The 47,623-nt window shown below is 72.0% G+C and carries 47 protein-coding genes; 27 read left to right on the forward strand and 20 right to left on the reverse strand.

Going from position 1 to position 47,623, the window contains the following annotated elements:
- Nucleotides 1–80: 80 nt before the first annotated feature.
- Nucleotides 81–1,325 (forward strand): MDR family MFS transporter, encoded by a 1,245-nt coding sequence (locus G5C51_RS11100; RefSeq protein WP_240929562.1) that lies wholly within the window; start codon nucleotides 81–83, stop codon nucleotides 1,323–1,325.
- Here G5C51_RS11100 and G5C51_RS11105 read toward each other — a convergent pair.
- A complete protein-coding gene (locus G5C51_RS11105) occupies nucleotides 1,294–2,499 on the reverse strand; it encodes a PucR-like N-terminal domain-containing protein (protein ID WP_165235797.1) in 1,206 nt (401 codons plus the stop codon). The two genes, G5C51_RS11100 and G5C51_RS11105, sit on opposite strands and share 32 nt — an antisense overlap.
- Nucleotides 2,500–2,679: 180 nt before the next feature.
- Here G5C51_RS11105 and G5C51_RS11110 point away from each other — a divergent pair, with 180 nt between their 5' ends.
- From G5C51_RS11110 to G5C51_RS11125, 4 genes are all read left to right on the forward strand, one after another.
- Entirely contained in the window at nucleotides 2,680–3,906 is a 1,227-nt protein-coding gene (locus tag G5C51_RS11110; protein ID WP_165235800.1) for a PucR-like N-terminal domain-containing protein, read from the forward strand.
- 118 nt (nucleotides 3,907–4,024) lie between these two features.
- On the forward strand, nucleotides 4,025–4,924 hold the full coding sequence (locus tag G5C51_RS11115) for a poly(ethylene terephthalate) hydrolase family protein (RefSeq protein WP_165235803.1): 900 nt from the start codon (nucleotides 4,025–4,027) through the stop codon (nucleotides 4,922–4,924).
- Nucleotides 4,925–4,941: 17 nt separating this feature from the next.
- Nucleotides 4,942–5,811 (forward strand): NsdA family TPR-like regulatory protein, encoded by an 870-nt coding sequence (locus G5C51_RS11120; protein ID WP_165235806.1) that lies wholly within the window; start codon nucleotides 4,942–4,944, stop codon nucleotides 5,809–5,811.
- A 514-nt stretch (nucleotides 5,812–6,325) separates the two neighbouring features.
- A complete protein-coding gene (locus tag G5C51_RS11125; RefSeq protein WP_165235809.1) occupies nucleotides 6,326–7,234 on the forward strand; it encodes a hypothetical protein in 909 nt (302 codons plus the stop codon).
- 78 nt (nucleotides 7,235–7,312) lie between these two features.
- On the opposite strand, the gene G5C51_RS11130 is transcribed toward G5C51_RS11125, so the two are convergent.
- The gene (locus G5C51_RS11130) at nucleotides 7,313–7,996 is read right to left on the reverse strand and encodes an HAD family hydrolase (protein ID WP_165235812.1); all 684 of its coding nucleotides are present in this window, start codon (nucleotides 7,994–7,996) and stop codon (nucleotides 7,313–7,315) included.
- A 137-nt stretch (nucleotides 7,997–8,133) separates the two neighbouring features.
- Here G5C51_RS11130 and G5C51_RS11135 point away from each other — a divergent pair, with 137 nt between their 5' ends.
- Both G5C51_RS11135 and G5C51_RS11140 read left to right on the forward strand, forming a co-directional pair.
- Nucleotides 8,134–9,504: an FUSC family protein gene (locus tag G5C51_RS11135; RefSeq protein ID WP_165235815.1), complete on the forward strand. Its 1,371-nt coding sequence runs from the start codon at nucleotides 8,134–8,136 to the stop codon at nucleotides 9,502–9,504.
- Between the two features lie 67 nt (nucleotides 9,505–9,571).
- Nucleotides 9,572–10,609, forward strand: coding sequence for a lactonase family protein (locus G5C51_RS11140; RefSeq protein ID WP_165235818.1), 1,038 nt, complete (start codon nucleotides 9,572–9,574; stop codon nucleotides 10,607–10,609).
- Between the two features lie 45 nt (nucleotides 10,610–10,654).
- On the opposite strand, the gene G5C51_RS11145 is transcribed toward G5C51_RS11140, so the two are convergent.
- The 6 genes from G5C51_RS11145 to G5C51_RS11170 all read right to left on the reverse strand — a co-directional run bounded on the left by G5C51_RS11145 (nucleotide 10,655) and on the right by G5C51_RS11170 (nucleotide 16,039).
- On the reverse strand, nucleotides 10,655–11,554 hold the full coding sequence (locus G5C51_RS11145; protein WP_165235821.1) for a sirohydrochlorin chelatase: 900 nt from the start codon (nucleotides 11,552–11,554) through the stop codon (nucleotides 10,655–10,657).
- 110 nt (nucleotides 11,555–11,664) lie between these two features.
- Nucleotides 11,665–12,720 carry an N-acetylglucosamine kinase gene (locus G5C51_RS11150; protein WP_338118097.1) on the reverse strand — a complete coding sequence of 352 codons (1,056 nt, stop codon included), beginning with the start codon at nucleotides 12,718–12,720 and terminating at the stop codon, nucleotides 11,665–11,667.
- Nucleotides 12,707–13,576, reverse strand: a complete 870-nt coding sequence (locus G5C51_RS11155; protein ID WP_165235824.1) for an LURP-one-related family protein — start codon at nucleotides 13,574–13,576, stop codon at nucleotides 12,707–12,709. Before G5C51_RS11155 ends, G5C51_RS11150 begins: the two co-directional genes overlap by 14 nt.
- Nucleotides 13,577–13,586: 10 nt before the next feature.
- Nucleotides 13,587–14,264, reverse strand: a complete 678-nt coding sequence (locus tag G5C51_RS11160; RefSeq protein WP_165235827.1) for a uracil-DNA glycosylase — start codon at nucleotides 14,262–14,264, stop codon at nucleotides 13,587–13,589.
- Between the two features lie 18 nt (nucleotides 14,265–14,282).
- On the reverse strand, nucleotides 14,283–15,374 hold the full coding sequence (locus tag G5C51_RS11165) for a WD40/YVTN/BNR-like repeat-containing protein (protein ID WP_165235830.1): 1,092 nt from the start codon (nucleotides 15,372–15,374) through the stop codon (nucleotides 14,283–14,285).
- 44 nt (nucleotides 15,375–15,418) lie between these two features.
- Nucleotides 15,419–16,039: a TetR/AcrR family transcriptional regulator gene (locus G5C51_RS11170; protein ID WP_165235833.1), complete on the reverse strand. Its 621-nt coding sequence runs from the start codon at nucleotides 16,037–16,039 to the stop codon at nucleotides 15,419–15,421.
- A 314-nt stretch (nucleotides 16,040–16,353) separates the two neighbouring features.
- Here G5C51_RS11170 and G5C51_RS11175 point away from each other — a divergent pair, with 314 nt between their 5' ends.
- A complete protein-coding gene (locus G5C51_RS11175) occupies nucleotides 16,354–16,842 on the forward strand; it encodes a ribonuclease FAU-1 family protein (RefSeq protein WP_165235836.1) in 489 nt (162 codons plus the stop codon).
- Nucleotides 16,843–16,939: 97 nt separating this feature from the next.
- Nucleotides 16,940–17,452 (forward strand): hypothetical protein, encoded by a 513-nt coding sequence (locus G5C51_RS11180; RefSeq protein WP_165235839.1) that lies wholly within the window; start codon nucleotides 16,940–16,942, stop codon nucleotides 17,450–17,452.
- Between the two features lie 25 nt (nucleotides 17,453–17,477).
- Here the strand turns inward: G5C51_RS11180 and G5C51_RS11185 are convergent, their stop codons facing one another.
- The 6 genes from G5C51_RS11185 to G5C51_RS11210 all read right to left on the reverse strand — a co-directional run bounded on the left by G5C51_RS11185 (nucleotide 17,478) and on the right by G5C51_RS11210 (nucleotide 21,628).
- Nucleotides 17,478–18,170 carry an HAD family hydrolase gene (locus tag G5C51_RS11185; protein ID WP_165235842.1) on the reverse strand — a complete coding sequence of 231 codons (693 nt, stop codon included), beginning with the start codon at nucleotides 18,168–18,170 and terminating at the stop codon, nucleotides 17,478–17,480.
- 10 nt (nucleotides 18,171–18,180) lie between these two features.
- Nucleotides 18,181–18,843, reverse strand: coding sequence for a phosphatase PAP2 family protein (locus G5C51_RS11190; RefSeq protein WP_165235844.1), 663 nt, complete (start codon nucleotides 18,841–18,843; stop codon nucleotides 18,181–18,183).
- A 29-nt stretch (nucleotides 18,844–18,872) separates the two neighbouring features.
- Complete coding sequence (locus G5C51_RS11195) at nucleotides 18,873–19,811, reverse strand: M56 family metallopeptidase (RefSeq protein WP_165235847.1); 939 nt, start codon at nucleotides 19,809–19,811, stop codon at nucleotides 18,873–18,875.
- 73 nt (nucleotides 19,812–19,884) lie between these two features.
- Nucleotides 19,885–20,430, reverse strand: coding sequence for a DUF5134 domain-containing protein (locus G5C51_RS11200; RefSeq protein WP_165235850.1), 546 nt, complete (start codon nucleotides 20,428–20,430; stop codon nucleotides 19,885–19,887).
- A gap of 117 nt (nucleotides 20,431–20,547) precedes the next feature.
- The gene (locus tag G5C51_RS11205; protein ID WP_165235853.1) at nucleotides 20,548–20,931 is read right to left on the reverse strand and encodes a VOC family protein; all 384 of its coding nucleotides are present in this window, start codon (nucleotides 20,929–20,931) and stop codon (nucleotides 20,548–20,550) included.
- Nucleotides 20,932–20,944: 13 nt separating this feature from the next.
- The gene (locus tag G5C51_RS11210) at nucleotides 20,945–21,628 is read right to left on the reverse strand and encodes a glycerophosphodiester phosphodiesterase family protein (RefSeq protein WP_165235856.1); all 684 of its coding nucleotides are present in this window, start codon (nucleotides 21,626–21,628) and stop codon (nucleotides 20,945–20,947) included.
- A gap of 266 nt (nucleotides 21,629–21,894) precedes the next feature.
- Here G5C51_RS11210 and G5C51_RS11215 point away from each other — a divergent pair, with 266 nt between their 5' ends.
- From G5C51_RS11215 to G5C51_RS11225, 3 genes are read left to right on the forward strand one after another with little or no spacing between them, the layout of a single operon-like run.
- A complete protein-coding gene (locus tag G5C51_RS11215) occupies nucleotides 21,895–23,307 on the forward strand; it encodes a DUF6421 family protein (protein ID WP_165235859.1) in 1,413 nt (470 codons plus the stop codon).
- Nucleotides 23,308–23,325: 18 nt separating this feature from the next.
- Nucleotides 23,326–24,087, forward strand: a complete 762-nt coding sequence (locus G5C51_RS11220) for an SDR family NAD(P)-dependent oxidoreductase (RefSeq protein WP_165235861.1) — start codon at nucleotides 23,326–23,328, stop codon at nucleotides 24,085–24,087.
- The gene (locus G5C51_RS11225; protein WP_165235864.1) at nucleotides 24,066–25,157 is read left to right on the forward strand and encodes a beta-eliminating lyase-related protein; all 1,092 of its coding nucleotides are present in this window, start codon (nucleotides 24,066–24,068) and stop codon (nucleotides 25,155–25,157) included. Before G5C51_RS11220 ends, G5C51_RS11225 begins: the two co-directional genes overlap by 22 nt.
- Nucleotides 25,158–25,161: 4 nt before the next feature.
- Here the strand turns inward: G5C51_RS11225 and G5C51_RS11230 are convergent, their stop codons facing one another.
- Nucleotides 25,162–25,869, reverse strand: coding sequence for a 1-acyl-sn-glycerol-3-phosphate acyltransferase (locus tag G5C51_RS11230; protein WP_165235867.1), 708 nt, complete (start codon nucleotides 25,867–25,869; stop codon nucleotides 25,162–25,164).
- A 33-nt stretch (nucleotides 25,870–25,902) separates the two neighbouring features.
- On the opposite strand from G5C51_RS11230, the gene G5C51_RS11235 reads away from it, so the two are divergent.
- The 5 genes from G5C51_RS11235 (at nucleotide 25,903) to G5C51_RS11255 (ending at nucleotide 31,051) form a co-directional block, all read left to right on the forward strand.
- Nucleotides 25,903–26,241 (forward strand): thioredoxin family protein, encoded by a 339-nt coding sequence (locus G5C51_RS11235; protein ID WP_165235869.1) that lies wholly within the window; start codon nucleotides 25,903–25,905, stop codon nucleotides 26,239–26,241.
- Nucleotides 26,242–26,340: 99 nt separating this feature from the next.
- Complete coding sequence (locus tag G5C51_RS11240) at nucleotides 26,341–27,129, forward strand: electron transfer flavoprotein subunit beta/FixA family protein (protein WP_165235872.1); 789 nt, start codon at nucleotides 26,341–26,343, stop codon at nucleotides 27,127–27,129.
- A 48-nt stretch (nucleotides 27,130–27,177) separates the two neighbouring features.
- A complete protein-coding gene (locus tag G5C51_RS11245; RefSeq protein ID WP_165235875.1) occupies nucleotides 27,178–28,140 on the forward strand; it encodes an electron transfer flavoprotein subunit alpha/FixB family protein in 963 nt (320 codons plus the stop codon).
- 135 nt (nucleotides 28,141–28,275) lie between these two features.
- The gene (locus G5C51_RS11250; RefSeq protein ID WP_165235878.1) at nucleotides 28,276–29,556 is read left to right on the forward strand and encodes a DUF6986 family protein; all 1,281 of its coding nucleotides are present in this window, start codon (nucleotides 28,276–28,278) and stop codon (nucleotides 29,554–29,556) included.
- 79 nt (nucleotides 29,557–29,635) lie between these two features.
- Complete coding sequence (locus G5C51_RS11255) at nucleotides 29,636–31,051, forward strand: AAA family ATPase (protein ID WP_165235881.1); 1,416 nt, start codon at nucleotides 29,636–29,638, stop codon at nucleotides 31,049–31,051.
- A 2-nt stretch (nucleotides 31,052–31,053) separates the two neighbouring features.
- Here the strand turns inward: G5C51_RS11255 and G5C51_RS11260 are convergent, their stop codons facing one another.
- Nucleotides 31,054–32,043 (reverse strand): LacI family DNA-binding transcriptional regulator, encoded by a 990-nt coding sequence (locus tag G5C51_RS11260; RefSeq protein WP_165235908.1) that lies wholly within the window; start codon nucleotides 32,041–32,043, stop codon nucleotides 31,054–31,056.
- Between the two features lie 174 nt (nucleotides 32,044–32,217).
- Between G5C51_RS11260 and G5C51_RS11265 the strand changes: the two genes are divergently transcribed.
- Entirely contained in the window at nucleotides 32,218–33,177 is a 960-nt protein-coding gene (locus G5C51_RS11265) for an ROK family protein (RefSeq protein ID WP_165235884.1), read from the forward strand.
- Nucleotides 33,178–33,548: 371 nt separating this feature from the next.
- On the opposite strand, the gene G5C51_RS11270 is transcribed toward G5C51_RS11265, so the two are convergent.
- The gene (locus tag G5C51_RS11270) at nucleotides 33,549–35,579 is read right to left on the reverse strand and encodes an NPCBM/NEW2 domain-containing protein (RefSeq protein ID WP_206313703.1); all 2,031 of its coding nucleotides are present in this window, start codon (nucleotides 35,577–35,579) and stop codon (nucleotides 33,549–33,551) included.
- Between the two features lie 240 nt (nucleotides 35,580–35,819).
- Between G5C51_RS11270 and G5C51_RS11275 the strand changes: the two genes are divergently transcribed.
- From G5C51_RS11275 to G5C51_RS11285, 3 genes are read left to right on the forward strand one after another with little or no spacing between them, the layout of a single operon-like run.
- Nucleotides 35,820–37,085, forward strand: coding sequence for an ABC transporter substrate-binding protein (locus tag G5C51_RS11275; protein WP_165235914.1), 1,266 nt, complete (start codon nucleotides 35,820–35,822; stop codon nucleotides 37,083–37,085).
- A 53-nt stretch (nucleotides 37,086–37,138) separates the two neighbouring features.
- Complete coding sequence (locus tag G5C51_RS11280; RefSeq protein WP_165235917.1) at nucleotides 37,139–38,014, forward strand: carbohydrate ABC transporter permease; 876 nt, start codon at nucleotides 37,139–37,141, stop codon at nucleotides 38,012–38,014.
- On the forward strand, nucleotides 38,011–38,886 hold the full coding sequence (locus G5C51_RS11285) for a carbohydrate ABC transporter permease (RefSeq protein WP_165235887.1): 876 nt from the start codon (nucleotides 38,011–38,013) through the stop codon (nucleotides 38,884–38,886). The genes G5C51_RS11280 and G5C51_RS11285 overlap by 4 nt, the downstream gene beginning before the upstream one ends.
- A 7-nt stretch (nucleotides 38,887–38,893) precedes the next feature.
- Here G5C51_RS11285 and G5C51_RS11290 read toward each other — a convergent pair whose 3' ends face one another.
- Nucleotides 38,894–39,175, reverse strand: coding sequence for a hypothetical protein (locus G5C51_RS11290; protein ID WP_206313704.1), 282 nt, complete (start codon nucleotides 39,173–39,175; stop codon nucleotides 38,894–38,896).
- 452 nt (nucleotides 39,176–39,627) lie between these two features.
- Here G5C51_RS11290 and G5C51_RS11295 point away from each other — a divergent pair, with 452 nt between their 5' ends.
- Entirely contained in the window at nucleotides 39,628–40,710 is a 1,083-nt protein-coding gene (locus G5C51_RS11295; protein ID WP_338118098.1) for a MerR family transcriptional regulator, read from the forward strand.
- An 11-nt stretch (nucleotides 40,711–40,721) separates the two neighbouring features.
- Complete coding sequence (locus tag G5C51_RS11300; protein ID WP_206313705.1) at nucleotides 40,722–41,966, forward strand: MFS transporter; 1,245 nt, start codon at nucleotides 40,722–40,724, stop codon at nucleotides 41,964–41,966.
- A 1-nt stretch (nucleotide 41,967) separates the two neighbouring features.
- On the opposite strand, the gene G5C51_RS11305 is transcribed toward G5C51_RS11300, so the two are convergent.
- Nucleotides 41,968–42,204 (reverse strand): hypothetical protein, encoded by a 237-nt coding sequence (locus G5C51_RS11305; protein WP_165235890.1) that lies wholly within the window; start codon nucleotides 42,202–42,204, stop codon nucleotides 41,968–41,970.
- 119 nt (nucleotides 42,205–42,323) lie between these two features.
- On the opposite strand from G5C51_RS11305, the gene G5C51_RS11310 reads away from it, so the two are divergent.
- The 3 genes from G5C51_RS11310 to G5C51_RS11320 all read left to right on the forward strand — a co-directional run bounded on the left by G5C51_RS11310 (nucleotide 42,324) and on the right by G5C51_RS11320 (nucleotide 44,841).
- Complete coding sequence (locus tag G5C51_RS11310; protein ID WP_165235893.1) at nucleotides 42,324–43,274, forward strand: NUDIX domain-containing protein; 951 nt, start codon at nucleotides 42,324–42,326, stop codon at nucleotides 43,272–43,274.
- A 142-nt stretch (nucleotides 43,275–43,416) separates the two neighbouring features.
- Nucleotides 43,417–44,124 carry a hypothetical protein gene (locus G5C51_RS11315; RefSeq protein ID WP_165235896.1) on the forward strand — a complete coding sequence of 236 codons (708 nt, stop codon included), beginning with the start codon at nucleotides 43,417–43,419 and terminating at the stop codon, nucleotides 44,122–44,124.
- 81 nt (nucleotides 44,125–44,205) lie between these two features.
- A complete protein-coding gene (locus G5C51_RS11320) occupies nucleotides 44,206–44,841 on the forward strand; it encodes a class F sortase (protein ID WP_240929561.1) in 636 nt (211 codons plus the stop codon).
- 12 nt (nucleotides 44,842–44,853) lie between these two features.
- Here the strand turns inward: G5C51_RS11320 and G5C51_RS11325 are convergent, their stop codons facing one another.
- Entirely contained in the window at nucleotides 44,854–46,224 is a 1,371-nt protein-coding gene (locus tag G5C51_RS11325) for a dipeptidase (protein ID WP_165235899.1), read from the reverse strand.
- A gap of 154 nt (nucleotides 46,225–46,378) precedes the next feature.
- Between G5C51_RS11325 and G5C51_RS11330 the strand changes: the two genes are divergently transcribed.
- Nucleotides 46,379–47,623 (forward strand): geranylgeranyl reductase family protein (locus G5C51_RS11330; protein ID WP_338118099.1); only part of this gene is annotated, 1,245 nt, incomplete at its 3' end.

Raw genomic sequence — 47,623 nt, forward strand, 5'->3', positions numbered from 1 at the left:
GTCATCGCGGCCCCCAACGACCTCCCGACCCGCCCGGGCCCGCGATGACCGACGCGAAGCCCGCACTCACCACCCGCCCAATGACGCGCCTCGCCCGCGGCAGCCGCACCTGGCGCGACCTCTCCCCGCTCCTCCGCCTGCTCCTCCTCACCCAACTCGCCTTCAACATCGGCTTCTTCGCCGTCCTGCCCTTCCTGGCGGAGCACCTCGGCACCGCGATCGGCATGGCCGGCTGGCTCGTCGGGCTCGTTCTCGGGCTGCGGACCTTCAGTCAGCAGGGGCTCTTCGTCGTCGGCGGCGCGCTCACCGACCGCTACGGCGTGCGGCCCCTCGTCCTCGCCGGCTGCGTGCTGCGCATCGCCGGCTTCGTATGGCTCGGTTACGCGCGGGACACCGCCTCCATCATCGCCGCCGTCCTCCTCATCGGACTCGCCGCCGCCCTCTTCTCACCCGCCGTCGAGTCCGAAGTCGCCCGGCAGGCCGTGCTCTGGGAAGAGGCAGGACACGGCCCCCGCACCCGCGTCCTGGCACTCCTCTCCGTGGCCGGCCAGGCCGGCGCCTTCCTCGGCCCGCTGCTCGGTGCCTTGCTCCTCGCCGTGGACTTCCGCACCGCGTGCCTAGCCGGTGCCGGCATCTTCGTCCTCGTCCTCGCCGGGCACCTACGGCTGCTGCCGCAGCACATCCCCGGCCGCGAACGTATCCGCGCCCGCGGCGGCCTCCGCGAACTGCTCCGCAACGGCCGCTTCCTCGCGGTGTGCTGCGCCTACGGCGCGTACCTCCTGGCGTACAACCAGCTCTACCTGGCCCTCCCCGACGAGGTGCAGCGCGGCACCGGCTCGCAGGCGCCGCTGGCCTGGCTGTTCGCGCTCTCGTCGATCCTCGTCGTGACGGCCCAACTCCCGGTCACCCACTGGGCCGCACGCCGGCTCGACCTGCGCCGCTCCATGACGGCCGGGCTGCTGCTGATCTCCGCCGGCTTCGCCGCGGTGGCCGCCGCCCGCCCGGCCGGCTGGACCGGGATCGCCGGGCTGCTGCCCGCCGCCGTCTTCGTGGTACTGCTCACCGTCGGCCAGATGCTGGTCACCCCCGCCGCCCGCGCCTGGGTCCCCGAACTCGCCCCGGACGGCCGCATCGGCCTCTACACCGGCGCGCTGTCCTCGGTCGCCGGCCTCATCGTCCTGGCCGGCAGCGCCGCCACCGGCGCGCTCCTCGGCGGCACGCTCCCGGGGTGGCTGCCCTGGCTCGTCCTGGCCGCGCTACCGCTGGCCGCGGTGGGTCTGCTGCCGCGCCGCGTCACCCGTCGGGCGCCGTCAGCAGCCACGTGAGGACCAGCATCGTCTCCAGCCGGCCCGCGGCACCGGGCAGCGCGCCGCCGGTCAGCCGGTCGATCTGCCGGATCCGGTAGCGCACCGTCTGCTCGTGGACGAAGAGGCGCTTGGCGGTGATGACGGCGTTGTCGCCGCTGTCGAGGTACGCGAACAGCGTCTCCAGCAGCGGATCGCGCCGCCGCCGCGGCAGCGCGAGCAGCGGCCCCGCCGCCTCGGCGGCCGCGGAGCCGAGCAGCTCACCCGCCTCCGCGGCCGCCAGCCCGGCGAGGTGATCGACGCAGTACAGCGGCGCCGCGGCCGGCAGCCCGCCCCGCTGGATCAGCTGCACGGCACGGCGCGCCCAGCGCAGCGAGACCGTGCCCCGGCCGAGCGGCACCGCGGGCCCGACGGCGGCGCCGCGCGTCCGCAGCAGCCGGAACTGCCGGAACTGTCGCCGGGCCCTGGCCGGTTCCGGCGCCGGCAGCACGAGATAGGACGACTGCGGATGGTGATACGCCAGCACCTCCTGCGGCAGCACCGCGTCGACGGTCCGCGTGCCCGGCGGCAGCGCGACCACGGCGAGCGTCTCCGGCAGCGGCCACGCGGCCGCCTCCGCCAGCTCGGCCAGATCGCCCCGGCGCGCCGGGAAGTCCGCCACCAGCGCGTCGCGCAGCCGCGCCCGGTGCTGCTCCAGCTGCGGCACCGCGCCGCCGGCGGCCTCGTACCCGGCGACGGCCGCCGCGGTGGCGGTCTCGATCAGCGCGAAGGTGGACTCGATGAGCGCCTCGAGGGTGGCCTCCGGCCACCGGAAGCGGTACGCGTCCTTGATCAGCCGCCGCCGCGCCACCTGCCCGGCCAGGCCCAGCGCGGTGCGCAGCGTGCCCACCGGATGGCCCGCGTGTGCGTGCTGCCGCCCGATCCGCTCGTACAGCGCGGCGATGTCCGCCGCGGGCGCCGCGCCGTCCGTACCGGCCGGGTCCAGGTCCGCGAGGAAGTGCCGCACCGTGCGGTCGACGACCTCGCGGACGGCGAACTCGCGGGTGCGGTCGAACGCGTCGGCGTAGCCGGGCAGCCGGGCGGCGACCTCGGCCGCCATGTCCTCGACGGCCGCCGGCACATGCCGGCCGAGCAGCCTGCGCAGCTCGTGCGGGGGCGGTGCCGGGCCGTACGTCCGGTCCAGTGCCGTGGTCATGCGCTCTCCAGCCGAAGGCGGTACGGGCACCGGCGGCGTGCGGGCGGCCGGCGGCACGCCATACTGCGGCGGGTGCGGTGTGGGTGCCAGACGGCGGACCGGAGGACGGCCGAAGCTGTCATGATCCTGATAGCCGAGGCCTGAGCCGCTGCTCGTCAACTGCCAGGAAAGGAGCCCGTGTTGACCTCCTTTGCTTCCTCCGGCCTGCCGCTGCCGCGGTCGCCGTGGCGGGAACTGCCCGCGGCGCTCGCCCCGGTGCTCCGGTCCCGGATCGAGGAATCCACCACCGACATGGTGCAGGCCATCCGCCGGGAGATCGGCGGCTACCGGCACCCGGTGAGCTCCGCGGTCGGCCGGGACCTGACGGTCGCCGTGCGGGCGGCCGCCACCCAGTTCGCCGACTTGATCGAGGACCCCGACGCCCCGCAGGAGCACTACGCGGCGGCCTTCCGCAGGCTGGGCCGGCTCGAGTACGCCAACGGCCGCGCCCTCGACGACCTGCACGCCTCGTACCTCGTCGGGGCGCGGGTCGCCTGCCGCGGCTACGTGGCCGCGGCCCGCGCGGCCGGACTGCCGGGCGACATCGCCGTGCCCCTGAGCGAGGCCGTGCTCACCCACGTACACGCCATGGCCAGGGAATCGACCAGGGGCTACGAGGAGGCGCGGGCCCGCTCAGGGGACGAGGTGCAGCGCAACCGGCGGACGCTGGCCGGGCGGCTCCTGGAGCGCCGCCCCGACCCGGCCGGCGAACCCCTCGACCACCTCGCCCGCCGCGCGCGGTGGCCGCTGCCGCGGACCCTCGCCTGCGTCACCCTGCGCCCGGCGACCGAACTGCCGCCGGAACTCCCCGGCCTCGACGACGACATCCTCACCCTCTTCCGCGGCGGCGAACTGCACCTGATCGTGCCGGACATCACCGCCGCGGACGGCGCCCGCCTCGCCCGGCTGCGCACCACCGTGGACGGCAGGGGCGCGGTCCTCGGCCCGTCCGTCGCCCCGCAGCAGGCCTGGGTCTCCCTGCACTGCGCCCGACTCGCACTGCGGCGGCTGCAGCGGCCGGGGGACCCCCGACTGCTGGTCGCCGCGGACCACTTGGGCGAGCTGCACCTCCTCGGCGGCGCCCACGTCGGCAGGCTCCTCGCCGACCAGGTGCTCGCTCCGCTGGGGACGCTGCCGGAGGGTAAGGCGGAGCGGCTGGCCGACACCCTGGACGCGCTGCTGATGTCCGAGGGCCGCACCGCCCCCGAGGTCGCGGCCGCCCTCGGCATCCACGCGCAGACCGCGCGCAACCGGCTGCGGCAGCTCACCGCGCTGTTCGGCGACCGCCTGGCCGACCCCGGCTTCCGCCTGGACGCCCTGATCGCGCTGCGCACCAAGGCCGTGCTGCGCGCGACCGAACCGGCCTGACCCGGGCGTGAGCAGCGGCAACGCTCCGACGGGCGCAGCCCGCTGACAAACCGGCACCCGGATTTCGTCAGCCCGCCGAGCAGCGCTCCCACATGGCGGCCCCCGATGCTCAACGGCCATGAGACACCAACGCACCCGCACCGGAAAGCGATTCGGCATCCTGGCCGCGGCAACGGCACTCGCCGCCGCGGCCGTCGTCGTCCCGCAGTACGCCCAGGCCGGCCCGGACCAGCAGGCGGCGGCGGACGACTCGTACCAGCGCGGACCCGACCCCACCGAGCAGTCCATCACCGCTGAACGCGGCCCGTTCGCGGTGTCGCGGCAGGCCGTCGACGGCCCGGGCTTCAACCGGGGAACGGCCTACTACCCGACCGACACCAGCCAGGGCACCTTCGGCGCGGTGGTGGTGAGCCCCGGATTCCTGACGTCCGAATCACTCATCAGCTGGTACGGGCCGCGCTTCGCCTCCCAGGGATTCGTCGTCCTGACCCTGGAGACCGACAGCGTCACCGACCAACCGGACAGCAGGGCCCGGCAGATGCTCGCCGCCCTCGACTATCTCGCGACCAGCAGCGCCGTGAAGAACCGCATCGACCCCGGCCGGCTCGCCGTGATGGGCCACTCCATGGGCGGCGGCGGCTCCCTCAGAGCCTCCGAGCAGCGCCCCGCACTCCAGGCCGCGGTCCCGCTGATGCCGTGGGAGAACGACAAGACCTGGGAGAGCAACAGGGTTCCGACCCTGATCATGGGCGCCGAGAACGACCTCATCGCCTCGCCCGGCTCCCATTCCGAGCGCTTCTACGGAACGCTGACCTCGGCACCGGAGAAGGCGTATCTGGAGCTCAACGGCGCCGGGCACAATGTCGCGCTCAGCGCGAACACGACCATCGCGAAGTACGGCATCGCCTGGCTCAAGCGGTTCGTGGACGACGACACCCGCTACGAGAAGTTCCTCTGCCCGGCGCCCCGCCCCGACGGCAACATCAACGAATACCGCGACACCTGCCCCACCGGGTAGCCGTGTTCAATGGCCGGGTGAGCAGATCCACGTGGCACCCGGCCCCGCACGAGGTGCTACGTACCACCGGGCGGCTGATCGCGGTCGACGCCGCCGAGGGGGCGACGGCGGCGCTGCCCGCGGCGCGGGCGGCGGTGCGGCGGATGCCGCGCTACGGCGGCGGCTCCGATCTGGCCGCCGCGCTCGCCGAGCTGTACGAGGTCGTCGGCTGGATCCTCTTCGACGCGGGACGCCACCGCCCGGCGCGGAGCTTCAACGCCCACGCGTACGACCTCGCGCGGCGCAGCGGCGACCGCTGGACGGGACGGCTCGTGCTGCTCAACCACAGCATGCTGCTCGCGCACCTGGGCCGGCCCCGCGCCGCCTTCGAGACCGCCGGCCGGGTGCGCGGCCCGCGCCCGCTGCCCGCCCGCGTGGACAGCCTCGTCCTCGTCCGGCAGGCGCACGCGGCCGCGCTGCGACGCGGCGACCGGGAGGCGCGGACGCTCATCTCCCGCGCCCGCAGCCGCTTTCTGGACGGCGGCTCGCGACACGACCCGGCCTGGGCCTGGTGGGTCGACGAGCCGGAGCTGATCGGCCACCATGGCTGGGTGCTGGCGCGGCTGGGCGCGTACGACCGGGCGATCCCGCTGCTGCACCGGGCGGCGACGGCCCCGGGCCCTTCATACCGGCACCTCTTCACGGCGCAGCTCCTCGCGGCCCTGGCCGGGGCCGGGGCGTGGCGGGACGCGGAGGCGCTGATCACGGCGACCGCGCCCGGCGCCGGCCGGATCAGCTCCGCCCGCACGACGGCGCAACTGCGGCGCACGGCCGCACACTTGCGCACGGGCCCACGGGTGCCCGCCGCGCTGCGGGACGCCGCGGTGTTCCTGCTCGAGTCGCTCTGAAATTCCCCCGGCGGAAGGGAGAGTTCCGCCGGGGGAGAGAATTTCGCTTGGGCTATTTGCCGGTTTTGCGGGTGGCGGAACCCCCTGGCGAATGCTGGCGAATAGTTGCCCAGCGCTGGCGATGGGCTGAATACACAGCACACTCGTTCACGACCAACTGCCCGGTTACGCAGGCAAGGATCGCCGTCTCCATGTCTGCGGGGCAGGGCCTGCTGTCGGCTGGGCAGCTTCCCTGCGAGTTGTGAGGAGACCGGCGCGCATTCCGGCCACCGTGGCGCGCTGACCTGCAATGAACACAATATTAGGCGAGGCGGGTGCCCAGTACGTTGCCGGAGTCGCAGTCGCGGCCACCATTGCTGCGGCCGGCCTTCTGCGTGCGGCCTGGCGCCGCCGGCGTGACCGTCGCGCCAAGGAACGTGTGTAAGGCCCCGGAGCGTACTGACCATTCCGAGAAGGAAGTTCATACATCGATGACCCAGCATTTGTCGTCCATCGGACGACGGAAAGCGTCGTCATGAAGACGACATCCAAGGAACACCGAGGTCCCGAGAATGACCGGGAATTAGCGTGGGGCCACTTGTTCACTCCGCACGAGTCGGCGAACCCCGAACTCGCGCAAGTGGGGTTCTACAGGCCTACTGGCGAGCTAAGCGATATTGCTCAGCGGTTCGACCGCGTCGTCATGGCCGTCGAGGCCTACGAGAGCGAGGACACCAGCACGACCGTATGTGAGACAGACCTGCTCGCCGCGCTCCTGGCCATCCGCAAGCTCAGAGACAAGCTCGTCACCGACGAGACGAGTCTGATCGCCGCAGCCCGAAGGAAGCGCATAACCTGGGCCCGCATCGGCCAGGCACTTGAGTTGCGCAGTCGCCAGGCAGCCGAGCGGCGCTACCTCCAGTTGCGTTCGGACGCCAACGAACTCACTCAGGCGGAACGTGTCGAGTTTGCCCGCGCCCAGCGGCAACGGCAGCACGAACGGTCATGGGCCGGGCGCCATGCGGACACCATCCGCCGACTGGCCCAGCAGTTGGCGGCCCTCCCTGATCTTCAGGAGCGGGCCGATCGCTCGCCGTACGCCAAGCGGATCAACGAGGACGCAGTCCAGAAGGCCCTGCATGCCGGCCGGCCGAGACCGGAAGTCGTCCGCATGCAATGGCCGGTGCAGCTACGGGAGACCCTTCGGCAGGATGCTCAGCATCGCGAAGCGACCAAGGATATCGACCCCCACGACCTTGTCGCCCGGCGTCTCAAGGCCGGAAACGAAACCAATCACGCGCATCGCCTGCTGGGTCTTGTCGGCTATGCCGTGGCGCCGGAGACCGCTGATCTCCGAGATCAGCCCGAGTTGGTCGCCGCCATCACCGCGCTGTATACCGACGCCGGCGAGGTGGCTCCCCGCAAAACTCCGCCAAGCGACTAGCTGAATGGTTCGCGCCGCACCCGGGTTGGTGACGTCCGGGTGCGGCTCTGCGGTCGGTGGGCCAGCGCTGGCCTCTGACTACTTCCGTACGATCCAGTCGAAGGCCCGCTGCGCGTCGAACTCGCGCTGACCGCCGCGGAAGAGCAGATCCGCCGAAGCCACCAGCGGATCGTCCGCCTGGGCCGGCAGATACGGCACCGCGATGCACCGCATCCCGGCCCGCCGGGCGGCCTCGACCCCCGGCGGCGCGTCCTCGACGACCACGCAGTCGGCCGGGCGGGTGCCGAGCAGCCGGGCGGCGGCGAGGAAGACGTCCGGGGCCGGCTTGCCGTGCGTGACTTCCTCCGCGGAGACGATCGTGGTCAGTACGGAGTCCAGCCCCGCACCCGGCAGCACCGCCTCGATCGCCGGGCGGGAGGAGCCGGAGGCGACGGCCATGGGGTTGCCGTTGGCCTGCAGCATCTCGGCCAGCTTGTGCATCTGCGGGAAGGCGTCGGTGTGCGCGGCGGCGAGCTCCAGGTAAGCGGCGTTCTTCAGGTCCAGCAGCTCGTCCACCGGGGCGTCGATGCCGTGCCGCTGGCGGAGCACCTCGAGGGTCTCCCGGGTCCCGATGCCGATGAACTCGGCGTGGTCCTCCCATGTGAAGTCCGGCACACCGAACTGTTGCAGCACCCGCTTCCCGGCCTCGTAGTAGTTCGGCTCGCTGTCGACCAGAGTGCCGTCCAGATCGAAGATGACGGCCACAGGGGTGGAGGTGCTCATGCGATCAAGCATGCCAACCCTCGGGCAAGCGCGCGGAACGGGCTGCTCTGATCGATTTGGCGGCGCGTGGCTGCAGATGCTTTCCTCCTTGCGTATCACTATGCGGACAGCTCCCCGAGGGCGGGAGCGAGGGAGGTATGCGCGTGGGACGGAAGTGGTTCGCCGCTGACCCCGGACGGCTGCGGTTGCGTACCGCGGCGCGTGCCGTGCTCGGCGTCGGTCTCGCCGTCGCTGCCGCATACGCCGCCGGGCTGCCGCTGCCCGCGATGATCACCGGCGGGCTCGCCGCGCTGCTCGCGCTCTTCACGGTGGCCGATCCGACCGTACGGGCCCAGGCGCTGACGACCGCGCTGCTGCCGGTGGCCGGGCTGCCCGTGCTCGCCGCCGCGACGGCGCTGCACGACCTTCCGCTGGTACGGGACGCCGTCTTCCTGGCCGTGGTGCTGGGCGGGGCGTACGCGCGCCGCTGGGGCCCGCGCGGGCACGCGGTCGGGATCTTCGCGTTCATGATGTTCTTCGTGGTGCAGTTCCTGCGGGCGGGCACCGGGCAGCTGGCCCAGATCGCCGCCGCCGTGCTGCTGGGCCTTGCGATGGCCGCCGCGGTGCGCTTCGGCGCCTGGTGCATCGAGCGGCGCACGCCGCCGCCCGCCGCGGTCGCGGCGGCCGCGGGGCGCGGGCTCGCTCGGGTCACGACGCGGCAGGCGCTGCAGGTGACGGCGGCCTGCGCGATCGCGATGGCGGTCGGGCACGCGGTCTCCTCGGACCGCTGGTACTGGGCCGTCGGCACCGCCTGGTGGGTCTTCGTGAACACCGCCTCCCGCGGCGAGACCCTGGTCCGCGGCTTCCGCCGGGTGCTCGGCACGCTGGTCGGCATCGCCGCCGGGCTCGCGGTCGCGGTGCCGATCGAGGGCGCGCCGGTGCCGAGCGCCGTGGTCGTCGCGGCGTGCGTCTTCGGGATCTTCTACACGGCCGCGGTCTCGTACAGCTGGATGATGTTCTTCGTGACCGTGATGGTCGGCGTGCTGTACGGCCTGATCGGCGTGCTGTCGCCCGCGCTGCTGGCGCTGCGCGCGGAGCAGACCGCGGTCGGCGCGCTGGCGGCGGCGTTCGCGGTGGCGGCGGTGCTGCCCGTCACGACGCACGGGCAGACGGACGCGTGGGTGCGGCGGGCGCTGGAGTGCGTGCACGCCTGCACGGATGCCGCGGCGCGGCGGCTCGGCGGGGGAGCGGCGGATCCCGGCGCGCACCTGGCCGAGTTCGAGCTGCACCTGGCCAAGGTCAGGGCCTCGCTCGCCCCGCTGCTGCACCCGCTGAACCCCTTCGCCGCCCGCAAGGCCCGCGCCCGCCTGATCCTCGACCTGCTGGACGAGTGCGCGGCGGGCCTGCGCGGCGTCGTATCGGCGGACGCCGACCACGAGACGCACCACGAGCGGGTACGGACGGCGCTGTCCCGCCTCCACGCCCCGCTCGAGGCCGCGCCGAAAGCGCCTTACGTGTCGGCGGCCTGAGGGACGTAAGAGCCGATCAGCTAGGGTCGCGCGCATCACGCCCCCTCGGAGAGGACGGATCGCCACCATGGCCGGAGGCCGGCAGCTCGCCCACATCGGCTCGTTCACGTCCGAGGGAGGCGCCGGGGTCATCACCGCCGGCTTCGACCCGCGTACGGGCGCGCTGACGCCGCTGTCGGCCACGGACGCCGTCTCCGATCCGTCCTTCCTCGCCGCCGACGCCCCGTCCGGCATGCTTTACGCCGTCAGCGAGGGGGAGGAGGGGGCGGCCGCCGCCTTCCGTATCCGGGCGGACGGGCTGGAGCCCGTCGGCTCTCCGGTGCCCGTCGGCGGCTCCGGGCCGACCCATCTCGCGCTGGCCGCCGGGCACCTGCACACCGCGAACTACGTCTCCGGCAGCGTCAGCACCCTTCCCCTGGCCGCCGACGGCTCGCTGACCGGCGCCACGAGTTTGCTGCGGCACACCGGCTCAGGGCCGAACGCCGACCGCCAGGAGGGCCCGCACGCGCACCAGGTGCAGCCCGACCCGTCCGGCCGCTGGATCGTGAGCGTCGACCTCGGCACGGACGAGGTGCGGGTGTGCGCGCTCAATGACGGCGCCCTCGACGTACACGCCGCGACCCGGCTGCGCCCCGGCAGCGGACCGCGGCACCTGGTCTTCCACCCCCGCGGGCACCGCGCCTACGTGCTGCACGAGCTCACCCCGGCGGTCACCGTCTGCCGCTGGGACGCCGACCGCGGCGAGCTCGAGCCGCTGCGCGAGACCGGCATCCTGCCCGCCGGCGCCGAGGGCGGCACGGCGTACGGATCCGGGATCGTGATCTCGCCCGACGGGCGGCTGCTGTGGACCGCGATCCGCGGCCACGACAGCATCAGCACGCTGACCCTCGACGACGCCGGCGACGCACCGGAGCTGACCGCCAACGCGCCCTGCGGCGGCCGCTGGCCGCGCGACCTCGCGATCGACCCGGCGGGGACGCATATGTACGCGGCGAACCAGCACTCCGGCGACGTGGTGTGGTTCGACGTGGACGAGCGCACGGGTGAGCTGACGCGGGCGGGCTCGATCGCGGCACCGGCCGCCTCGTGCGTTGTCTTCAGCTGAGCGGACCCCCGCCCTTCCTGCGAAGAGCGGGGGTCCGGAACAGGCTCAGCGCTGGGTCACCGGCTGCGGCTGGATCCCGAGCAGGTTGGAGTACTGCGCGATGACGAGCTTGCCCACCGACGGGTAGGCGGCCAGCGGCTCGGCCATCGGGCAGGCGGCCTCGCGCGCCGCCGCCTCGAGCAGCCCGGCCGGGAGCTCGGGGCCGATCACGTACGGCGCGAGGGCCAGCTGTGTGGACCCCGACGTGCGCAGCTGCTCGGCGGTGCGGGCCACCGCGCCCGGCGCGTCCAGCGCCGTGGCGATGACCGGCACCGCGAGCCGGGCCGACAGCAGCATGCCGGTGATGCCCGCGGACTGCACCGCCTCTTCGCCCCCCGCGGCCGCGAGGATGATGCCGTCCGCCGCGGTGGCGACGGTGAACAGCCGCGCCCGGTCCGCGCGCGCCAGGCCCGCCTCGGACAGGCGCACATGCACCGCCTCGGCGAGCAGCGGGTGCGGGCCGAGGACGTCGGTCAGCTCGGCGGGCACCCGGCTGTCCGCGATGGCCTGCTGGACGCGCCGTACGAGCGCCGCGTCCGGGCCCGCGAGCAGCGGCACCACGACGGCCACCGGGCCCTCGGGTGCGGGGCGGCCGAGCGCCTCGGCGCGCGCCGCGCGCTCCGCGCCCGCGGCGGCGAGCACGGCGTGCAGCGCCGGGAAGTCGTCGTCGGCGCCGTCGAGGTAGCCGACCCGGGCGTCCAGGCCCGGCAGCTCGGACCGCGCTATCGAGACGGTCTCCTCGGCCAGGCTGCGGACGGCGGTGTCCGGGGTGCCGGGGACAGCCAGCACCAGCGCCGGGGCGCCATCGGGGGCGACCACGGGCTCCGGCTTGCGGTGCCGTCCCGGCTGCCGGGGGCGGGGCATTCGTACGGGCAGGCCGTGTTCGGGGCCAGCGGCAGAGCTCATGGGGCCGCATGCTAATGCCTCATGGTGACCCTCCGCAGTGGCGGGGTTGGTGGGACCGGATACGTCCGTATTTCTCCTGCTGTTGACCGGGCGCGGATCGCGACGGACCGTCACCCGGCGTGGTCGTGCGCGCCCTCTGCGACGTGCAGCATTCCGCCCTGGTCGACGGGAAGCCGCAGCTCGTCGGCGGCGAGGGCCCGGGCGATACGGACCGAGCCGTCGAGCGGGTCGCCGGCGGCCGCCGCGATGTCCGCCTCGGGGAGCACCTCGTGCAGGCGGGCGTGCAGCGGGTCCAGGAGGGGTGCGCCGATACGGAACAGGCCGCCGGTCAGCGCGACCGAACTCCCGCGCTCGCGCGGGCAGACGGCCGCCGCAGCGGCGGCGATGTGCCGGGCCGCCTCGCGCAGGATGTCCGCCGCCACCTCGTCGGTCTCCGCGCAGGCGGCGACCTCGGGCGCGAAGGAGGCGAGCACCGCGGGCCGGTCGGGACGCGGGTAGAGCTGCCCCGGCATCGCGGGCGCGGATCCGAAGACGGCCGCCAGCCGCTCCAGCAGCGCCGCGGAACCGCCGTCACGCCCGTCGTGCGCCCTCATCGCCGCTTCGAGTCCGGCGCGGCCGATCCACGCACCGCCGCCGCAGTCGCCGAGCAAGTGGCCCCAGCCGTCCGCCCGTTTCCAGCCGGACTCGTCCAGCGCCGTGCCCACCGCGATCATTCCGGTGCCGGCCGCGACCACGGCGCCCGGGCGCTGCCCGAGGGCGCCCGCATACGCGGTCACGCCGTCGGCCGCGAGCGCCAAGCGCCGCACGCCCAGCGCCCGGTGCAGCATCCCGGGGAGCCGGGCGCGCAGGTCGTCGCCGAGCGAGGCCATGCCGGCGGCGCCGACGCAGGCGGCGGTCACATCGCCGGGGCCGGCGTCCGCCTCGCTGAGGAGCTTCTCCGCGAGCGGGAGGACCTGCTCCAGCAGGCTGTCCGCGTCGATGCCGGACGGGCCGGTGACGGCGGGGGAGCGGGATTCCGCGGTACGGGCGGCGCCCGGCCCGCCGGAGTCCGCTCCGCCCGCGCTCGCCCCGGCCGCCGCGCGCGTCAGCGCGACCCGTACCCCCGAGCCGCCGGAGTCGACCGCCAGCACCCAGCGGCCCGCGGCTGCTCGGTCACCCGAAGCCACGGGAGTCCTGCTTCAGCGCGGTGTCGACGGTGAGGGCGGCGGCCACGACGAGGCTCAGCAGCGGGTCGGTGAGCTGGCGGTGGATCTGCAGCACGTAGTTGTCGGCCGTTGTGAACATCGTCTTGGCGAGGCCCTCCCAGGTCTTGGTGATCCGGGCGACCTCGGTGTCGGTGTGGTCGACGATCGCGAAGTTCCAGGCCCGCCAGTTCTCGGCCTTGATCGCGCCGATCTGCTGACCATTCACCATAAAGCCGAAGTTGATCTTGCCGATGGCGTTCTGCTGCACGATCTCGCCGACGGTCTGCCCGTCGGGCCGCTGCACGATCACCTTGGACTTGATGAACTTCGCCGGCCGGGTCAGCGTCAGATGCACCTGCCCGTGCGCGTCGCGCACCTCCAGCTTGTGGGTCATGAACTGATCCACGCTGGCCATGAAGCGCACGGCCTTCTTCAAGGTGCTCTGCCCGACCTGCACCACCGAGCCGATGGTGTTGCCCGCCTGGTCGAAGACGCTGTACTCATTCGTCATCTCGATCAGCTTGGCCTTCTGGTTCACCACCAGAACGGGCTCGGAGAACAGCGTCCCGCCGCCGTGCTGCGCCGGCCCGACCCCGGCCTGCTGCTGCACCTGGCGCTGCACCTTGGCCTGCTCCTGCACGCGCTGTTGCTGCTGCGCGTACTGGTACTGCTGATATTCCTGCGACTGCTGCTGCTGGGGTATCTGCCCGGGAGCGCCCTGCCCCTGCCCGGGGTGGGTGTTCTCCGTCCACTGCTGACCGTCCCACCAGCGCAGGAGATTCGGCGTGCCATGCGGGTCCGGATACCAGCCCGCCGGTGTATTCGTAGGCGTACTCATGCCGTGCAGGTTATGGCAGCCGCCAGTCCACGGGCTCGGCCCCCTGCTCCTGGAGCAGCCCGTTCGCCCGGCTGAAGGGCCGCGAGCCGAAGAAACCCCGGTCCGCCGACATCGGCGACGGATGCGAGGACTCGATCGCCGGCACGCCCCCGAGCAGCGGCCGCAGATTCCGGGCGTCGCGGCCCCAGAGGATCGCCACCAGCGGGCGGCCGCGGGCTGCCAGCGCCCGGATCGCCTGCTCCGTGACCTCCTCCCAGCCCTTGCCGCGATGCGCCGCCGGACTCCGCGGCGCGGTGGTCAGCGCCCGGTTCAGCAGCAGCACGCCCTGCCGCGTCCACGGCGTGAGGTCGCCGTTCGACGGCCGCGGCAGGCCCAGGTCGGTGTGCAGCTCCCGGTAGATGTTCTCCAGGCTGCCGGGCAGCGGCGCCACCTCGGGCGCGACCGCGAAGCTCAGGCCGATCGCATGCCCCGGCGTCGGATACGGATCCTGGCCGACGATCAGCACCCGCACATCGTCGAAGGGCTGCTGGAACGCGCGCAGCACATTCGGTCCCGCGGGCAGATACGTCCGCCCCGCCGCCAGCTCGGCGCGCAGGAAGTCGCCCATCGAGGCGACCCGCCCGGCGACCGGCTCCAGCGCCTTCGCCCAGCCCGGTTCGACGATTTCATTGAGAGGTCGTGCAGCCACGGTCGGCCACTCTAGCCCTCAGTCGATGGCCACCGCCCGCACGCACAGCACATCCGGCAGATGCGCGGCCAGTTGCTGCCAGCTCTCCCCGTCGTCCACGCTGGCGAACACCTCGCCATTGCGGTTGCCGAAATACACCCCTGCGGGGTCGGCGTCGTCCGTACACAGCGCGTCCCGCAACACCGTGCCGTAATGCGCCTCTTGGGGCAGCCCCGCGCTCAGCGCCTCCCAGCTCGCGCCGGCGTCCTGGGTGCGGTACACCCGGCATCTGTTCTCCGCCGGGACCCGGTCCTCGTCGGCGGTGATGGGGAAGAGGTACGCCACATCGCCGCGGTGCGGATGCGCCGCCACCCCGAAGCCGAAGGTGGACGGCAGCCCGGCGCCGATGTCCTGCCAGCTGCCGCCGGCGTCATCGCTGCGATAGACACCCCAGTGGTTCTGCAGATACAGCCGGTCCGGGTCCGCCGCGTCCTGCGCCACCTTGTGCACGCACTGGCCGAACTCCGGGAACTGGCTGCCCTCCGGCAGGAACACCGCCTGCACCCCGGAGTTGGACGGCGCCCAGCTCTTCCCGCCGTCCGCCGTCCGGAACACCCCGGCCGTGGACACGGCGACCAGCACCGCATCGGCGTCCCGCGGGTCCGTCACCACCGTGTGCAGCCCGAGCCCGCCACCGCCCGGCACCCACTTCTCCCGCGACGGGTGCTCCCACAGCTCGCGCACCAGCTCATATGTCTCGCCGCCGTCCTCGGACTTGAACAGCCCGCCCGGCTCCGTACCCGCATAGACCACCCCCGGCGCCTCGGGGCCGGCCGGCCGCAGCTGCCACACCCGCTCCAGCGAAGCCCCGGTGTCCTGCGGATACTTCACCGGTGGCTGCTTCGGCTCCTGCCACGAGGCGCCCAAGTCGTCGGACCAGAAGACGGACGGGCCCCAGTGCGCGCTGTCGCCGCCGGCGAGAATGCGCGGCGCCGCGCCCCGCTTGTCGATCCCGACCGAATAGATCGCCTGGGCGTTGAACTGCGGCTCGCCGAATTCCCACGAGCCGCCCCGGCGCCTGCCGATGAAGAGCCCCTTACGCGTACCCACCGCGAGCAGTGCGTCCGACATGTCCTGCCACCTCCGAGACACCCTTGTCCGTCAGCCGATGTGAGCTACGTGACATCCTGCACCCCGGCACTGACATCGGGCGGGAAACCGAGCTCGGCGCCCAGTCCGTACCGCTGGAAGAGCTCCCCGCGCAGCCGCGCCATCGGCATCGGCGCCCCCGGCAGCAGCCCCGCGAAGACCGCGCCCATCAGCAGCGCGCGCAGCATCGGATAGTCGGTGTCGACGTCGTCGGAGCCGTACCGCCGCACGGTGTCGCGCAGGATCGCCGCCAGCCGCTGCTGCTCCTCGCATTTGATGAAGCCGTCCGCGAGGAGGATGCCCGCCATGTGCTGCCGCATCAGTACGGGCCGGTCCTTCGCCAGGCCCAAGATCGCGTCGATGGCCCGGGCCAGCCGTTCCTTGCCGTCCTCGGTCACGGGCTCGCGGGCGAGCGCCTCGCTCAGCGTCAGGTGCATCAGCCGGTGCACGGCGGACTGCAGCAGCTGCCGTTTCCCCGGGAAGTAGTACGAGATCAGTCCGCGCGCGGAGCCGGCCCGGTCGGCGATGTCGCCCAGGGTGGTGGCCTCATAGCCGCGCTCGTCGACAAGCTCGACGGCCGCCTGCAGCAGTCGCTCCCTGGAACGCCGCCGCAACTCTTCGTTGACCGAGGCGCTGCGCGGGGACATGCTTAACTCCTGCGTTGACTGGCTGATAGCCAGTATACTCTCTGTGGCTTCGGGGACCGGTGTGGCAGATGATGCCCTGCCGGTGTCCCGATTTCTCCCTTCGGGTTCCGGCGACGCGGGGGATCGCCGGAACCCGAAGGCGGGCTCCGAGAATTTCTTCAGCACGTGGGAACGCGTCACCGCACCCACCCGTTGGACAAATCGAGGCCCCGCGTTCCCCCGTCGCGGGGCCTCACCAATGCTCCCACCGGCGCGCCGGTCCGGAGCGGAAATGCGGTGGCGGCTCCGGCGCTGTGCGAGCCACGCTGGGGCACATGCTCACTCCTGGCACGGACGTGAAGGTCCGTCTCGTCAAACACCCCCGCAAGGACGTCCGCTACCCGGCCACGGTCGTCGCCGACGACGGCACCCGCGTCGTCGTCCGCGCCCCCTGGGCCGGGCCGCCCGTACGCGACTTCGGCTTCGTCCGCTTCGAGAGCGGCGACGTCTTCACCGAGCACTTCTGGCGCGACCGCTGGTACGCGGTCAAGGAGGTCCGGGCCGCCGACGGCACCCTGAAGGGCTGGTACTGCGACGTCACCCGCCCCGCCGTGGTCGAGAACGGCACCCTCACCATCGAGGACCTCGACCTGGACCTGTGGCGGTCCGCCGACGGCGCTACGGTGCTCCGCCTCGACGAGGACGAGTTCGAGGAGAGCGGCCTCGCCGAGCGTGACCCGGACGCGGCGGCGCGGGCCGGGCGGGCGCTGGACGAGCTGGAGCGGCTGGCGCGCGACGGAGGGTTCGAGACGCTCCTGTCTTGATTCGGAACCCTCCTGTCTTGACAGGTCCACGCCCGCGCTTTCAGGGTGTAGTTCTCGCGCCGACGGGGGATGCCGGCGCTGAACTCAGGGGGAATCCATGTCAGTTGCGGTCTGCTCGCTCCTGTGGGACAAGGCGCGGAACGGCGCCCAGAAGATCGACTACGACGACGACGGCTACCACCTCGTCCGCTTCCCGTTCGACGCGGAAACCGAGTCCCTGGACGCCTGGGACATGCACGACCCGTCCCACGGCGGCGGCTCGAACTACCCCGACGCCCGCTCCGGGCTGATCTGGCCGAGCCACGACGGCTGGGGCTACGTCTCCGCGCTCATCTTCTGGGATCCGACCAACGACGCGAGCGAATACCGGCTCCGCTTCGTCCGCGACCCGCTGAACCTCGCCACCGGCTACGACTCCACCGCCACCACCGATTTCACCCGCACCGGCGGCGGCCAGTTCCGGTCCCACACCTGGCAGATGCAGGTCCACAAGGGCGTACCACTGGGCCTGAAGATCTCCGCCCGCGGCGCCGGCGACGCGAAGATACCGGTGCCGATCAAGCACGCCCAGTTCAAGCTGTCGATCCAGACGGACGTCATCACGCCGTAGCGACAGCCGGCCGGCGGCGGCCGGCTCAGCCCGCCAGCTGCAGCACGGGGCGCAGCCCCTCCGGGCGCTGCGCCACCGGCAGATGGTCGACGGGCAGATAGCCGCAGCCCACCGCCTCGGCCCCGCCGTCGGCGCGCCGGTCGTCGCCGACCATCAGCACGCTCTCCGGCTCCAGGCCGAGCTCGGCGCAGGCGATCCGGAACAGCCGCGGGTCGGGCTTCTGGACGCCGTGCTCGTACGACAGCACGCAGGCGTCCACCGCGTCCGCGACGCCGTGCGCCCGCAGCACCGGCCGCAGATCCCAGCCGATGTTGCTCAGCACGCCCACCCGCACGCCCCGGCCCCGCAGCTCGGTCAGCACCTCCGCGGTGTCGGGGTACGGCGCCCAGGCGGCGGGCGTCATGTGCCGGTCGTAGATGGCGTCATGGACATCCCACGGGAGCGCCGCCTCGCGCGACAGGCCCGTGTAGGCGGCCCGGTGCCGCTCGGGGTCGATGTCCCGGGTCTCCCACAGCTCGGCGAGGTGCTCGGGCATCCGCTGCGGCATGGTCCCGCCGGGCAGCCCGCCCGCCGCGTCCAGCCGCTCGGCCCACGCGGCCAGCTCGCCCTCGGCCACCTCGATGCCCCGCTCCCGCAGCACCGCGCTCAGGGCGCTGACCGCGGACTCGATACGGAAGATGGTCCCGGAAAAGTCGAAGAGCACACCTTTGATCGCCATGCCCGCGATCCTACGACCCGCTCCTGACACGCTCGTAAAACGCGGCCGAACCCAGCACGACGGCCGCGCCCATCAGCCAGCCGCCCACCACGTCGCTCGGCCAGTGCACCCCCAGCCACACCCGTGTGAAGCCGACCCCGGCCACCGACACCGCGGCCACCACCCAGGCCGCGACCTGCCACCCGCCGGACGCCCCGTACCGCCGCAGCAGCCAGACCACCAGACCGAGCGTCACCACCGCCGACATCGCATGCCCGGACGGATACGCCGCGTAATGCGCCGAGTCGACCGGATCGGGCCAGCGCGGCCGGTCCCGGCCCACGGCCGCCTTCATGCCCTGCTGCACGATCACGCCGGCCATCGTGCCGCCCGCGATCACCCCGGCGAGCAGCCGCTCGCGCCGCCACAGCAGCCAGCCGACCAGCGCCACCGTCAGCAACCGCATCGTCCACGGGTCCCACACCCAGTCGGTCAGGATGCGGTTCGCGTGCGTGACGTCCGGCTCGTCCACCGCGGGCCCGTGCAGCCCCTCGGCCGCCCACCGGTCGAAGTCCAGCAGCGGACCCCAGCCGAGCGCCACCAGCGCCAGCAACAGCACGGAGAGCGCGGCCAGTACGGACAGAGCCAGGCCCCCGCGGGTACGGGAGCGGACCGGGTCGGACGTGAGCGTCATGCGGAAGATCCTCGCTCACGAGGCCGCCGCTACGCCAGCGTGCTGAGTCCCGGTACGAACGCCACCAGCAGCGGGACCGCCGGCACCAGCGCCGCGCACGCGGTCATCCGCAGCCGCCGCCCCGGCGTCAGCCGCGGCCCGGGGGCCAGCAGCCGGTCGACGCGCTGCGGCACCTGCGCCAGCTGCGGCGGGCAGGGGCCGAAGACGCCGCGGTCCTCGTTGAGTTCCAGCAGCGCGGTGGCGAACGTCATCCGCCCGAAGCGCCGCGACGCGGCATCGTCAGCGGCCAGCTCGCACAGCCGGTGCACCTGGTCGCGGAAGGCGGCGAAGACCGGGATCTGCGGGAAGCCGTTCGCGAGCGCGCCCGCGCAGTACAGCAGCCAGTGGTGCCGGGCCCGCGAATGCCCCTGCTCATGCGCGAGTACGGCATCGAGCTGGCGCTTGCGCAGCCGGCGCAGCGCCCCGGTGGTGATAACCAGACGCGGCGTCGTGCCGCCCGGCAGCCACCAGGCGTCAGGGCGGTCGCCCTCCAGCACCACGAGCCGGTCGCCGCTCGGCTCCTCGCCGGGCAACAGCGGCGCGCGGACCAGCAGTTCGGCGCGCCGCCTGCGGCGTACGGACCGGTCGTGGCGCACCTCGCGTACGAAGGCCACCGCGGTCCAGGCGCCGCCCGCGGCCAGCAGCGCGGCCAGCGCGGCGGACCAGGAGCCGCCGGAGCCGAGCCCGTACGCCTCGACGACGCCGTGCGGCGCGGGTGCGAAGACGCCGCTGCGCACGCGCTCCCAGGCGGAGGCGGCGCTGAGCGCCATCGCTAGGGCGCAGCACAGCAGCACGGCGGCGACCGCGCACTGCCAAGCCCACAGTGCGAGCACCGGCTCCCGGTCCGGCCAGGAGGCGCGCCCGAGCAGGCTGGGCGTCGCCACCGCCACGACGGCGGCGAGCAGCAACAGCGCCATTGCGATCACCATGCCCCCAGCCTATGGAGGGCGACTACCCACCGGTACCGGCGGGAGCACGAAGTGACCGACACCACCCCGCGCCTTACATCGTCAGCAACATGGCAAACATCCCGATACCCATGCTGACCCGGCATCCCGCCACCAGCTCCGGCCGCTGCGTCCACGCGGTCCCGCCGGTCGCGCGACCGCCGCCCGCGACGACCAGTCGGCCGCCGCCGCGCAGCACATAGAGGAGGTAGTACGCCAGCAGCACCCCGGTCACCAGCGGCAGCCCGGCCGGGGCGCCGTGGCCCGCATGGCCGCCGGTCGCGGCCATGGCGAGCCCCATGTAGACCATGGCCAGCGCCCCGATCAGATGGTGCAGATGCCCCGCGGCATGCCGGAGCGGCAGCACGGCACGCACGGCGGCGGCACCGAAGACGGCGGCGAGCGCGAGACCGCCCCAGCGGCCGGTGTCGAGCGCGGACGCCGGCACCGCCATCGCCGCCATCCCGAGACCCATCAGCGCGTCCCCGGCGGCGGCCCGGCGCTGCGCGGGCGGCGCGGTGCGGACGCGGAGCAGGCAGTACGCGCCGACCGCGGCGCTCAGCGCCACGAGCAGCCAGCCGGCGAGCGGCGGTCCGTGCATGGCCCAGGCCCCCTTGGCATCCGGCTGCGGGTACGGCCGGACCATGCCCGGGCGGGCGGCCGCACACGCGAGCGCATGGGCGCAAAGGGGTCGCGCGCGGGCGCGAAAAAGTGGGGATCAGGGGCGATAGCGCAGCGGATGGTCCTCGGGGACCTCGACAACGGCGATCTTCACGCCGTCCGGATCGGAGAGCCACATCTCGATCAGCCCCCACGGCTCCCTGCGCGGCTCGCGCAGCACCTCGGCGCCGGCCGCGGTCAGTTCGCGGTGTGCGGCCGCCGCGTCCGGCACCTGCATCCACAGCTGCAGCCCAGGCGCGGGCGGCTGCTCGGAGCGGCCGGAGACCTCCAGGAAGCCGCCCCCGAGGAAGTAGACGGTGCCGCGCTCCGGGCCCGTACCGAACTCGCGGTAGACGGCGAGCCCCAGCGTCTCGCCGTAGAAGCGCCGCGACCGCTCCGGGTCGGTGGGCCGTAGCAGGACGCGGCCGCTGAGAACCTGCATCGCGGGCGCCCCCTCAGGCCGTGTAGCGGGCCGTGCGCTTGATCTCGGGGAAGTCGGTCACCACGCCCTGCAGGCCGAGGCCGCGGGCGAGCTTGAGCTGGTCGGGGGTGTTGACGGTCCAGGCGATGACGGCGAGGTCGGCCTCGTGCGCCTTCTCCACCAGCTCCAGGGTGAGGCGGCGCAGGTTCAGCGACAGCATGTACGCGCCGACGGCCTTGGCGCGGTCGACGACGTCGTGCCCGTACCGGCTGGCGACCAGGACCGTGCGCAGCCGCGGGATCAGCTTCTTGATCTCGTCGATCGCCTCGTCGTGGAAGGACAGCACCTCCACGCGGTCCACCAGATCCCGGCGCTCCAGCACCTCGGCGAGCGAGCGGGCCGCCGCGACGTCCTTGATCTCCGCCTGCAGCGGCGCCTCGACCGCGTCCACGACCTCCTCGAAGACCGGGATCCGCTCGCCGTCGCCGGCGTCCAGCTCGCGCAGTTCGTCCAGGGTGAAGTCGGCGATCGCGCCCTGGCCGTCGGTCGTGCGGTCCACCTCGGTGTCGTGCATGATCACGAGGTGGCCGTCCTTGCTGAGGTGCAGGTCGAGCTCGACGCGGTCCATGCCCTCCCGGTCGGCGCGGACGAACGAGCGGAGGGTGTTCTCCGGCTCGATGCCCATCAATCCGCGGTGTCCAATGGTCACAAACGACACAGCACTCTCCGCTTCCGTCGGGGGCGGCTCACGTCTCCCGGATCGCCGAAAGCCTAGGCCATGGGGAAGAGATCCAACCCAGCCGTGCACTGGTCTGTGGGCGTGTCCGCGCACGGCGCTGACGTCGCGCGGCCAACCCGGGGCTACCGGAAGAAATGCGGCTGTGCGGCTTGATCGCAGCAGATTTTGCGGCGACCCCCCTTGAGAGTGATCGTCATACATGGATACGGTGGGAGCACGAGAGGTTCTCCGCGGAGGAGTCGGTGATGACGGAAATTTTTGCTCAGGACGTAGCGGAAGGCGGCGTTCTGCCTGCCGAGCGCGTTGTCGACCGGCCCGCGTGGGCCGCGCTGAAGGCTGCCGTGGAGGAGATCCGCCCCTGGCAGTCCAAGGACGGCTCCATCGACTTCGACGCCGAGGGCGCACCTGCCCGGGCCACCGCGGACGACGCCCTGGGCCGTGTGGTCGCGGCCGTGGAGGAGCTGGCCCCGCTGCTGCCGCACGACCAGGCGTATCACCGCGCGCTCGTCGCGGACTTGCGGCGCTGGGCGGAGGGCGGCTTCGCGGTCCCCGACTTCCTCGACTCGCTGCTCGCCTTCCAGCCCGCCGAGCAGCGTGCGGACGGCCTGCAGCACCTCGTCGTCTTCCCGATGTACACCCAGAACGGCAACCCGGACCGTAACCTCGAGGCGGTCGTGATCCGCGTTGTCTGGCCGGACTGGCTGGCCGAGCTGGAGCGCACCCGTTACGACAACCCGCTCTTCCTCGGCATCACTTTCGAGGACTTCACTTCGGGCTACGACACGAACTCCGCCGTGCTCTTCCCGGAGACCATCGCGATGCGCGAGGCACCCGAACGGTTCAGCTGGGGCGCCATCTTCTGCGACCGCGAGGCGGCCCGCTTCCGCCGCGTCATCAAGTCCGCCGTGGACGTCACCGGCCTGCAGCTCCCCGAGGACGCGCAGGGCCTGCTGGACGACCAGGAGCGGGCGCAGATGACCTTCGTGCTCTGGGACATGGTCCACGACCGCACCCACAGCCACGGCGACCTGCCGTTCGACCCGTTCATGATCAAGCAGCGGCAGCCCTTCTGGATGTACGGCATCGAGGAGCTGCGCTGCGACCTCACCGCCTTCCACGAGGCCGGCAAGCTCTACGAGGACGGCTTCGCGCAGGGCCGCGACGTGCAGTACGCGGTGCTGATGGACCGCCTCTTCCGCTTCCCGGTCACCGGCGAGCGCAACCGCAACTACGACGGCCTCGGCGGCCAGCTGCTCTTCGCGTACCTGCACAAGCACGACGCGCTGCGCTGGACGGACAACAAGCTGTCGATCGACTGGGACCTGGCCCGCGAGGTCACCGGGCGGCTCCGTACGGAGATCGAGACGCTCTACCGTGAGGGCATCGACCGGCCCAAGCTCGTCCACTGGTTCAAGGCGTACGACCTCGTCTCGACCTACCTCGCCCCGCACCCCGGCTCGGTGTGGGCCAAGGGCCCGGACGCGCTCGACCTGTCGCAGCCGCCGCGCAAGCTGGTCGACGACGTGCTCCCGGACGAGTTCCCGCTGAGCATGTTCTACGAGGCCCTCGCCAAGAAGCTCCGCAAGGTGATCGCCTCGACCAAGGGCATCACGGCCAAGAGCGAGGCCGCGGACGACACCGTCGCCGCGGCCGCCTGACGGAAGAACGGACAAGCAATGAGCACCTCGGGGAACGACACGGACGGCGCCCTCAAGGGGGCCGTCATCGCGGTGGCCGGCGCCGGCGGCCCCGCCGGGAGCGCGGCGCTGCGGCGGCTGGCGGCCGCGGGCGCCACGGTGGTGGGCGCCGACGCCGACACGGAGCGGCTGAACGACGCGGTCAAGGCCGCCAGCGGCCTCGGCGGCTTCGTCTACGGCGAGCAGGTCGACCTGCTCGACCCGGAGGCCACCCGCGACTGGGCGGAGCGGATCGAGAAGGACCACGGCCGCGTCGACGGCCTGGTGCACCTCGTCGGCGGCTGGCGCGGCTCGAAGTCCTTCGCCGAGACCGACCTCGCCGACTGGGACGTGCTGCACAAGCTGCTCATCCAGACCGTGCAGCACACGTCGCTGGCCTTCCAGGAGCCGCTGCAGCGCAGCGGCGGCCGCGGCCGGTACGTGCTCATCTCCGCCGCCGGCGCCTCGAAGCCCACCTCGGGCAATGCCGCCTACGCCGCGTCCAAGGCCGCCGCCGAAGCCTGGACACTCGCGCTCGGGCACGCCTTCAAGAAGGCCGGGGGCGATGGCCCGCCGCCCGCCGCGGCTGTCATCCTGGTGGTGAAGGCGCTGGTCAATGACGCGATGCGAGCCGCCGAGCCGGAGCGGAAGTTCCCCGGCTTCACGCACGTGGCAGAGCTCGCGGACGAGATCGCCGGTGTCTACGCCCGTCCCGTCGAGGAAGTGAACGGAACCCGCCAGTGGCTCACACCCCAGCCGTAGACCCCACGAAGACCGACGCCAAGCGGCGGCACAACCCGGACGCGCGCGCCTTCGCCAGCGACAACTACGCGGGCGTGCACCCGGAGATCCTCGCCGCCATCGCCCTCGCCAACGGCGGCCATCAGGTCTCCTACGGCGAGGACGAGTACACCGACGCGCTGCAGCAGATCTTCCGCAGCCACTTCGGCCCGTACGCCACGGCCTATCCGGTCTTCAACGGCACCGGCGCCAACGTGGTCGCCCTCCAGGCGGTCACCGAGCGCTGGGGCGCCGTCATCTGCGCCGACAGCGCGCACATCCACGTGGACGAGTGCGGGGCGCCCGAGCGGGTCGGCGGGCTGAAGCTGCTCACCGTCCCGACCCCGGACGGCAAGCTCACCCCCGAGCTGATCGACCGCGAGGCGCGCGGCTGGGACGACGAGCACCGGGCGATGCCGCAGGTCGTGTCGATCACCCAGTCCACCGAGCTGGGCACGTGCTACACGGTCGACGAGATCAAGGCCATCTGCGACCACGCCCACGAGCGCGGCATGAAGGTGCACCTCGACGGCGCCCGGATAGCCAACGCCGCCGCCACCCTCGACGTCCCGATGCGAGCGTTCACCAACGTGGCGGGCGTCGACATCCTGTCCTTCGGCGGCACCAAGAACGGGATGATGATGGGCGAGGCCGTCGTCGTCCTGAACCCGGACGCGGTCGGCGCGATGAAGCACCTGCGCAAGCTGTCCATGCAGCTGGCGTCCAAGATGCGCTTCATCTCGGCGCAGTTCGAGGCGCTGCTGGCGAAGGACCTGTGGCTGCGCAACGCCCAGCACTCCAACGCGATGGCCAAGCGGCTCGCGGCGGGCGCCCGGGCCATCGACGGGGTCGAGATCCTCTACCCCGTTCAGGCGAACGGCGTCTTCGCCCGGCTCCCGCACGACGTCACCGAGCGGCTGCAGAAGCAGTTCCGCTTCTACTTCTGGGACGAGGCGGCCGGCGACGTCCGCTGGATGTGCTCGTACGACACCCGGCCCGAGGATGTCGACGCCTTCGTCGAGGCCCTGGCCGAGGAGATGGCCAGGGCCTGAGGCCTCAGGTCGCCGGCTTCGGTGCGCTCCCGCCCAGATGGGCCGGGAGCCACCAGGAGTCGTCGGGACCCTTCGGCTTGTCCGGGTACGCCTCCTGGGCCGCGGTCAGCAGCTCCTGCACCCGCCCCTTGAGCTTGGCGGTCAGCGCGTCCTGGTCGACCTGCGAGCCGACGCCCATCGGCTCGCCGACCCGGATCGTGATGGGGAAACGATTCCGCCCGAAGTCCCGCTTGCGGCCCTTCGTCCAGAGCCGCTGCGTGCCCCACACCGCCATCGGCAGCAGCGGCACGCCGGCCTCCTGGGCCATCCGCACCGCGCCCGACTTGAATCCCTTGAGGGTGAACGACTCCGAGATCGTCGCCTCCGGGAAGACGCCCACGATCTCGCCGCGCCGCAGCGACGCCAGGGCCTCACGGAAGGCCTGCGCCCCCTGGGCCCGGTCGACGGGGATGTGCTTCATCCCGCGCATCAGCGGCCCGGAGATGCGATGCCGGAACACCGATTCCTTTGCCATGAAGCGCACATACCTCTTCGCGGGCAGCGTCGCATAGCCGCAGAAGATGAAGTCGAGATAGCTGATGTGATTGCTCACCAGCACGGCACCCCCGTCCTTGGGGATGTGCTGCGCGCCGTCAAGGTCGATGCGAAGACCCAGGGCCTTGAACCAGGTGCGCGCTGCCTGGATCACCGGCGGGTAGATGAGCTCTGCCACTTCCGCAGCATACGGTCAGGCATCCTGGGTCGCATGGAAGCGCTTCTCACACCCGCGGACCTTGACATCGAGGGCCTGGGGAGCAGGGCCACCCTGGTGCAGTTCTCCAGCGCCTTCTGTCAGCCCTGCCGCGCCACCCGCCGGGTGCTGACGGACGTGGCGGCGATGGTGCCGGGAGTGGTGCATACGGAGATCGACGCCGAGTCGCATCTGGAGCTGGTGCGGCGGCTGGAGATCACCGGCACGCCGACCGTGCTGGTGCTGGACGCCGCCGGGTCGGTCGTGCGCCGGGCGACGGGAATGCCGCGGAAGGCCGACGTCATCGCGGCTTTGGGCGAGGCAGTAGGGAACGTCACAGTTCAACGTCCTTGAAACCAGGGAATGACGTCGATGTACTGACGAGTAATATGCATATGCTGCCAGCACGGCAGTTTCAAGGACGAGACGAACGAGAAGCGGTTGGGAGCCGGCGTGAGCTTGAGGATCGTTGTCTGTGTGAAGTACGTGCCCGACGCCACCGGCGACCGGCACTTCGCCGATGACCTGACCGTCGACCGCGAGGACGTGGACGGTCTGCTGTCGGAGCTGGACGAGTACGCGGTCGAGCAGGCCCTGCAGATCAAGGAAGCGAACGACGACGACGCCGAGATCACCGTCGTCACCGTAGGCCCGGAGGACGCCCGCGACGCGCTCCGCAAGGCGCTGTCGATGGGCGCCGACAAGGCCGTGCACGTGGAGGATGACGACCTGCACGGCACCGACGTCTTCGGCACCTCGGCCGTGCTGGCCAAGGCCGTCGAGCACGCCGGCTACGACCTGGTGGTCTGCGGCATGGCGTCGACCGACGGCACCATGGGCGTGCTCCCGGCGATCCTCGCCGAGCGTCTCGGCGTGCCGCAGGTGACGCAGCTGTCCGAGGTCTCCGTATCCGGCGGGACCGTGACCGGCCGCCGTGACGGCGACTCCGCGACCGAGCAGCTGGAGGCCTCCCTCCCGGCGCTGATCTCCGTGACGGACCAGTCGGGCGAGGCCCGCTACCCGTCCTTCAAGGGCATCATGGCCGCCAAGAAGAAGCCGGTGGAGGAGCTGGACCTGGACGACCTGGGCCTGGAGGCCGACGAAGTCGGCCTGGAGGGCGCCTGGACGAAGGTCGAGGAGGCCACCGAGCGCCCGGCGCGTACCGCGGGCACGATCGTCAAGGACGAGGGCGAGGGCGGCAAGCAGCTCGCCGAGTTCCTCGCGGGCCAGAAGTTCATCTGAGCCCCTACGTCCCCCTCCCTCACACTCTGCACAGGAGATTGTCTTCCCATGGCTGAAGTCCTTGTCTACGTCGACCACGTCGACGGTGCCGTCAAGAAGCCCACGCTGGAGCTGCTCACCCTCGCCCGCCGCATCGGCGAGCCCGTCGCCGTCGCGCTCGGCAACGGCGCCGCGGACACCGCCGCCACGGTCGCCGAGTACGGCGCCGTGAAGGTGCTGACCGCCGACGCGCCGGAGTTCGGCGACTACCTGGTCGTGCCGAAGGTGGACGCGCTCAAGGCCGCGTACGACGCGGTGAACCCGGCCGCCGTGCTGGTGCCCTCCTCCGCGGAGGGCAAGGAGGTCGCTGCCCGGCTGGCGCTGCGGCTGAACTCTGGTCTGATCACCGACGCCGTCGACCTGGAGGCCGGTGACGACGGCCCGGTGGCCACGCAGTCCGTGTTCGCGGCCTCCTTCACCACCAAGTCCCGCGTCTCGACCGGCACCCCGGTCATCACCGTCAAGCCGAACTCGGCCGCCCCGGAGGCCGCCCCGGCCGCGGGCACCGTCGAGGCCCTGAACGTGTCCTTCTCGGACGCTGCCACCGGCACCAAGGTCGTCTCCCGCACCCCGCGTGAGTCGACCGGCCGCCCGGAGCTGACCGAGGCCGCGATCGTCGTCTCCGGCGGCCGTGGCGTGAACGGCGCGGAGAACTTCCACATCATCGAGGCCCTGGCCGACTCGCTCGGCGCGGCCGTGGGCGCCTCGCGGGCGGCGGTGGACGCCGGCTGGTACCCGCACTCCAACCAGGTCGGCCAGACCGGCAAGTCGGTCTCGCCGCAGCTGTACATCGCCTCCGGTATCTCCGGTGCGATCCAGCACCGGGCCGGCATGCAGACGTCCAAGACGATCGTCGCGATCAACAAGGACGCCGAGGCGCCGATCTTCGACCTCGTCGACTACGGCATCGTCGGCGACCTCTTCGAGGTCGTCCCGCAGCTGACCGAAGAGGTCAAGACCCGCAAGGGCTGACCCGCTCGCCGCAGCTCGTCCACAGGCCCCCGTACGCGACCGCGTGCGGGGGCCTGTGCGTGAGGCTGACCATTGACGTTCCGCATGGTGGAGATTAACTTTCGTTTCAACGCTTTGTTGAGTTGAGGGAGTGGGATGGTGCAGGGAGCTGAGTCCTCGGTGGGGGTCGCGACGTCGCTCGCAGTCTCCGTACGCGCGAAGATCGGCGCCTCGCTGGCGCAGGTCGACGCGGAGCTGGCGAGCCGTTACCCGGGCGACCCGGGCACCCGGCAGCCCGTGCACACGGTCTACGTCCCCGGCGACGCGTACCAGGCCGGCACCGTCCGCTCCTGGGGCGACCAGGCCCTTGCCCTGCTCGACGAGCACGCTCCCGACGCGGGCGCGCTCGCGGGCGTCCTCGGCATCCCCGACGAGCTCGCCGGTCCGGTCTACGACCGGGTGCGCGCCAAGCTGACCCGGGAGCCGGTCGAGGACCTGCGGATCGACTTCGAGGACGGCTACGGGCCGCGCCCCGACGAGGAGGAGGACGAGGCCGCCGCGCGCGCCGCGCAGCTGCTGTCCGCCGCCGTCGCCGACGGCAGCGCGCCGCCGTATCTCGGCATCCGCATGAAGTGCATGGAGGCCGCCGTCCGCGACCGCGGCATCCGCACCCTCGACATCTTCCTCACCGGGCTGCTGGAGAACGGCGGCCTGCCGGACGGGCTCGTCCTCACCCTGCCCAAGGTCACGTACGCCGAGCAGGTCACCGCGATGGTGCGGCTGCTGGAGGAGTTCGAGAAGGCCCGCGGCCTCGCCGCCGGGCGGATCGGCTTCGAGATCCAGATCGAGACCACCCAGTCGATCCTCGGCGGCGACGGCCGCGCCACCGTCGCCCGCATGATCGACGCCGCCGAGGGCCGGGCCACCGGGCTGCACTACGGCACCTTCGACTACAGCGCCTCCTGCGGCGTCAGCGCCGCGTACCAGTCCATGGACCACCCGGCCGCCGACCACGCGAAGGCCGTCATGCAGGTCGCGGCGGCCGGCACGGGGGTCCGGCTGTCCGACGGCTCGACGAACGTCCTGCCGGTCGGCGACACCCAGCAGGTGCACGCCGCCTGGAAGCTCCACCACGACCTCGTACGGCGCTCGCTGGCCCGCGCGTACTACCAGGGCTGGGACATGCACCCGGGCCACCTGCCGACCCGTTACGCGGCCGTCTACGCCTTCTACCGCGAGGGCCTCGAGCAGGCCGCCGCGCGGCTCGCCGCGTACGTCGCCCAGGCCGGCGGCGCCGTCATGGACGAGCCCGCCACCGCCAAGGCGCTCAGCGGCTACCTGCTGCGCGGGCTGGACTGCGGCGCGGTCGACCTGGCCGAGGTCACGAAGCTCACCGGCCTCGAGCGGCCCGAGCTGGACAAGCTCGCCGGGCGTTAAATCAGCTGCTTGTGCCGCCTCCGTCCCCCTAGCGTGGGAGGGAGGCGGCAGACCGGCCGCCGGTGACGGGGGGCTGACGATGGAGCAGCAGGAACTGGCCGAATTCGGCCGCCTCTTCCGGGACTTCCTCGACCAGGTGGTGCACCGGGAGGACGCGGCGGAGGACCGCTCGCTGATGGAGCGGCTGGCGGACCACTTGGGCGCCAGGCCCGAGGAGATCCCGGTCGTCAAGGGCGGCTACGCGGCGTACGACCACGCGAATGTCCATCTCGCGCTGGAGCGGTGGTTCAGCAGCGAGGGCCGTACCCACGAGCTGATCGGGCTGACCGGCGCGGGCCGGGTGCACGACTCGCTGTCGGAGATCCTGGAGGCGGCGCAGCGGCGGGACCGCTTCATCCTCGGCGCCGTCGATTACGCCTATCTGCCCGTCGCGCCCGGCGAGGAACTCGCCTGCGTCTCGTTCGGCATCTATCTCGGCACGGACGGCGACGAACGCTATGCGGTGCTGCTGCGCGGGCCGAGCGACGAGTACGGCCACGACAAGGTGGAGCTGGAGGTTCTCGCCCCCTCCCGGGAGGCGGCGAAGCGGTTCCTCGGCGGGATCGACGGGCTCATCCGCGAGCACAACGTCTTCCGCGGGAAGATCCTCTCCTTCGAGGGCTCGGACTTCGACGACGGCATCGGCCCGTTCCGCTTCCACTCGCGCCCCGGTCTGTCCGAGGGCGACATCGTGCTGCCGGACGGGGTGCTGGAGCGGATCGAGCGGCAGATCGTCGGCGTGGCCCGGCGCCGCGAGGTGCTGCGGGCGGCGGGGCAGCACCTGCGCCGGGGGCTGCTCCTCTACGGGCCGCCGGGTACCGGCAAGACGCACACCGTGCGCTATCTGCTCTCGCGGCTCCCGGACTTCACGGCGGTGGTGCTCGCCGGGCCGACGATCCGGTTCGTGGGCGCCGCGTGCGCGCTGGCGCGGCAGCTGCAGCCCGCGCTGGTGGTGCTGGAGGACTGCGATCTGGTGGCGGAGGCGCGGGACTTCAGCGAGGGCGAGCAGCCGCTGCTCTTCCAGGTGCTCAACGAGATGGACGGACTCGGCGACGACGCCGATGTGGCGTTTCTGCTGACCACCAATCGCGCCGATCTGCTGGAGCCCGCGCTCGCGCAGCGGCCGGGGCGGGTCGACATGGCGGTGGAGGTGCCGCTGCCGGATGTGCCAGGGCGGCGCCGGCTCTTCGGCCTGTACGGCGGCCGGTTGGGGCTCGGCGAGGAGGATGTCGAGCGGGTGGTGGAGCGTACCGACGGCACCACGGCATCGTTCACCAAGGAACTGGTGCGGCGTTCCGTGCTGTTCGCCGCCGAGCGCGAGGAGAAGACGGCGGCCCGGGATGTGGAGGCGGCGCTCGACGAGCTGCTGTCCGACCGGGACCTGCTGACCCGGAGGCTGCTCGGGGTGGCGGGCGAGGAGCCGGACGACGAGGACGAGTGGGAGCCCGAGGGCTGACCTCAGGCCGGGGGGACTTCGCCCGAGCCGCGGACGATCAGCCGGGTCGGCAGCTCCACCCGCTTCGGCGCGTCGTGCACGCCCTCGAGGCGGCGGAACAGGGTCTCCGCCGCCGTCCGCCCCAGCTCCGCCGGATCCTGCGCGACGACGGTGATGCCGGGGGAGAGGAGATCGGCGAGCTCGAAGTCGTCGAAGCCGACCAGGGCCACGGGGGCGGAGCGGGCGCGTTCGCGGAGCATGCGGACCGCGGTCACGGTGACGCGGTTGTTGCCCGCGAAGAGGGCGGTGACCGGCTCCGGGCCGTCGAGCATCGCGCCGATCGCGGTGCGGACGCGCTCGGGGTCGGTGGAGCCCATCGAGACCCAGGAGCCGTGCACCGGGAGGGACGCCTCGGTCATCGCCGTACGGTAGCCGCGCAGGCGCTCGGCGGCGGTATGGATCTGGGGGTGGTCGCCGACGAAGCCGATCCTGCGGTGGCCCTGCGCGATGAGGTGGGCGACGCCGTCGCGGGCGCCGCCGTGGCTGTCCGACAGGACCGTATCCACGTCGATGCGGCCCGCGGGGCGGTCGACGAAGACGGTCGCTATGCCGGCGGCGATCTCCGGCTCGAGGTAGCGGTGGTCGTCGCTGGCCGGGATGATCACCAGGCCGTCGACGCGGCGGGCGCAGAAGGCGAGGACGAGCTCCTGCTCGCGGGCGGGCTCCTCGGCGCTGGAGCCGTTGATCAGGAGGGTGCCGTGGGCGCGGGCGACCTCCTCGACGGCCCTGCTGAGCGGGGCGTAGAAGGGGTCCGCCAGGTCTTCGAGGACCAGGCCGATGGACGACGTACGGCCTTTGCGCAGGATGCGGGCGCTGTCATTACGGCGGAAGCCGAGGGCGAGGATCGCCTCGCGGACCCGCTGCTCGGTGTCCGGCGTGACGCCGGCCTCGCCGTTGACGACGCGCGAGACCGTTTTCAGGCCCACGCCGGCCCGGGCGGCGACGTCCTTCATCGTCGGCCGGGAGCCGTAGCGGCTGGAGGCGGTGTCTGTCGGCGAGTCGGTCACGTTCCGGTGTCCTTCTGGTTCCGTGGCAGGTGGTGTCGATCATAGGGTCTGGACAACGTTGTCAGGGGCGGGGAGGATATGGTCATCCCCGTCCCGTCACCAGGAGAGTTCTCTACGCCGATGCAGACTGACCTCATCGCCGCGCTCGATATCGGCGGCACGAAGATCGCTGGCGCGCTTGTCGGGGAGGACGGACAGCTGCTCGTACGGGCCCAGCGCCCGACCCCGGCCAAGGAGAACGCCGGTGTGGTGATGGGCGCGGTCACGGAGGTGCTGCGGGAGCTGACGGCGGCACCGGAGTGGCCACGGGCAGCGGGTCTGGGCATCGGCAGCGCAGGACCGGTGAACGCCTCGACCGGCACCGTCAGCCCGGTGAACATCCCCGGCTGGCGCGAATTCCCGCTGGTCGCGGGCGTACGCGAGACGGTCGGCACGGACCTGCCGGTGGAACTGGTCGGCGACGGCGTCGCGATCACGGCAGCCGAGCACTGGCAGGGCGCGGCGCGCGGTCGTGCGGGCGCGCTGTGCATGGTGGTTTCCACGGGAGTTGGCGGCGGCCTGGTGCTCGACGGCCGCATCCACCCTGGGCCGACGGGCAACGCGGGTCACATCGGCCACATCTCCGTAGACCTGGACGGGGATGCGTGCCCGTGCGGCGCGCGGGGGTGCGTGGAGCGCATCGCGAGCGGCCCGAACATCGCCGCACGCGCTTTGAGCGAGGGCTGGCTGCCGGGCCCGGATGGCGATGCGACGGCGCGGGGAGTGGCGGCCGCGGCGCGGGCGGGCGATCCGATCGCGCTGGCTTCCTTCGACCGGGCGGCGCAGGCGCTGGCGGCGGGTATTGCGGCGACGGCGACGTTGGTCGAGATCGAGATTGCCGTGATCGGTGGGGGAGTGGCGGGGGCGGGAGACCTGCTCTTCGAGCCGCTGCGGCGGCATCTGAAGAGCTACGCGACGTTGTCCTTTGTGTCGGGGCTTGAGGTCGTACCGGCGGTGCTGGGCACAGATGCGGGGCTGATAGGGGCGGCGGCGGCTGCGGCGCAGGGCTTGCGATTGCCGCCATTCGCGACAGGGGCCTGAGGCAACGCTGTCCGGTATCCCGGACAGCCACCCGCCAGCACCCAACCGTCACCCGGCAGCGCCGGCTGCACTTGCTGGGCAGCCGCCCGCCAAGACCTCGACCGTCACCCGGCAGCGCGAAGCCCCCCGCCCCTCCTCCCTTCCGTAGCCAGCCATTCAACTGGCACCGGGACCAGGCTTAAGTCGGCGACGCGACCGTCACCATCCGATGCCAAGCCGTCCGTTTCCCCGCGGGGACGGGTGAGTTGGCATCGGATGGTGACGGCAGCGTCGCCGACGTGCGTCCGATCCCGGTGCCGGCCGGAAGGCTGGCTACGGAAGGGGAGAAGGGGCGGGGCGCCCAGCGCTGCCGGCCGGCGGGAGGTCTGTCCTCAGCAGCTCAGCTTGGCCTCCGCCCAGTCCGCATGGTCGCTGTCCACGCCATCGCCGCCGTCCGTGACGACAAGGCGTACGGTCGTGGCGCCAGTGACGTCAGCCGTGAGGTCCTGCGCCGGCATCGCATTGGTGAGTGTGTCCGTGGCGGCTGCCTTCTTGTCGTCCGCCCAGACCTCGAAGGCGACCGTGCCCTTGTCGGCCTTCTCGTCGTCGAGGCCGACCTTCGCGGTGACGGCGCTGCACTGCTTGCCGGTGTAATAGACGATCTCGCTTACGGCATGCGCACCCAGCCCCTTCGCATACGTAGTGCCGCCGATCGTGATCGGACTACCGTCCCCCGCCTCGTCCTCGCCAACGCTCGTGTCCTTCTCCACCGGCCCCCAGCCATTCGTGGCGCTCAGCCAGGTGAGATCGCTCGCATGAGTAGAGCCGTCCGGTGGTGCTTGGACTACATACGCGCGGCCGGTGAGTTCGGCGCTGACTTGATCCCCCTTCGGGGACTTATAGCTGGACCTCAAGGTGAGCTCATGCGCCCCCTGTTGGGCACCGGCAGGCGCGGACACGCTCCATTTCGTACGGAGCTTGCCCCCGCTCGGCAGCGCCGGCGCCGTCGACGACGTGGCCGCCTTCACCTGCCACCCCTCCGGCCCGGAGAGCGCCGCCTTCACCTCACGCGCAGCCGTACGACCGTGGTTCACGACCGTGGTCGTGGTCTCCGTCGGCCGGCCCCCCTCCACGTACGGCGTCGTGTCGATGCCTGCCTCGACGGCCGGGGGATGTGATGCCCAGTCGCCGTCCGCCGAGACGCGGTACATCGCCGTGCCATGGGCCGGGACCGTCGCCGCGATCGTGCCCGCAGTGTTGAAGCTCTTGTGCTGCCACAGGTCGCGCAGCGTGTAGGCGTCGGCTGCGGGCAGGCCCAGTTCCTTGGCTGACGTGGCGATGTGCTGTGGCTGGTCGGTCTCGTTGAAGAGGGTCACCGCCCTGCTGCCGTCGGCCATTTCCTTGCCGACCACCCAGCGGCCGCCTTCCGAGCTGAGCACCTCGCCCTGCTTGCCGAGCGGGTCCTGGTCGACGGCGATGACCTCCTTGTTGCCCAGGATGTCGAAGGTGGTCTCGTCCGCCTTGCGCAGATCGGAGCCGATGAGCAGGGGCGCCGCCATGATCGACCACATCGAGAAGTGGGTGCGGTACTCGGTGTCCGTCATGCCGCCGTTGCCGACCTCGAGCATGTCGGGGTCGTTCCAGTGGCCGGGGCCCGAGTACTGCGAGAGCGGCAGGTTCTGCTTCATGATGCCGAGCATGCTCGACCAGTTGTCGCTGATGTCGCCCGTGGTGCGCCACAGGTGGCCGACGTCCTTCGCCCACTCCCAGGGCTTGTTCTCGCCCCACTCGCAGATGCTGTAGACGATCGGGCGGCCGGTCGCCTTCAGGGCGTCGCGCATCTTCGTGTAGCGCTGCTTGGCGTCCACGCCCTGGTTGTTGCAGTTGTCGTACTTCAGGTAGTCGACGCCCCAGTCGGCGAACTGCTGGGCGTCGGACTCCTCATGGCCCAGCGCGCCCGGGAAGCCCGCCGTGTTGCAGGTCTTGGTGCCGGCGCTGGTGTAGATGCCGAACTTCAGGCCCTTGGAGTGGACATAGTCGGCGACCGCCTTGATGCCGTTGGGGAAGCGCACCGGGTCGGGGACCAGTTTGCCGTCGGCGTTGCGCTCGGGGAGCGCCCAGCAGTCGTCGAGGTTGACGTACTCGTAGCCGGCGTCCTTCAGGCCGCGCTCGACGAAGATGTCGGCGATGCCCTTGACCATGGCCTCGTTGAAGTCCGCCCGGCAGTGGGTGGAGTTCCAGTTGTTGAAGCCCATCGGCGGGGTCTTGGCGAGCCCGTCGTCCAGGAGTGGTCGGACGTCGTCCTGCGGCCGGGCCTCGGCTGGTGCGGCGAGGGCGCCGGCTCCCAGGAGCAGGGCGGCTAATGCTCCGATGATTCGCTTGCGTGATGGTTGGTGGCGCACGCTACGTCTCCTTGGGTCCATCGGTCGTCATGACCGCGTCAAGGTCCGGGTGTTTACGGTAGGCCGTGTTCGACTCTGTCGGAAGAGAAGAGATAACAGTTGCCTGTTGGACCGTGAAAACCCTTGACGAGGCCCGGAGTCGGGGGTGTGATCCGGGGCATCCCGTTCGGTTGTGTTCGGTAACGCCCTTGAGGAGGAAGAGCCATGAGCCGCTCTTCGCACGGCGCCGGCGCGGCGCACCAAGTGGTCACAGGACATCCGATGTCCCGCCGGGGTCTGCTGCGGACGGCCGCCATCGGAGCCGGGGCTGTGACCCTGCCCAGCCTCCTGGCGGCCTGCGGCGAGGGGCCCGGTGGCGGCGGCAATTCGATCACGCTCGGTTCCAATGCCTCCGACCCGGTGCCGAAGAAGGCCTACCAGAAGGTCTTCGACGCGTACGAGAAGAAGTCGAAGAAGACGGTCAAGGTCAGCACCAAGGACCACAACGACTTCCAGGAGAACATCAACCGCTATCTGCAGGGCAGCCCGGACGACGTCTTCATGTGGTTCGCCGGCTATCGCATGCAGTTCTTCGCGAAGAAGCGGCTGCTGACGGATATCAGCGACATCTGGAAGGGCTTCAAGGGCTTCTCGCCCGCGCTGAAGGAGCAGTCCACCGGCGAGGACGGCAAGCAGTACTTCGTGCCGCTCTACTACTACCCGTGGGCCGTTTTCCACCGGAAGAGCTTCTTTACGGAGAAGGGCTACGAACCCGCCGCGAACTGGGACGACTTCATCGCCCTCGCGAAGAAGATGAAGAAGGACGGGACGCCGGTCGCCTTCTGCGACAAGGACGGCTGGCCCGCCATGGGCACCTTCGACTACATCAACATGCGGCTCAACGGATACGAGTTCCACAAGGCGCTGATGGCGGGTGAGGAAGCCTGGACCAGCAGCAAGGTCAAGGGCGTCTTCGACCTGTGGGGCGAGCTCATGCCGTACTACCAGGACGGGGCGCTCGGCCGCACCTGGCAGGAGGCGGCGCAGGGGCTGCACAAGAAGGAGACCGCGATGGCGGTCTTCGGGATGCCGCTGCCCGGGCAGCAGTTCCCCGAGGCGGATCGCGACGACATCGACTTCTTCCCGTTCCCCGAGATCAGTCCGGAGCACGGGCAGGACGCCGTCGAGGCACCGATCGACGGATTCCTGCTCTCCAAGCGGCCGAAGAATGAGCCGGGTGCCAAGGATCTGATGAAGTTCCTGGCCACGCCGCGGGCCGAAGAGGTCTATCTGGCCGCCGACCCGACCAACATCGCCTGCAATGACGGCGCCGACACCGCGAAATACTCCACGCTGCAGAAGAAGGCCGTGGACCTCGTCTCCGGCGCCAAGCAGATATCGCAGTTCCTCGACCGCGACACCCGGCCGGACTTCGCCTCCACCGTGATGATCCCGGCGCTGCAGACCTTCATCAAGAACCCGAAGGACGTCGACGGACTGGTCAACGATATCGAGCGGCAGAAGAAGTCCATCTTCGCGGCCGAGTGAGGGAGTTGCCTTCCGTGCCGCAGAAAGCGGAGCCGGCGCCCAAGCGGCGGCGGATGCGGCGCTTCACGCGCCGCGACGTCGCCGTCCTCGGGGTGCTGCTGGGGATACCGGTCCTCATCGACATAGCGATCGTGTGGGGCCCGACGGTGGCGTCCATCGGGCTGTCCTTCACCAGCTGGGACGGCATCGGGGACATCAAGGGCGTCGGCGGCCGTAATTACGAGGACCTGGCGACCGGGTATCCCGCCTTCTGGCCGGCCGTCCGCCACAATCTCCTCTGGCTGGCCTTCCTCGCCTTCGTCGCCACCCCCTTCGGACTGCTGCTCGCGGTGATCATCGACCGCGGGGTGCGCTTCAGCCGCTTCTATCAGTCGACGCTGTACATGCCGGTGGTGCTCTCCCTCGCCATCGTCGGCTTCATCGCGCAGCTGGTGCTCTCCCGCGACAACGGCGCGCTGAACGCCGTCCTCGCCAACCACGACAACCCCGTGGACTGGCTGGGCGATTCGGACATCAACCTCTGGATGGTGCTGATCTTCGCCGGCTGGCGGCACGTCGGCTACGTGATGATCCTCTACCTGGCCGGCCTCAAATCGGTCGACCCGACGCTGAAGGAGGCCGCGGCGATCGACGGCGCGAACGCCCGGCAGACCTTCTTCCGCGTGGTCTTCCCGACGCTGCGCCCGGTGAACGTCATCGTCGGCGTCATCACCGTCATCGAGGCGCTGCGCGCCTTCGACATCGTCTACGTGATCAACAAGGGCCGCAACGGCCTGGAACTGCTCTCCGTGCTCATCACGGACAACATCATCGGCGAGGCCAGCCGCATCGGCTTCGGCTCGGCCATCGCTGTCGTGCTGCTGACGGTCTCCCTGGGCTTCATCGTCACGTATCTGGTCCAGGAGCTGCGAGGGGAGAAGGGCCGATGACGATGCCACTCACGGTGCGGCGGCGGCGCGGCCGACTGGGCGTGCACGCCTTCCTCGCGGCGGTCTCGCTCGCCTTCCTGGCTCCGCTGCTGCTGGCGGTCTACGCGTCCCTGCGCCCGTACCAGGAGACGGCGGAACACGGCTATCTGTCCTGGCCGAAGCGCCTCTCCTTCGACTATTACGAGCGCGCCTACACCGACTCCGGCATGGGGAAGTACTTCGTCAACACCCTGCTGATCGCGATCCCCGCCGTCATCGTCACGATCTTCCTGGCGTCCTTCGTGGCCTTCGCGGTCGCGCGGCTGCGGGTCCGCTTCGGCATGGTCCTGCTGATCGCCTTCACCGCGGGCAATCTCCTCCCGCCGCAGGTGCTGGTCACCCCGCTCTACGTGGTCTTCAACAAGATCCCGCTGCCGTGGTGGATGTCGGACTCGCTGCTGCTGTACGACTCGTACTGGGCGGTGATGATCACCCACATCGGCTTCCAGGTCGGCTTCTGCGTCTTCGTGCTCTCGAACTTCATGCGCACGCTCCCGACGGAGATCCTGGAAGCGGCGATCGTCGACGGCGCGGGCGTCTGGACCCAGTACTGGCGCATCACCCTCCCCCTCTGCCGCCCGGCCCTGGCAGCGCTCGCCACCCTCGAATTCACCTGGATCTACAACGACTTCCTCTGGGCCCTCATCTTCATCTCCAACCCGGACAAGCTCCCGATCACGTCATCGCTGAACAACCTCCGCGGCCAGTTCTTCACCGACTACAACCTCCTGGCGGCGGGCTCGGTCCTGGTCGCGCTGCCGACGATCCTGGTCTTCCTGCTGCTGCAGCGACACTTCATCGCGGGGCTCACGCTCGGGTCGAGCAAGGGGTGAGGGCCGGTCAGGGCTTCTGCTCAGGTGCCCCGAGGCGGATCTGCCGGTGATCGGCGAAGAGCTCCAGACGTGAGCAGCGGGCGCACTGAATCCCGGTCGCCGACTCATTCGCCCAGTCCAGCTTCAAGAGCGTCATGCCCGCGGTGTTGAGCTGGACCTCGCGCTGCCAGAACAACTCACTCCGGCACACCGGACAGACCATCTGCTGCGGCCCCACCCGCACCAGCCACGGCCCCCGATGCCGCTTACGGCCCACCACACAAACCACCCCGTCCCCGATCTTGGTCACCTTGCCGTTCGAGCCTGTCGATCACACCGCCCAAGGTCAAGCCATGGCACGGCCCCCGCCTGCTGTCACCAGGTACCCGTGTCTACCTTGCTGACGGAGCCAAGGGTGCGGAAGGTGTGCAGCGTAAGGTCGAGATCCTTCTCAGCACAGCCCGGACAGCGGTCCCTTATATGGCGACCGGCAGGCTGCCGAGAAAGGTCACGGCCTTCCCGATGGAGAAACCCGTCGGCCTCGGGGGCGGCCGCCGCCTGAGCGGTACCGGCTGGCGCGGGGAGGAGTGCCGCGGTTACGGCCACGGTGACGATCTGTCCGATGCAGCACGATGCCGGTCGTGCCCTGGCGCATGCGCGGCAGTTTGCATGTGGGGTAGTTGACCTTCCCCCCGGGGCAAGCCGCAGGATCGGCGGCGGTGGTGAAGGTGGCCGGGGTGGGGAGGGATCGTGGAGCGGCTGGTGACGATCGGAGTGTTTGCGCGGGCCGCGCGGGTCTCCGCCAAGGCGCTGCGGCTGTACGACGAGATGGGGGTGTTGCCGCCGGCCGCGGTCGATGCCGAGTCCGGGTATCGGTATTACGACCCGGGGCAGCTGGAGCGGGCGCGGTTGATCGCCTGGCTGCGGCGGCTGGGGATGCCGTTGGCGCGGATCCGCGAGGTGTGCGAGCTGCCGGAGGGGGAGGCGGCCGAGGCCGTCGCCGGCTACTGGGAGCAGGTGCTGGCCGAGACCGCCGCCCGCGGGGAGCTGGCCACTTTCCTCGTCGACTATCTGCGGGGGAGGGGCAGTTCGATCGCCGAGCCCGCAGTCGTGCTCGGCATGCGCTACGCCGCCCGGTCCGAGTCGGGCCTGGTGCGTACGAGCAACGAGGACACCGCCTACGCCGGGCAGCGGCTGCTCGCCGTCGCCGACGGCATGGGCGGCGCGGGCGGTGACCTCGCGAGCGCCGCGGCGGTCGACGCGCTCAAGCCGCTGCAGGCCCTCGCCGTCCCGGCCGACGAGCTGCTCGGCGCCCTGGCAGCCGCCGTCGAGGACGCCGACCGGGCCATCGGCGACATCGCGGCAGCCACGCCCACCGGCGGCGCGGGCACCACCCTCACCGCGCTGCTGTGGTCCGGCTCCCGGCTGGCGCTGGTGCACATCGGCGACAGCCGGGCGTATCTCGTACGGGACGGGGAGCTCTTCCGGATCACCCACGACCACACGTACGTGCAGTCGCTGGTGGACGCCGGGAAGCTGACCGAGGCCGAGGCCGCCTCGCATCCGCAGCGGGCGCTGCTGGTACGGGCGTTGACCGGGACGGGGGAGGCGCGGGCGGATCTGTCGCTGCACCGGGCCGCGGCCGGGGACCGGTATGTGCTGTGCTCCGACGGGCTGTCCGCGGTCGTGCCGGAGGCGGAGCTGCGCGAGGCGCTCATCGGCGTGGCGGACGGGCCGCAGGAGGTGCTGGACGCGCTGCTGGCGCGGGCGTATGCCGCCGGTGCGCCGGACAACGTCGCCTGCGTGGTCGCGGACGTGGTCGGGCTGGACGCGGCAGCTCGGTGATTCCGCGGGCGGTGGGCCGGTCGCTCGGGTCCGTCGCGATCGACCGGCGGCCGCTGGCCGTCCCGGCTTTCCGGCGGCTGTGGATGGCCTCGACGGTCTGCGCCATCGGTGGGTCGTTCAGTGTGGCGGCGGTCCCGGCGCAGCTGTTCGCCGTGAGCGGGTCGTCGGCGGCCGTGGGGGCCGCGGGCGCGGTGTCGTTCGGCGCGCTGGTCGTGGCCGCGCTCTGGGCCGGGGCGGCGGCGGATGTCCGGGACCGGCGGAGCGTGCTGCTGGCCGCCAACTGCGGGCTCGCGGCGACGTATGCCGCGCTGGGGGCGTACGCGGTCGTGGGCGGCCGGTCGATGGCGGTGCTGATGGTGCTGGTGGGCTGTCAGGGGCTCGCCTACGGGGCGATCATGACCACCATGGGAGCGGCGGTGCCGCGGCTCGTCCCGGTGGAGCTGCTGCCGGCGGCCAACGCCCTGACCTCGCTGGTGCGTTACACCGGCGCCGTGCTCGGACCGCTGCTGGCGGGGATGCTGCTGCCGGTCGTCGGCGTCGGCACGCTGTATCTGTGCGACGCCGTGGCGCTGCTGGCGGTCGTACGGGCCGTGGTGCGGCTGCCGCCGCTGCGGCCGCGGTCGTCCGTCCCGTACGAGGTCGGGCTGCGGCACATCACCGCAGGCTTCCGCTATCTGGCGCGCAGCCGGCTGCTGGTGGCCGTGCTGGGCGTGGACCTCGCGGCGATGGTCCTCGGCATGCCGGTCGCGCTCTTCCCGGAACTCGCGCGAGACGTCTACGGCGGACCGGCGGGCGGCGGCCCCGCACTGGGGCTGCTCCTCGCCGCGTATCCGGTGGGGGTCTGCTGCGTCGGCCTGCTGTCGGGGACCTTCACCCGCGCGCGGCGGCACGGCGCGGTCATGGCGGGGGCGGCCCTGGCATGGGGTGGCACGGTCGTGGTCCTGGGACTCGCCGCCGAGCTGTGGCTCGCGCTCGCCGCGCTCGTCCTCGGCGGGGCGGTGAACTTCCTGCTCAGCACCTTCCGTAACGCCATCACCCAGGCGCATACGGACGACGCCGTGCGCGGCCGGGTGCAGGGGGCGCTGACGGTGGTGCTCATCGGAGGGCCGCAGCTGGCCAACTTCCTGCACGGAGCCGCCGGTTCGCTCCTCGGCCCGCGCGCGGCGATCTCCGGCGGCGGGGTGCTGACGATGCTCGCCGTCGCGGTGATCGTACGGGCGGTGCCGGAGCTGCGCCGCTATCGCGCGGACAGCTGAGTCACCCCTCGGAAGACGGGAAGCGGCGGACCAGATTGCCGCCGAGCTCCACCGCGAGCCCGCCCAGGTCGCCGCCCACATACCGGCCTAGGCGCAGCAGCAGCTCGGCCGCCGCGTGCGCCTCCGTCAGGGACAGCAGCGGAGGGGCCTGCGGCCCGGTCTCCGTACGGTTGATCAGCTCGCGCAGGCGGGCGATGTCGTCCGCGGAGCCCAGCAGGGATTCATCGCTCGTGCTCATGATCGCCCAACGTACACAGCCGCACTGACATAGGGTGCGGCGGGCCCGCGGAAGTGGCGCGGGTTTCCCGCGGAGGGTGTTGCGGGCAACTCCAATACGGCGACCGGAGGGGGACGAGCGTGATCGTGTGGCTGAACGGGGTTCCGGGCACGAGGCAGCGCGCGGTGGCGGAGGCGCTGGTCGAGGCGATGCCGGGGTCCACGCTGTACGAGCCCGAGCTGATCGCGGGCGGGCTGCGGATGATGCTGCCGGAGAAGCAGTACGAGTCGCTCGCCGACCTCCGCGAACTGCCTGCCTGGCGGCGGCTCGTCGTCGACACCGCGGCCGCGCTGCTCGCGCAGATGGGCGGCGGCGCGCTGATCGTGCCGATGACCCTCGTCAGCCAGGCGTACCGGGACGAGATCTTCGGCGGGCTGGCGGCCCGCAGCATCGCCGTACGACATGTGCTGCTGCGCCCCGAGGAAACGGTTCTGCGCGAGCATCGGATGCCCGCCTGGGTGCGGGCCGAGGCGTACGCCGTCGACGCGGGGCGGCGCGATCCCGCGGAGGTCGCCGACGAGCTCGCGGCCGCGCTGTCGTCCGGCGCCGGGGACTGCGGGATCGTGCAGACGCCGGAGCCGACCGGGGAGACCGTGGCCGCCGGCGTGCTGCTCTTCGACGAGGAGGAGCGGGTGCTGCTGGTCGACCCGACCTACAAGCCGGGGTGGGAGTTCCCCGGCGGCGTCGTCGAGCGCGGTGAGTCGCCCGCACGCGCGGGCGTGCGCGAGGTGGCGGAGGAGCTCGGCATCGAGCTCGACGGGCTGCCGCGGCTGCTGGTCGTCGACTGGGAGCCGCCCGTGCCGCCGCGGCACGGCGGGCTGCGGCTGCTCTTCGACGGCGGTCTGCTGGACGCCGGGCGGCGGGAGCGGGTGCTGCTGCCCGGACCCGAGCTGCGCGCCTGGCGGTTCGCCTCCGAGGCGGAGGCGGAGTCGCTGCTGCCGCCGGTCCGCTACACCCGGCTGCGGTGGGCGCTGCGCGCCCGGGCGCGGGCGACGGCGCTCAACCTCGAGGCCGGGGTGCCGGTCGGGTAGCCGGCCGTCTCCTTTATCTGCCGAGCCGCACCGATGGGCTAGGAAATGCCCCATTCAGCACACTCTGAGTGCGTGTCGGTGCTTTCGTCTGCATAGCGTCTGTGCCAGTAGCGATTCACTGGTTCGGAAAGAGGATGCGGTTGTGATGCGGACGATATGCACGGCGGTGACGGCCACGGCGCTGGCCGCGCTGGCCGTCGGGGTGGCGGCGCCGGAGGCGGCGGGGCAGGACGGCGACATCACCTCTTTCGGCTATTCGGTGTCCCCGAAGAAGGTGAAGGCCGGCGGCCAGGTCGACCTCACCGTCCAGGACTGCACGGAGCACGAGGCCACCGCCCGCTCCGGCATTTTCGACCGTACGACCCTCGGTATGCCCGGCGCCGTGCAGAGCGCCCGGGTCACCGTGGACTGGGAGGCCAAGCCCGGCGCCCAGTACACCGTCATCTTCACCTGCGGCAAGGAGACCGGCCGCTCGACGATCACGGTCTCCGGCACGAGCAGCGGCAGCGCCTCGCCGGAGCCGACCAGCCGGCCGCCGCAGTCCGGATCCACCTCCCGGCCCAGGTCGTCCGGCAGCGCCACCCCTGCTGCTCCGGGCGCAGGCACGCGCACCACCCCCGCGCCGTCCGGGACCACCCGCGCACCGTCCGGGTCCACCGCCGCGCCCGCCGCACCCTCGGGGTCGGCCACCGCGCAGCCCGCCGTGCCGTCCGCCCCCGCCCGGGGTGGGCTCGGCGGCTCGCAGGGCGACGGGCGCTATCTGGTCGCGACCGGTTCGGCATTGAGCTCCGCCGCACTCGCGGTGGGTGTGCTGACGTACTGCAGACGGCGGGCTGATCAGCGCCGCTAGGGCATGTCCGTCCGCATGTGGGCGCGGCGCCTCGGATCCGGGGCGCCGCGCTCGCCGAACTCAACGAACGGTGAACCAGCCATGACCCGGCACATACCCGGGGCCGCGCGGCCCGCGCGTGGCTACCTCCCCACGATGGCCGTGCTGCTGTGCGCCTTCTTCGCCGGCCTCGGCATGATCGTCAGCGGTCTCGGCGGGAGCGACGGGCCGCCGCGCCCGACGGGTGCCGACGGCGCCGGCCCGCGGCCGCACGAGCCGCTGCCGCCCGCGCGGCCCGCCCAGGTCCGTATCCCCGCCGTCGGCGTCGACGCGCCGCTGATGGCGACCGGACTCGACGAGGCCGGCTGGGTCGCGGCGCCGCCGGCGAACGTGAAGAACCTCGCCGGCTGGTACCGCGGCGCCACCGCGCCCGGCGCGAACGGCACCGCGATCATCGTCGGCCACGTCGACAACCGCGTCGGGCCCGCGGTCTTCTACAACGCCGGCAAGCTCAAGCCCGGCACCACGATCCAGATCGACCGCAAGGACGGCCGCACCGCGGTCTTCTCCGTCTACCGGGTGCGGCTCTACTCGGTCGACAACTTCCCGGCCAAGAAGGTCTACGGCCGCAACGGCATGCCCGAGCTGCGGCTGCTCACCTGCGGCGGGAAGTACGTGCCCGGGCAGGGCTACGAGGCGAACACCGTCGTCTACGCCCGGCTGACCGGCGTGCGCTGAGGCCGTGCGGCGTCAGTTGCGCGCGGCCGCGTACTTCTGCAGGAACAGCGCCTCCGTGAGCGTCAGTTGCCGCAGCTCCGCCGGCGAGACGCTCTCGTTCGGGGCGTGGATCTGCGCCTCCGGCTCGCTGAGACCGATCAGCAGGATCTCGGCCTTCGGGTAGAGCGTGGCGAGGGTGTTGCACAGCGGGATCGAGCCGCCCTGGCCCGCGGCCTGCATCTCCTCACCCGGGTACGCCTCCGCCATGGCCTCCGCCATCGCCGCGTACGCCGGGCTGGAGGTGTCGGCCAGGAAGGGCTGGCCCTGTCCGACCTGCGTCGTGGAGACCTTCGCGCCCCAGGGGGTGTGGGACTCGATGTGCGTGCGCAGCAGCTGGGTGGCCTCGGCGGCGTCCGTGCCGGGCGGCACCCGCAGCGAGATCAGCGCCCGCGCCCGGGACTGTACGGACGGCGTGGCGCCGCTGACCGGCGGGCAGTCGATGCCGATGACGGTGACGGCCGGCTTGGACCAGATCCGGCCCGCGATGCCGCCGGAGCCGGTCAGCTCCACGCCGTCGAGCACCTTGGCGTCCTTGCGGAACTGCTCCTCGTCGTACGCGATGCCGTCCCACTCGCCGCCCGCGCCCAGGCCCTCGATGGTCGTCGAACCGTCGGCGGCGCGGGTCGAGTCGAGGGTGCGGATCAGCGCGGCGAGGGCGTCGGGGGCGGCGCCGCCGAACTGGCCCGAGTGCAGATTGCCGGCCAGCGTCTCCACCTCGATCTGCACCAGCGTCATGCCGCGCAGCGAGGCGGTGACAGTGGGCAGGCCGACGCGGAAGTTGCCGGAGTCGCCGATCACGATCGCGTCGGCGGCGAGCAGCTCGGGGTGGGCCTCGGCGTAGCGCTCCAGGCCGCCGGTGCCCTGCTCTTCGGAGCCCTCCGCGATGAACTTCACCCCGACCGGGATGCCGCCGTGCTCCTTGAGCGCGCGGAGCGCGGCCAGGTGCATGACGATGCCGCCCTTGCAGTCGGCGGAGCCGCGGCCGTACCAGCGGCCGTCGCGCTCGACCAGCTCGAACGGCGGGGTGGCCCAGGCGTCCTCGTCGAGCGGCGGCTGGACGTCGTAGTGGGCGTAGAGGAGGACGACGGGGGCGCCCTCGGGGCCGGGCAGGTAGCCGTACACCGACTGGGTGCCGTCCGGGGTGTCGAGCAGCGCGACGTCCTGGAAGCCCTCGGCGCGCAGCGCGCCGGCGACCCAGTTGGCCGCGCCCTCGCTCTCGCTCCGCGGGAACTGCTCGAAGTCGGCCACCGACCGGAACGCCACCAGCTCGGCAAGCTCGTCTCGCGCACGGTCCTGCAGCGCGGCGACGGTCGCGACGAGCTGATCGTTCTGGGCGGTGGTCATGGGAACGCTCCTTCAGGTCACACCGTTGACGAGGTGGTATGCGGGATGCTGCCGATCCTGCCACAGCGGTTCGCCGCCATAGGATGCGGCAGTACGTACCGGACGGTAGGTGTGGGCGCGAGCGGGAACGGACTTCAAGGTGAGCAGCGACCAGGTGCAGGGCGGCGGCGAACACGAGCAGGAGGCGCCGGGCGGCGACGGCCGGGTGTGGGACGTCATCGTGGTCGGCGCGGGACCGGCCGGGGCGAGCGCCGCGCACGCCGCGGCGGCCGCCGGGCGGAGCGTGCTGCTGCTGGAGCGGGCCGAGCTGCCGCGCTACAAGACGTGCGGCGGCGGGATCATCGGCCCGTCGCGGGACGCGCTGCCGCCGGGCGTCGAGCTGCCGCTGAAGGACCGGGTGTCGGCGGTGACGTTCTCGTACCACGGCAAGCTCGCCCGGACCCGGAAAGCGCGGACGACGCTCTTCGGGCTGGTGAACCGGGCCGAGTTCGACGAGCTGCTGGTGGAGGCGGCGGTCAAGGCGGGCGCGGAGCTGCGTACCGGGGCGACGGTGGCGCGGGTGGAGCAGCACGGCGAGAACGTGCCGGACCGGCGGACCGCGGCCGTGGTGCTGGCCGACGGGGAGACGGTGCTGGGGCGGGCCGTGGTCGGCGCGGACGGCAGCGCCTCGCGGATCGGCTCGCATGTGGGCGTGAAGCTGGAGCAGGCGGATCTGGGTCTCGAGGCGGAGATTCCGGTGCCGGCGGAGGTCGCCGAGGACTGGCGGGGGCGGGTGCTGATCGACTGGGGGCCGCTGCCGGGGTCGTACGGGTGGGTGTTCCCCAAGGGCGACACGCTGACGGTCGGGGTGATCGCCCCCAAGGGCGAGGGCGCGGCGACCAAGCAGTATCTGGAGGACTTCATCGCGCGGCAGGGGCTCGCGGGCTTCGAGCCGGAGGTCTCGTCGGGGCATCTGACGCGGTGCCGTACGCACAACTCGCCGCTGTCGCGGGGGCGGGTGCTGGTGTGCGGGGACGCGGCCGGGCTGCTGGAGCCGTGGACGCGGGAGGGGATCTCCTTCGCGCTGCGGTCCGGGCGGATCGCGGGGGAGTGGGCGGTGCGGGTCGCGGAGGCGCAGGACGCCGTGGACGCGCGGCGGCAGGCGCTGAACTACGCCTTCGCGATCAAGGCGGGGCTCGGCGTGGAGATGGCGGTCGGGCGGCGGATGCTGGCGATCTTCGAACGCCGGCCCGGGGTGTTCCACGCGGCGCTGACCGGGGTGCGGCCGGCGTGGCGGATCTTCGCGCAGTTCACGCGGGGGCAGGTGTCCATGGCGGATGTGCTGCGTACGCATCCGATGGTGCATCGGGCGCTGGCGGTGCTGGACCGGAAGGAGCGGGCGGAGCGGCCGGGGCGGCGG

This window comes from Streptomyces coryli (assembly GCF_011044975.1).
GTDB classification, from domain to species: Bacteria; Actinomycetota; Actinomycetes; order Streptomycetales; family Streptomycetaceae; genus Streptomyces; species Streptomyces coryli.

Excerpts from the sequence above, each read along its gene's own strand:
- G5C51_RS11100 (WP_240929562.1), top strand. The coding sequence starts at position 81 with ATGACGCGCCTCGCCCGCGGCAGCCGCACCTGGCGCGACCTCTCCCCG.
- G5C51_RS11105 (WP_165235797.1), bottom strand. The coding sequence starts at position 2,499 with ATGACCACGGCACTGGACCGGACGTACGGCCCGGCACCGCCCCCGCAC.
- G5C51_RS11115 (WP_165235803.1), top strand. The coding sequence starts at position 4,025 with ATGAGACACCAACGCACCCGCACCGGAAAGCGATTCGGCATCCTGGCC.
- G5C51_RS11125 (WP_165235809.1), top strand. The coding sequence starts at position 6,326 with ATGAAGACGACATCCAAGGAACACCGAGGTCCCGAGAATGACCGGGAA.
- G5C51_RS11130 (WP_165235812.1), bottom strand. The coding sequence starts at position 7,996 with ATGAGCACCTCCACCCCTGTGGCCGTCATCTTCGATCTGGACGGCACT.
- G5C51_RS11135 (WP_165235815.1), top strand. The coding sequence starts at position 8,134 with ATGCGCGTGGGACGGAAGTGGTTCGCCGCTGACCCCGGACGGCTGCGG.
- G5C51_RS11140 (WP_165235818.1), top strand. The coding sequence starts at position 9,572 with ATGGCCGGAGGCCGGCAGCTCGCCCACATCGGCTCGTTCACGTCCGAG.
- G5C51_RS11145 (WP_165235821.1), bottom strand. The coding sequence starts at position 11,554 with ATGAGCTCTGCCGCTGGCCCCGAACACGGCCTGCCCGTACGAATGCCC.
- G5C51_RS11155 (WP_165235824.1), bottom strand. The coding sequence starts at position 13,576 with ATGAGTACGCCTACGAATACACCGGCGGGCTGGTATCCGGACCCGCAT.
- G5C51_RS11165 (WP_165235830.1), bottom strand. The coding sequence starts at position 15,374 with ATGTCGGACGCACTGCTCGCGGTGGGTACGCGTAAGGGGCTCTTCATC.
- G5C51_RS11170 (WP_165235833.1), bottom strand. The coding sequence starts at position 16,039 with ATGTCCCCGCGCAGCGCCTCGGTCAACGAAGAGTTGCGGCGGCGTTCC.
- G5C51_RS11175 (WP_165235836.1), top strand. The coding sequence starts at position 16,354 with ATGCTCACTCCTGGCACGGACGTGAAGGTCCGTCTCGTCAAACACCCC.
- G5C51_RS11180 (WP_165235839.1), top strand. The coding sequence starts at position 16,940 with ATGTCAGTTGCGGTCTGCTCGCTCCTGTGGGACAAGGCGCGGAACGGC.
- G5C51_RS11185 (WP_165235842.1), bottom strand. The coding sequence starts at position 18,170 with ATGGCGATCAAAGGTGTGCTCTTCGACTTTTCCGGGACCATCTTCCGT.
- G5C51_RS11190 (WP_165235844.1), bottom strand. The coding sequence starts at position 18,843 with ATGACGCTCACGTCCGACCCGGTCCGCTCCCGTACCCGCGGGGGCCTG.
- G5C51_RS11195 (WP_165235847.1), bottom strand. The coding sequence starts at position 19,811 with ATGGTGATCGCAATGGCGCTGTTGCTGCTCGCCGCCGTCGTGGCGGTG.
- G5C51_RS11200 (WP_165235850.1), bottom strand. The coding sequence starts at position 20,430 with ATGCACGGACCGCCGCTCGCCGGCTGGCTGCTCGTGGCGCTGAGCGCC.
- G5C51_RS11205 (WP_165235853.1), bottom strand. The coding sequence starts at position 20,931 with ATGCAGGTTCTCAGCGGCCGCGTCCTGCTACGGCCCACCGACCCGGAG.
- G5C51_RS11215 (WP_165235859.1), top strand. The coding sequence starts at position 21,895 with ATGACGGAAATTTTTGCTCAGGACGTAGCGGAAGGCGGCGTTCTGCCT.
- G5C51_RS11220 (WP_165235861.1), top strand. The coding sequence starts at position 23,326 with ATGAGCACCTCGGGGAACGACACGGACGGCGCCCTCAAGGGGGCCGTC.
- G5C51_RS11235 (WP_165235869.1), top strand. The coding sequence starts at position 25,903 with ATGGAAGCGCTTCTCACACCCGCGGACCTTGACATCGAGGGCCTGGGG.
- G5C51_RS11245 (WP_165235875.1), top strand. The coding sequence starts at position 27,178 with ATGGCTGAAGTCCTTGTCTACGTCGACCACGTCGACGGTGCCGTCAAG.
- G5C51_RS11250 (WP_165235878.1), top strand. The coding sequence starts at position 28,276 with ATGGTGCAGGGAGCTGAGTCCTCGGTGGGGGTCGCGACGTCGCTCGCA.
- G5C51_RS11255 (WP_165235881.1), top strand. The coding sequence starts at position 29,636 with ATGGAGCAGCAGGAACTGGCCGAATTCGGCCGCCTCTTCCGGGACTTC.
- G5C51_RS11260 (WP_165235908.1), bottom strand. The coding sequence starts at position 32,043 with ATGAAGGACGTCGCCGCCCGGGCCGGCGTGGGCCTGAAAACGGTCTCG.
- G5C51_RS11265 (WP_165235884.1), top strand. The coding sequence starts at position 32,218 with ATGCAGACTGACCTCATCGCCGCGCTCGATATCGGCGGCACGAAGATC.
- G5C51_RS11270 (WP_206313703.1), bottom strand. The coding sequence starts at position 35,579 with ATGGACCCAAGGAGACGTAGCGTGCGCCACCAACCATCACGCAAGCGA.
- G5C51_RS11275 (WP_165235914.1), top strand. The coding sequence starts at position 35,820 with ATGTCCCGCCGGGGTCTGCTGCGGACGGCCGCCATCGGAGCCGGGGCT.
- G5C51_RS11280 (WP_165235917.1), top strand. The coding sequence starts at position 37,139 with ATGCGGCGCTTCACGCGCCGCGACGTCGCCGTCCTCGGGGTGCTGCTG.
- G5C51_RS11285 (WP_165235887.1), top strand. The coding sequence starts at position 38,011 with ATGACGATGCCACTCACGGTGCGGCGGCGGCGCGGCCGACTGGGCGTG.
- G5C51_RS11305 (WP_165235890.1), bottom strand. The coding sequence starts at position 42,204 with ATGAGCACGAGCGATGAATCCCTGCTGGGCTCCGCGGACGACATCGCC.
- G5C51_RS11320 (WP_240929561.1), top strand. The coding sequence starts at position 44,206 with ATGACCCGGCACATACCCGGGGCCGCGCGGCCCGCGCGTGGCTACCTC.
- G5C51_RS11325 (WP_165235899.1), bottom strand. The coding sequence starts at position 46,224 with ATGACCACCGCCCAGAACGATCAGCTCGTCGCGACCGTCGCCGCGCTG.